48 protein-coding genes, 1 tRNA gene and 2 pseudogenes (2 of these 51 cut by a window edge) are annotated in these 56,790 nt (G+C 71.0%); 34 read left to right on the top strand and 17 right to left on the bottom strand.

What is annotated here, in order from left to right:
- A protein-coding gene (locus tag EV292_RS06025) for a lysine--tRNA ligase (RefSeq protein ID WP_132908311.1) crosses the window boundary here: on the bottom strand, positions 1-873 show its 5' portion. 735 nt of this gene lie to the left of the window's left edge; the window shows 873 of its 1,608 coding nt (coding positions 1-873); its start codon is at positions 871-873; its stop codon lies off the left edge, out of view.
- 50 nt (positions 874-923) lie between these two features.
- Here EV292_RS06025 and EV292_RS06020 point away from each other — a divergent pair, with 50 nt between their 5' ends.
- Positions 924-1,430 (top strand): sterol desaturase family protein, encoded by a 507-nt coding sequence (locus EV292_RS06020; RefSeq protein ID WP_132908310.1) that lies wholly within the window; start codon positions 924-926, stop codon positions 1,428-1,430.
- 214 nt (positions 1,431-1,644) lie between these two features.
- On the opposite strand, the gene EV292_RS06015 is transcribed toward EV292_RS06020, so the two are convergent.
- Together EV292_RS06015 and EV292_RS06010 are read right to left on the bottom strand one after the other, a co-directional pair.
- A complete protein-coding gene (locus EV292_RS06015; RefSeq protein ID WP_132908309.1) occupies positions 1,645-2,454 on the bottom strand; it encodes a DUF72 domain-containing protein in 810 nt (269 codons plus the stop codon).
- Positions 2,451-3,155 (bottom strand): HPP family protein, encoded by a 705-nt coding sequence (locus tag EV292_RS06010; protein ID WP_132908308.1) that lies wholly within the window; start codon positions 3,153-3,155, stop codon positions 2,451-2,453. Before EV292_RS06010 ends, EV292_RS06015 begins: the two co-directional genes overlap by 4 nt.
- A gap of 163 nt (positions 3,156-3,318) precedes the next feature.
- Between EV292_RS06010 and EV292_RS06005 the strand changes: the two genes are divergently transcribed.
- The 3 genes from EV292_RS06005 (at position 3,319) to EV292_RS05990 (ending at position 7,452) form a co-directional block, all read left to right on the top strand.
- The gene (locus EV292_RS06005) at positions 3,319-3,747 is read left to right on the top strand and encodes a GNAT family acetyltransferase (protein WP_132908307.1); all 429 of its coding nucleotides are present in this window, start codon (positions 3,319-3,321) and stop codon (positions 3,745-3,747) included.
- Between the two features lie 116 nt (positions 3,748-3,863).
- Positions 3,864-5,810, top strand: a complete 1,947-nt coding sequence (locus EV292_RS06000; protein ID WP_132908306.1) for a beta-N-acetylglucosaminidase domain-containing protein — start codon at positions 3,864-3,866, stop codon at positions 5,808-5,810.
- A gap of 652 nt (positions 5,811-6,462) precedes the next feature.
- Positions 6,463-7,452, top strand: a complete 990-nt coding sequence (locus EV292_RS05990) for a zinc-dependent alcohol dehydrogenase family protein (protein WP_132908305.1) — start codon at positions 6,463-6,465, stop codon at positions 7,450-7,452.
- 184 nt (positions 7,453-7,636) lie between these two features.
- On the opposite strand, the pseudogene EV292_RS05985 reads toward EV292_RS05990, so the two are convergent.
- A pseudogene (locus EV292_RS05985) lies at positions 7,637-7,923 on the bottom strand (DUF1330 domain-containing protein).
- Between the two features lie 93 nt (positions 7,924-8,016).
- Positions 8,017-9,030, bottom strand: a complete 1,014-nt coding sequence (locus EV292_RS05980; protein ID WP_132908838.1) for a zinc-binding alcohol dehydrogenase family protein — start codon at positions 9,028-9,030, stop codon at positions 8,017-8,019.
- A 98-nt stretch (positions 9,031-9,128) separates the two neighbouring features.
- Here EV292_RS05980 and EV292_RS05975 point away from each other — a divergent pair, with 98 nt between their 5' ends.
- On the top strand, positions 9,129-9,539 hold the full coding sequence (locus EV292_RS05975) for a helix-turn-helix domain-containing protein (protein ID WP_132908304.1): 411 nt from the start codon (positions 9,129-9,131) through the stop codon (positions 9,537-9,539).
- Between the two features lie 17 nt (positions 9,540-9,556).
- Here EV292_RS05975 and EV292_RS05970 read toward each other — a convergent pair whose 3' ends face one another.
- Both EV292_RS05970 and EV292_RS05965 read right to left on the bottom strand, forming a co-directional pair.
- Positions 9,557-9,967: a hypothetical protein gene (locus EV292_RS05970; protein WP_132908303.1), complete on the bottom strand. Its 411-nt coding sequence runs from the start codon at positions 9,965-9,967 to the stop codon at positions 9,557-9,559.
- A 471-nt stretch (positions 9,968-10,438) separates the two neighbouring features.
- The gene (locus tag EV292_RS05965) at positions 10,439-11,386 is read right to left on the bottom strand and encodes a DUF5996 family protein (protein ID WP_132908302.1); all 948 of its coding nucleotides are present in this window, start codon (positions 11,384-11,386) and stop codon (positions 10,439-10,441) included.
- A gap of 199 nt (positions 11,387-11,585) precedes the next feature.
- Between EV292_RS05965 and EV292_RS05960 the strand changes: the two genes are divergently transcribed.
- Complete coding sequence (locus tag EV292_RS05960) at positions 11,586-13,637, top strand: TonB-dependent receptor (protein WP_132908301.1); 2,052 nt, start codon at positions 11,586-11,588, stop codon at positions 13,635-13,637.
- Positions 13,638-13,705: 68 nt separating this feature from the next.
- Here the strand turns inward: EV292_RS05960 and EV292_RS05955 are convergent, their stop codons facing one another.
- Positions 13,706-13,867 carry a hypothetical protein gene (locus tag EV292_RS05955; RefSeq protein ID WP_243693638.1) on the bottom strand — a complete coding sequence of 54 codons (162 nt, stop codon included), beginning with the start codon at positions 13,865-13,867 and terminating at the stop codon, positions 13,706-13,708.
- A gap of 67 nt (positions 13,868-13,934) precedes the next feature.
- On the opposite strand from EV292_RS05955, the gene EV292_RS05950 reads away from it, so the two are divergent.
- A complete protein-coding gene (locus EV292_RS05950; RefSeq protein WP_132908300.1) occupies positions 13,935-14,339 on the top strand; it encodes a helix-turn-helix domain-containing protein in 405 nt (134 codons plus the stop codon).
- A gap of 312 nt (positions 14,340-14,651) precedes the next feature.
- Here EV292_RS05950 and EV292_RS05945 read toward each other — a convergent pair.
- Positions 14,652-14,726: transfer RNA gene (locus EV292_RS05945), tRNA-Gly, on the bottom strand.
- Positions 14,727-14,886: 160 nt separating this feature from the next.
- On the opposite strand from EV292_RS05945, the gene EV292_RS05940 reads away from it, so the two are divergent.
- From EV292_RS05940 to EV292_RS05900, 10 genes are all read left to right on the top strand, one after another.
- Positions 14,887-15,597: a response regulator transcription factor gene (locus EV292_RS05940; RefSeq protein WP_132908299.1), complete on the top strand. Its 711-nt coding sequence runs from the start codon at positions 14,887-14,889 to the stop codon at positions 15,595-15,597.
- 11 nt (positions 15,598-15,608) lie between these two features.
- Positions 15,609-16,922 carry an ATP-binding protein gene (locus EV292_RS05935; protein ID WP_132908298.1) on the top strand — a complete coding sequence of 438 codons (1,314 nt, stop codon included), beginning with the start codon at positions 15,609-15,611 and terminating at the stop codon, positions 16,920-16,922.
- Between the two features lie 265 nt (positions 16,923-17,187).
- Positions 17,188-18,750 carry a SulP family inorganic anion transporter gene (locus EV292_RS05930; protein ID WP_132908297.1) on the top strand — a complete coding sequence of 521 codons (1,563 nt, stop codon included), beginning with the start codon at positions 17,188-17,190 and terminating at the stop codon, positions 18,748-18,750.
- A 168-nt stretch (positions 18,751-18,918) separates the two neighbouring features.
- Positions 18,919-19,770, top strand: coding sequence for a TorF family putative porin (locus EV292_RS05925; RefSeq protein WP_132908296.1), 852 nt, complete (start codon positions 18,919-18,921; stop codon positions 19,768-19,770).
- Positions 19,771-19,896: 126 nt separating this feature from the next.
- Positions 19,897-20,793: a tetratricopeptide repeat protein gene (locus EV292_RS05920; RefSeq protein WP_132908837.1), complete on the top strand. Its 897-nt coding sequence runs from the start codon at positions 19,897-19,899 to the stop codon at positions 20,791-20,793.
- Positions 20,790-21,413, top strand: coding sequence for an LON peptidase substrate-binding domain-containing protein (locus EV292_RS05915; RefSeq protein WP_132908295.1), 624 nt, complete (start codon positions 20,790-20,792; stop codon positions 21,411-21,413). Before EV292_RS05920 ends, EV292_RS05915 begins: the two co-directional genes overlap by 4 nt.
- Complete coding sequence (locus EV292_RS05910; RefSeq protein WP_132908294.1) at positions 21,410-21,604, top strand: Trm112 family protein; 195 nt, start codon at positions 21,410-21,412, stop codon at positions 21,602-21,604. Before EV292_RS05915 ends, EV292_RS05910 begins: the two co-directional genes overlap by 4 nt.
- Before the next feature lie 478 nt (positions 21,605-22,082).
- Entirely contained in the window at positions 22,083-22,241 is a 159-nt protein-coding gene (locus EV292_RS22515; RefSeq protein WP_165927034.1) for a hypothetical protein, read from the top strand.
- Positions 22,242-22,352: 111 nt separating this feature from the next.
- On the top strand, positions 22,353-23,402 hold the full coding sequence (gene cheB / locus EV292_RS05905) for a chemotaxis-specific protein-glutamate methyltransferase CheB (RefSeq protein ID WP_132908293.1): 1,050 nt from the start codon (positions 22,353-22,355) through the stop codon (positions 23,400-23,402).
- Between the two features lie 13 nt (positions 23,403-23,415).
- Entirely contained in the window at positions 23,416-25,158 is a 1,743-nt protein-coding gene (locus EV292_RS05900) for a hypothetical protein (protein ID WP_132908292.1), read from the top strand.
- Positions 25,159-25,179: 21 nt separating this feature from the next.
- On the opposite strand, the gene EV292_RS05895 is transcribed toward EV292_RS05900, so the two are convergent.
- The 3 genes from EV292_RS05895 to EV292_RS23335 all read right to left on the bottom strand — a co-directional run bounded on the left by EV292_RS05895 (position 25,180) and on the right by EV292_RS23335 (position 27,614).
- A complete protein-coding gene (locus tag EV292_RS05895; RefSeq protein ID WP_132908291.1) occupies positions 25,180-25,596 on the bottom strand; it encodes a cupin domain-containing protein in 417 nt (138 codons plus the stop codon).
- A 62-nt stretch (positions 25,597-25,658) separates the two neighbouring features.
- Positions 25,659-26,543 carry a type 1 glutamine amidotransferase gene (locus EV292_RS05890; protein WP_132908290.1) on the bottom strand — a complete coding sequence of 295 codons (885 nt, stop codon included), beginning with the start codon at positions 26,541-26,543 and terminating at the stop codon, positions 25,659-25,661.
- Positions 26,544-26,585: 42 nt separating this feature from the next.
- On the bottom strand, positions 26,586-27,614 hold the full coding sequence (locus EV292_RS23335) for a methyl-accepting chemotaxis protein (protein ID WP_132908289.1): 1,029 nt from the start codon (positions 27,612-27,614) through the stop codon (positions 26,586-26,588).
- 315 nt (positions 27,615-27,929) lie between these two features.
- On the opposite strand from EV292_RS23335, the gene EV292_RS05880 reads away from it, so the two are divergent.
- From EV292_RS05880 to EV292_RS05860, 5 genes are all read left to right on the top strand, one after another.
- Positions 27,930-31,166, top strand: a complete 3,237-nt coding sequence (locus tag EV292_RS05880) for a TonB-dependent receptor (RefSeq protein ID WP_132908288.1) — start codon at positions 27,930-27,932, stop codon at positions 31,164-31,166.
- 58 nt (positions 31,167-31,224) lie between these two features.
- Positions 31,225-32,733 (top strand): tryptophan halogenase family protein, encoded by a 1,509-nt coding sequence (locus tag EV292_RS05875; RefSeq protein ID WP_132908287.1) that lies wholly within the window; start codon positions 31,225-31,227, stop codon positions 32,731-32,733.
- Positions 32,734-32,779: 46 nt separating this feature from the next.
- Positions 32,780-36,217 (top strand): LamG-like jellyroll fold domain-containing protein, encoded by a 3,438-nt coding sequence (locus EV292_RS05870; protein ID WP_132908286.1) that lies wholly within the window; start codon positions 32,780-32,782, stop codon positions 36,215-36,217.
- A gap of 251 nt (positions 36,218-36,468) precedes the next feature.
- A complete protein-coding gene (locus EV292_RS05865; protein WP_165927033.1) occupies positions 36,469-37,953 on the top strand; it encodes a carboxylesterase family protein in 1,485 nt (494 codons plus the stop codon).
- The gene (locus tag EV292_RS05860) at positions 37,950-38,669 is read left to right on the top strand and encodes a GDSL-type esterase/lipase family protein (RefSeq protein ID WP_243693637.1); all 720 of its coding nucleotides are present in this window, start codon (positions 37,950-37,952) and stop codon (positions 38,667-38,669) included. Before EV292_RS05865 ends, EV292_RS05860 begins: the two co-directional genes overlap by 4 nt.
- A gap of 273 nt (positions 38,670-38,942) precedes the next feature.
- Here the strand turns inward: EV292_RS05860 and EV292_RS05855 are convergent, their stop codons facing one another.
- From EV292_RS05855 to EV292_RS05845, 3 genes are read right to left on the bottom strand one after another with little or no spacing between them, the layout of a single operon-like run.
- On the bottom strand, positions 38,943-39,140 hold the full coding sequence (locus EV292_RS05855) for a hypothetical protein (RefSeq protein WP_132908283.1): 198 nt from the start codon (positions 39,138-39,140) through the stop codon (positions 38,943-38,945).
- Positions 39,137-40,285 carry a tRNA guanosine(34) transglycosylase Tgt gene (tgt, locus tag EV292_RS05850; protein WP_132908282.1) on the bottom strand — a complete coding sequence of 383 codons (1,149 nt, stop codon included), beginning with the start codon at positions 40,283-40,285 and terminating at the stop codon, positions 39,137-39,139. Before tgt ends, EV292_RS05855 begins: the two co-directional genes overlap by 4 nt.
- A complete protein-coding gene (locus EV292_RS05845; protein WP_243693636.1) occupies positions 40,282-40,884 on the bottom strand; it encodes an EF-hand domain-containing protein in 603 nt (200 codons plus the stop codon). Before EV292_RS05845 ends, tgt begins: the two co-directional genes overlap by 4 nt.
- 264 nt (positions 40,885-41,148) lie before the next feature.
- On the opposite strand from EV292_RS05845, the gene EV292_RS05840 reads away from it, so the two are divergent.
- From EV292_RS05840 to EV292_RS05830, 3 genes and pseudogenes are all read left to right on the top strand, one after another.
- Positions 41,149-42,342, top strand: coding sequence for a carbohydrate porin (locus EV292_RS05840; protein WP_132908281.1), 1,194 nt, complete (start codon positions 41,149-41,151; stop codon positions 42,340-42,342).
- Positions 42,343-42,521: 179 nt separating this feature from the next.
- Positions 42,522-44,018: an alpha-N-arabinofuranosidase gene (locus EV292_RS05835; protein WP_207913376.1), complete on the top strand. Its 1,497-nt coding sequence runs from the start codon at positions 42,522-42,524 to the stop codon at positions 44,016-44,018.
- A gap of 65 nt (positions 44,019-44,083) precedes the next feature.
- Positions 44,084-45,076 (top strand): annotated as a pseudogene (locus EV292_RS05830) (glycoside hydrolase family 43 protein); the annotation flags it as partial.
- Positions 45,077-45,413: 337 nt separating this feature from the next.
- Here EV292_RS05830 and EV292_RS05825 read toward each other — a convergent pair.
- Both EV292_RS05825 and EV292_RS23330 read right to left on the bottom strand, forming a co-directional pair.
- Positions 45,414-46,241 carry an endonuclease/exonuclease/phosphatase family protein gene (locus EV292_RS05825; protein ID WP_132908279.1) on the bottom strand — a complete coding sequence of 276 codons (828 nt, stop codon included), beginning with the start codon at positions 46,239-46,241 and terminating at the stop codon, positions 45,414-45,416.
- Between the two features lie 275 nt (positions 46,242-46,516).
- On the bottom strand, positions 46,517-47,335 hold the full coding sequence (locus EV292_RS23330) for a cold-shock protein (protein WP_132908278.1): 819 nt from the start codon (positions 47,333-47,335) through the stop codon (positions 46,517-46,519).
- A 265-nt stretch (positions 47,336-47,600) separates the two neighbouring features.
- Here EV292_RS23330 and EV292_RS05815 point away from each other — a divergent pair, with 265 nt between their 5' ends.
- The 9 genes from EV292_RS05815 to EV292_RS23030 all read left to right on the top strand — a co-directional run.
- The gene (locus EV292_RS05815) at positions 47,601-48,221 is read left to right on the top strand and encodes a ribonuclease D (protein WP_132908277.1); all 621 of its coding nucleotides are present in this window, start codon (positions 47,601-47,603) and stop codon (positions 48,219-48,221) included.
- Positions 48,214-48,846, top strand: coding sequence for an LPS export ABC transporter periplasmic protein LptC (lptC, locus tag EV292_RS05810; protein ID WP_132908276.1), 633 nt, complete (start codon positions 48,214-48,216; stop codon positions 48,844-48,846). Before EV292_RS05815 ends, lptC begins: the two co-directional genes overlap by 8 nt.
- Before the next feature lie 12 nt (positions 48,847-48,858).
- On the top strand, positions 48,859-49,407 hold the full coding sequence (locus EV292_RS05805) for an LptA/OstA family protein (RefSeq protein ID WP_132908275.1): 549 nt from the start codon (positions 48,859-48,861) through the stop codon (positions 49,405-49,407).
- Positions 49,408-49,749: 342 nt separating this feature from the next.
- On the top strand, positions 49,750-50,544 hold the full coding sequence (gene lptB / locus EV292_RS05800; RefSeq protein ID WP_132908274.1) for an LPS export ABC transporter ATP-binding protein: 795 nt from the start codon (positions 49,750-49,752) through the stop codon (positions 50,542-50,544).
- A gap of 28 nt (positions 50,545-50,572) precedes the next feature.
- Positions 50,573-52,054 carry an RNA polymerase factor sigma-54 gene (rpoN, locus tag EV292_RS05795; protein ID WP_132908273.1) on the top strand — a complete coding sequence of 494 codons (1,482 nt, stop codon included), beginning with the start codon at positions 50,573-50,575 and terminating at the stop codon, positions 52,052-52,054.
- Between the two features lie 107 nt (positions 52,055-52,161).
- Positions 52,162-53,118 (top strand): serine O-acetyltransferase EpsC, encoded by a 957-nt coding sequence (gene epsC, locus EV292_RS05790; RefSeq protein ID WP_132908272.1) that lies wholly within the window; start codon positions 52,162-52,164, stop codon positions 53,116-53,118.
- Positions 53,119-53,120: 2 nt separating this feature from the next.
- On the top strand, positions 53,121-53,876 hold the full coding sequence (locus EV292_RS05785; RefSeq protein ID WP_207913362.1) for a gamma-glutamyl-gamma-aminobutyrate hydrolase family protein: 756 nt from the start codon (positions 53,121-53,123) through the stop codon (positions 53,874-53,876).
- A 195-nt stretch (positions 53,877-54,071) separates the two neighbouring features.
- The gene (locus tag EV292_RS23035; protein ID WP_132908271.1) at positions 54,072-56,453 is read left to right on the top strand and encodes a glycoside hydrolase family 127 protein; all 2,382 of its coding nucleotides are present in this window, start codon (positions 54,072-54,074) and stop codon (positions 56,451-56,453) included.
- Positions 56,450-56,790 carry the 5' end (the start) of an Ldh family oxidoreductase gene (locus EV292_RS23030; protein WP_243693635.1) on the top strand. It continues 679 nt past the right edge of the window, so only the first 341 of its 1,020 coding nucleotides appear in the window; its start codon is at positions 56,450-56,452; the stop codon falls past the right edge of the window. The genes EV292_RS23035 and EV292_RS23030 overlap by 4 nt, the downstream gene beginning before the upstream one ends.

Raw genomic sequence — 56,790 nt, 5'->3', positions numbered from 1 at the left:
GTCGAGGAACATCTCGTAGTTGAAGCCCTCGGGCGGGCGGCCGCCGAGCACGCGCGCGATCTTGGACGATTGCACCACCGAGTCGATCAGGTCCTTGCCCGCCATCTCGTAGTCGACGCCCAGCGCGACCCAGCGCATCGCCCAGTCGACCTTCCACTGCAGCTTGGCCTTCCCGCCCAGCACCGACTGGACGATCCGCTCGCCGCTCGCGTCGGTGAAGGCGATCGTCCCCGCCGCGGCGTCGACCACCTCGACCGGCACCTGCAGCACCACGCCGGTGGTCGGGCTGACCGGCAGCACCGGCGAGTAGGTGGCGCGGCGCTCGGCGCGGAGCGTCGGCAGCATCACGTCCATGATGCCCTGATAGTGGCGCAGCACGCCCTTGAGCGCCGCGTCGAAGCGCCCGCCGGTGTAATAGTCGGTCGAGGAGACGAACTCGTACTCGAACCCGAACCGGTCGAGGAACTGCCGCAGCATGGCGTTGTTGTGCGCGGCGAAGCTGTCGAACTTGCCGAACGGGTCGGGGATGCGCGTCAGCGGCTTGCCGAGATGCTCGGCCAGCATCGCGCTATTGGGCACGTTGTCGGGCACCTTGCGCAGCCCGTCCATGTCGTCGCTGAACGCGATCAGCCGCGTCTTCTGGTCGGACAAAGCGTGGAAGGCGTTGCGCACCATGGTCGTGCGCAGCACCTCGTTGAACGTGCCGATATGCGGCAGCCCGGAGGGGCCGTAGCCGGTCTCGAACAGGATCGCGTCGCCGCCGGGCTTGCCGTCGGGCCAGCGCTTGAGCAGCTTGCGCGCCTCCTCATACGGCCAGGCCTTGGATTCGAGGGCGGCGGACGCGAGCGCGTCGGGGCGAAGATCGTCGGTCATGGTGCGCTGCGACGTAGCGAGACGCGCGCGCCATGGCTATATCGTCGCTTATGTCCTGGTGGGCCGCCCTTCTCCTGTTCCTCGTCACCGTCGCGCTGATGGAGGGCTTCGCCTATGTCATGCACCGCTGGGTGATGCACGGGCCGGGCTGGTTCCTCCACGCCAGCCACCATCGCGCGCGCGCCGGCAATTGGGAGCTCAACGATCTCTACGCGGTGATCTTCGCGGTGCCGTCGTTCGTGATGATCCTCGGCGGGGTGCAGCTCGGCTGGTGGCCGGGCTTCACCTGGATCGGCGCGGGGATCGCGGCCTATGGCGCGATCTATTTCGGCTTCCACGACGTGATCGTGCACAAGCGGCTGCCGACGCGCTACCTGCCCAAATCGGCCTATATGAAGCGGATCATCCAGGCGCACCGGCTCCACCACGTGGTCGAGACCAAGCATGGGACGGTGAGCTTCGGCTTCCTCGTCGCGCCCCGGCCCGAGGCGCTCAAGGCCGAGCTCAAGCGTCGCAACCGCGCGGGGGTGCGCCGCTCGCTCGGCGCGGTGGAGTGAGCACGACGCTGTCCTGCGCTTAGCCCGCCGCGCTGGAGGCTGATTCGTCCGAGCCGACCCCGCTCCCGCGCACGCGGCGGACCAGAGCGGCAGGCGGTCGCTTCTGTGATCCTGGCCTTCCGCGTCCGCCGCGCGACGCTCGGACGGCGCCGTCGACCCGGCGACCGCGGGGCCGGCCAGGCTAGAGGTGATCCGCGCGCCAACAGTCGCGCGCTCAGCCGGGGATGAGCCCCAGCCGATCGAGCAGCGCCATCGCGGCGTGCGGCGCGCGCACCTTGGCGCCGTTGATCATGAACACGAACGTGTCGCGCGGGCGGACCGGTGCGGGCGCGGCGACATAGGGCAGTCCCTCGGGTGAGCGCCCCGCCGCCCAGTCGCGCGCCACCGCCGCCCAGCGGTCGAGTGCCGCGGCGGGATAGCCGGCGGGCTCGTCCTCGCGCGCGTCCTCGAGCCGCGCGTAGACGAAGTCGCCGGAAATATCGGCCAGCGCGGGATAATCCGCCGAATCGCCGTGGACGATGGCGACGCCCGCGCCGCGGCACAGCGCGACGAAGCCGGCGTCGGCGAAGCTCTCGTGGCGCACCTGGATCGCGTGGCGCAGCGCGACGCCGTCGTGGCGCGCGGGCAGCAGCGCGAGAAAGGCGGCCATGTCGTCGGGATCGTAGCGGCGCGTCGCGGGCATCTGCCACAGGATCGGGCCGAGCGCGTCGCCCAGTTCGGTGATCCCCTGGCCGACGAAGCGCGCCACCGACTCGCCCGCCTCCGCCAGCACCTTGCGCGTGACGCAATAACGCGACGCCTTGAGCGCGAAGACGAAGCCCGCCGGCGCGGTGGCGCGCCAGCCCGCGAAGGTGGCGGGCTTGAACGAGGAATAGAAGGTGCCGTTGACCTCGATCGCGGTGACGCGACGGCTGGCATATTCCAGCTCGCGCTTGGCGGGCCATCGCTCCGGATAGAAGGTGCCGCGCCATGGCTCATAGGTCCAGCCGCCGATGCCGACCCGAATCGCTGCCTCGTCCGTCATGCCCCCGGGGTGCCGCGCCGCGCGCGCGCTGTCGAGGGGGGCGCGGCGCGACGCTGCCGCGCATGCCACTCGGCGCGGGTCAGCAGCGCGTCCAGATCCTCGGGCGCGATATCGAAGGTCTCGTGCAGCTCGGCCAGCGCCGCGTCGATGTCGGCGGCGTGGAGCCCCGCCTCCACCGGTGCGGCGGGGCGGTGCGGATAGGAGCGACCGGTGAGCCGATGGATCAGCAGCCCCAGCGCCACCAGCGCGATCGAGTTGAGCGCGACGGGCACCAGCGCGAAGCCGAAGCCAGCGGCATGGACCGCGGGTCCGCCGATCACCGCGGTCAGCGCGGCGGCGCCGCCCGGCGGGTGGAGGCAGCGCAGCAGCGACATGACGAGGATGGCGAGCCCCACCGCGATCCCCGCCGCCGCCGCCGCGCCGGGAACGAGCCGGTACACCGCCACGCCGACCAGCGCCGAGACTAGATTGCCCCCGATCACCGGCCAGGGCTGCGCCAGCGGGCTGGCCGGCACCGAGAAGACCAGCACCGCGGAGGCACCCACGGGAGCGACGATCAGCGGCAGATCGGCGCGCGCGAGCGGCAGCAGCGCGGCGACGAGCAGCGTCGCGGCGATCCCCAGCGCCGCGCCGAGGCAGGCGACGAGCCGGTCGGACAGCTGGGCGCCGGACAGGAGCGGCTTGAACAGGCGCGGCGTCATGCGCCGCGCTGTGGCGCGCCGCCGCCGCGCCGTCAACGCGGCCGGGCCACGCCCGCCATTCCCCGCAGCGGCAAAACGAGCGACCCGGCCGCGCCCTGTCGCTTCGCCCCGCCACCGGGCAGGATCACCGACGGATCGCCGTCATATCAGGAAGAGAGTGAGCATGGACCGCCCGATCGAGCTCCGCCCCGCCACGCCGGACGATGCCGCCGCGACGATCGCGCTGTGGCACGACGCCGCGCTGGTGGCATCGCACAACGATCCGGCGGCCGATTTCGCCTTCGCGCTCGCCGGCCCCTCGTCGACCGTGGTGCTCGCGACGGCGGGCGCGACGGTGGTGGGCAGCGTGATGGTCGGCCACGACGGCCATCGCGGCTGGCTCTATTATCTCGCGGTCGCGCCCACGCGCCGCCGCGCGGGACTGGGGCGCGATCTGGTCGCGGCGGCGGAGCGCTGGCTCGCCGCGCGCGGCGTGCCCAAGGTGCATCTGATGGTGCGCGAGGACAATCGGGCGGTGGCCGGCTTCTACGAGCGGCTGGGCTATGCCGACATGCCGCGCGTGCTGATGAGCAAGTGGCTCCACCCCGGATGATGCGATTGGACCTGTCGGGCATTGCCGGCGCCACGCGCGCCCGACCGCGGGGTTGCGGGGCAGGGCACGTGGCCCTACCCCTGCGTCGATAATACCATTCTGATACCGGAGGACGCATGACGACGCACCGAGGCCCGCTGGCTCTCCTGGCCCTGTTCGTCGGGCTCGCGCTTCCCGTCGTGCCCGCCGCCGCCCGCCCGGCGCCCGCGACACTGCCCGCGATCTTCCCGGCGCCCGCGGCGATCGCGCTGGGCAACGGGTCGTTCGCGCTCGGTGAGGCGGTGGTGCTGGTGGCCGCGCCGGGCGCGGATGCCGCGACCGTCGCTTTGGTGCGCAGCGCGCTGGCCGAGCGCGGGATCGCGGTGAGCGCCGCCGCGCGCCTGCCCGCCACGCTCGACCGCGCGCACGTCGTCGTCGGCGGCGGCGATTCCGCACCGGTCCGCGCCGCGCTCGCGCGCGCGGGCGCGACGCTCGACGACCAGCCCGAGGGCTATACGCTCGCGACCGTGGCGCGCGACGCCGGGCTGGTGGTGCTCGCCGGGCGCGACGCCGCGGGCCAGTTCCACGCCGCGCAGACCTTCCGCCAGTTGCTTCGCCGCGACGCGCTGCCCGCGCTGGTGATCCGCGACCATCCCGCGATGCCGATCCGCGGCACGATCGAGGGCTTCTACGGCGCGCCCTGGACGACGCAGGACCGGCTGCGCCACCTCGCTTTCCTCGGCAGCGTCAAGGCCAACACCTATGTCTACAGCCCCAAGGACGATCCGTTCGCGCGCGACCGCTGGCGTGAGCCCTATCCCGCCGCGACGCTGACCGAACTGGGCACGCTGGTCGATGCGGCGCGCGCGCAGCACGTCGATTTCGTCTACGCCATCTCGCCGGGGCCGAGCGTGTGCTTCTCCGACCCCGCCGATCTCGCCGCGCTGGAGCGCAAGTTCGACGCGCTGCGCGGGCTCGGCGTCCACCGCTTCTACGTCGCGCTCGACGATATCGAGTATAAGAAGTGGAATTGCGCGGGCGACGAGGCGCGCTTCGGCGCCGCGGGCGCGGCCGCGGCGGGCACCGCGCAGGCGCAGTTGCTGAATGCGGTCCAGACCGGGCTGGTGCGGCGCGATCCCGACGCGCGCCCGCTCATCATGGTGCCTACCGAATATTATGACGCCAAGGAGAGCCCCTACAAGGCCGCACTGCGCGAGCGGCTCGATCCGCGCATCGTCGTGCAATGGACCGGTACCGACGTCGTGCCCCCCGCCATCTCGATCCCCGATGCCAAGGCGGCGACCAAGGCGTTCGGGCGCAAGACGCTGTTGTGGGACAATTATCCCGTCAACGATTATGCCCAGACGACCGGGCGGCTGCTGCTCGCCCCTTATGCGCGGCGCGAGGCGGGGCTGGCGGGCGAGCTCAGCGGTATCCTGTCCAACCCGATGAACCAGGAGGCGCCGAGCCGCGTCGCGGTGACCGGTGTGGCGGCGTTCGCGTGGAACGACCGCGACTATGACGCCGAGCGGACGTGGCACGCCGCCGCGCGCGCGCTGGCGGGCGACGACGCGCGCGCCACCGCGGCGCTGCTGACCTTCTTCGACACCCAGCACCTCGCCCCCACCTTCGGCAGCCAGCCGTGGCAGGAGCAGGCGCCGCGGCTCAAGGCGGTGCTGGACGGGGTGCGCGCAACACTCGCCGACGGCGACGCGACCGCGCGCGCTGAGGCGGTCGCGACGCTGGCGGCGGAGGCGGACGCGATCGCCGCCGCTCCCGACGTGATCCGCGCGGGCGCGGTGGACCCGGGGTTCGCGGCACAGTCGGCGCCGTGGCTCGACGCGATGGCGCGCTGGGGGCGCGCGCTCCAGCTCAGCGCGGCGGGGCTGGGCGCGGCCGAAGCGGGCAATCCGGCGGCGAACGGCTATTTCGCCGCGTCGCGCCGGCTCGCGGCGGAGGCGGCGGCGGTGCCGACGATCAAGGGCGCGACCCGCTTCGACGGGACGGTGAAGATCGCCGACGGCGTGCTCGACCGCTTCGTCGCGGACGCGCCGACGCTGATCGCCGCACCGCCGGCGCGGTGAGGCGGGAGAGGCGCGACGCGGCCACGCGCGCGCCTCCTCTCTCAGGGGCAGAGGTCGGGAAGGTCACCGACCGCGCGCGTGTGATCCACCTGGTTCGAACCAGCGGGGTGCTCCTGCGGACGCAGGAACCCGGGGTCGGACCTTCAGCGGCACGGCGCAGTTCAGTAACGTGCACGTACCCACCGACGATGTGGTGGCGAACTGGCGGCTATTCCACCGGCCCAAGCCTTTCGCGGCCGAAGCACGATCCTATGCGAGGACGAAGACCGGACGAACGTACGCGAACGAGTACCATTTCGCCTTCACCTTCCGTGACGGCAAGATCGCGCGTCTGAGGGAATATACCGATCTCCTGCACGTCCAAGAGATCTTCGGGTGAACATGAGGCGCGAAGGTCTCACCGGCCAGCTCCAGCGGCGCTGCTCCCTTCCGCGCCGCCAACGCACCCGGACGGCTCTCGGCAGCGATCGAGGCTCGCTTCCCATCCTACCAGCCTGCGAGCGGCGGCCTCCTAGCCGGCGATCTTCAAAAATTCTTTGTAGCTGATCCCGTTCCGGGCTCACTACCGACGGCCGCCTCGAGAAGTCACATCGCCGGCATCGCAAACGGGGCGCTGGCGATGAGCCATGCTCCAGCATGAAGGAGTATCGCCGTGACCAAGACCATGAAGGCCGCCGTGCTCACCCGCTTCGGTGGCCCGGACGCGTTCGAACTGCGCGACGTACCGGTGCCCGACGTCGGCGCGCGCCAGGTGCGCGTGCGGGTCCACGCCACCGCGATCAACCCGCTCGACTATCAGATCCGCCGCGGCGACTATGTCGACTACGTGCCGCTGCCCGCCATCATCGGTCACGACATCTCCGGCGTCATCGAGGAAGTCGGTTCGGAGGTGCATGACTTCCAGATCGGCGACGAGGTCTATTACACGCCGAAGATCTTCGGCGGCGCGGGCTCCTATGCGGAGCAGCACGTCGCCGACGTCGAACTGGTCGGTCGCAAGCCGCGCAACATCACGCATGCGGAAGCGGCGAGCCTGACGCTGGTCGGCGGTACGGTCTGGGAAGCGTTCGTCCAGCGTGCCCAGTTGCAGGCGGCCGAGACGATCCTGATCCACGGCGGCTCGGGCGGTGTCGGAACGATCGCCGTGCAACTGGCCAAAGCGATCGGCGCGCGCGTGATCACGACCGCGCGCGCGCGCGACCACGATTTCGTGCGCTCGCTCGGCGCCGACGAGACGATCGACTATACCGCCGAGGACTATGTGGACGCTGTTGCCCGGCTGACGCATGGCGAGGGCGTGAACGTCGTCTTCGACACGATCGGGGGTGACGCGCTCACGCGCAGCCCGCTCGTTCTCGCCGATGGGGGTCGGGTCGTCAGCCTCGTCGATATCGCGCAGCCGCAGAATCTGATCGAGGCCTGGGGCAAGAATGCGGCGTACCATTTCGTGTTCACGCGCCAGAACCGCGGCAAGCTCGATGCGCTCACCCGATTGATCGAGCGCGGTCTGGTCAAACCCGTGGTCGGCGCCACGCTGCCGCTCGCCCGCATCGGCGAGGCGCACGAGCTGCTGGAGAACGGCTCGGCGCGAGGGCTCCGCGGCAAGGTGGTGATCGACGTCTCGGGCGCGGCGAGCGCCTGACGTGACGGTGGACGGTCGCGCCTTGCGCCGCGGCCGTCCGCCGCTCTCGCGTCAATAGCGCGACGATCATCGCCCGGTGTCGTGATGGCGCGCGCCTGCGCGAGCGCGACCCTGCACGAGCGTGTGTCCGATGGAGGATTGTCCGATGCCTTTCACGGCCGACGCCAGGGCCACCGGTGGAGCGCTACTGCCCCGCCACGATGAAGCCCAGGTACCGCGCGCCCCGGAAGCGATGCTGGGCGACGGTCTGATAGGCGGGGCTGCGATACCAGCGTCGCGCCGCGGCATGTGGGGAAACTGGAGGAAGACCGCGCCCTCCACGGCCTCCCCCTCGAGCGTCTCGATCGCGCCATAGTCGGCCAGGAACGTCACGTCATGACCTTCGAAGCTGGCGTCGACCTTGTCGAGATAGGTCTGGAACTCGGCGGGATCGACGATCCCGTTGCGCAGGAACACGGCATAGGCTGGCATCTGGGTCGGTCCTTTCGAGACGAATGTCGGCCGAGCGAGCGGCCGCCCGCCGGTGACCGGCGCGGCAGCTGCCGGCGAGCGTCGCGCATCGCCTCAGAAGCCTTCCAGCACGATCTTGCCGCGGGTGCCGCCGCCCTCGATCATGGCATGGGCGCGCTTGAGATTCGCGGCGTTGATGGACGCGATCCGCTGGGTGACCGTCGTGCGCAGCTTTCCCGCGTCGACGAGGTGGCCGACCTCGTCGAGGATGCGGCCCTGCTCGCCCATGTCGGGCGTGCCATAGATCGCGCGCGTGAACATCAGCTCGTGGTGGATCGACACCGCCTTGCGCTTGAACGCCATGACGTCGAAGCCGTCCGGATCGTCGATCAGGCAGAAGCGGCCCTGAGGCGCGATCAGCTCAACGACCTCGGCGACGTGATCGGCCGTGTGCGTGGTCGAGAACACGAAGGCCGGTGCACCGATGGCGAGCGCCGCGACCTGCGCCGCCAGCGGTCTGGAATGATCGAGCACGTGATGCGCGCCGAGTTCCCCGGTCCACGCCTGCGTCTCGGGACGGGAGGCCGTCGCGATGACGGTCAGGTCGGTGCGCTGACGGGCGATCTGCACCGCGACCGAACCCACGCCACCGGCACCGCCGATGATGAGGATCGCCGGGGCCGCGCCCGGTACCGGCCTGTTCACGTCGAGGCGGTCGAACAGCGCCTCCCATGCGGTCAGCGAGGTCAGCGGCAGGGCCGCGACCTCGGACCAGTCCAGCGACGAGGGCTTCCTGCCGGTGATCCGCTCGTCGACGAGATGCAGTTCCGCATTGGTACCGGGTCGCGTGATCGAACCGGCATAGTAGACCTGGTCGCCGGCCTGGAAGAGCGTCGCCTCCGGACCGACGGCGCGCACGATGCCGGCCGCGTCATAGCCCAGTATCTTCCACTCGCCCTCCGGCGGCGCAGCGCTGCGACGCACCTTATAGTCCACCGGATTGACCGAGACCGCGCGCACCTCGACGAGGAGATCGCGTCCGGTCGGCGACGGATCGGGAAGCTCGATGTCGACCAGAGCGTCCGCGCGGTCGATCGATCCGGGCAGTTGGTAACCGACGGCCTTCATGTCTGCGTCTCCGATTGTGTTGGCCGGCGAGATAGGCCGCGATGGCCACACCAGCCATACGCACAAGTTTTGCACCCAGTGCACGAAGGGATACCGCGATGGTGAAGGCCCGCCACGCCCATCTGGACTGCAGTCCCGGCTGTGCCGTGGAGGCGGCGATCAGCCTGATCGACGGCAAGTGGAAGTGCGTCGCGCTCTGGCACCTGCAGGAGAAAGGCGTGGTCCGCTTCAACGAGCTGATGCGACTGATCCCCGGCGTCACGCAGCGGACCCTGACGAACCAGCTCCGCGAGATGGAGGCGGACGGCCTGATCGATCGGGTGGTGTACCCGCAGGTCCCACCCCGGGTCGAGTATAGCCTCTCCGATCGCGGACGGACCTTCCTGCCGATCCTGCGAGCACTGTCGGCCTGGGGCGAGGCCAACATGGATCTGTTCCGCCGATCGTCGCGGACTCGTCCCGATACCGACCCGAGAGCCGTGGCGCCGCACCGGCTCACCCCGTCGTGACCTGCGCCGGTTCCGGCTCACGCACTCGCCTTCGGCACGAGGCCGTGGGTCGCGAGGTCGATCACGCGCTCCGCGGACGGGAGCGCGCCGTCCGTGACGGCCGCCGCGGCCAACCTGTCCTGGCAGACGCGCATCAGCCGCCCGTAGAGTTTGCGCTCGGCCGGCGTCATGCTGCCGTCGATCCGCGCGAGGTCCTTGGCGGTTCCGCCGACCTGCGCCTCGATACCGCAGGCGGAGGCGATGAGCACCTCGATGCCGAACGGCTCCAGCTCGGCGCGGTAGGCGGCCGAGAACGCCTCGACCGCGGCGCGGGCGGCGCTGGACGGCCCATCGAAGAGGCTGGCGGTCCCCGGCGCGCAGGGATTGACCTGGATGATGCGGCCGTGCGCCTTGCGCAGGGCGGGGAGCCGGGCGCGGACCGCATCCATGGATCGACGCTCGCCGCGCTGCTCTGCCGCATCGATCGAGGAGCGATGCCGTCAGCATGCTATTCAACGAGCCTCGCCGAGTTCTTCCGGAGCGGAGACCGCGAGAATGCCGCGGCTACCGGGGCGTGGCGGAGCGTCATGATCTTCCTTGACTTGGCTGAGGGGGTTTTGTCCGGGTCGCTGGTCAAGTGACGCTGACGAGCCCGACTGTGCCGTCCTGTGTGCTGCGCCGGTAGACCTGCGGGCTGCGACAGCGCGTCGCAACAGCCGGAACGTTCCACTTTCGGGGAGCACGCGGGATCCCAAGTCGCGCGACGAAGCTCGACCAGTCCGGATGGAAGGGCGTCCTAGAACAAGCGATTACGCCACAGTTGAGAAGAAGGTCGCGCGCGATGAATCGTCGCTTCCACGCGCGTTGCTACGTGGATGCGATCGGCAAATCTGAACCTGCCTTAAAGGACCGTACTCACCTCATCCCGAATGCGGATCGGGTTCGCGTACCTTCCCAGGATGACCGTGGTCGCATTCGAGCAAGTCGCGGTCCCAACCACCGAGGCTCGCCGCCGCGACATAGGTGCTCTGAAGGAAAGCGAGCAGTGCCTCGTCACTGTCCCCGGCCGATCGCACCGCCTCATAGGGCAGGATGAACTCCGCGAGATCGGCATTCCACGACGCAGCCGCCGGCGCAACGGCCGCATCGGCGAACCCATCGGGCGCTGGATAGGCATAGGCGTAGAACGAAGCGTCCTCCACCGCACCGCCGCCTGGCCAAAAGCCGGCCGAGGAAACCTCGCGGTCATAGGCCTCTTGGGCGACCTGATCGGGGAGGGCGGGAATGCCGCCGCCGTGTTGTGGCGCGCGTCGGCCGGAGAAGCGCGTGACCGCGAGATCGAAACTGCCCCAGAAGAGGTGGACGGGGCTGCACTTGCCGAGGAACGACGTGCGGAACCGCTTGAAGACCCGATCGATCGAGATCAGCGCGCGGTGATATCGGCGGACCGCGTCGGCGTCGTACGGCCGCTGCCTCTGGTCCTCGTCGAACGGGACGGGTGACTCCACTTCGTTGGGACGGCGGTCGAACCGCGCGGCACCGCCGAGTTCGACGATCATCGCGACGAAGGACGAGTGGAATGCAGCGACGGTCATCGGCCGCAACGCGAAGCTGGCCGAAAGCCCTTCGCCGTTGGTGCCAACGACCATATGCTCGATCAGGTCGAACGCGACCTCGATGCCCGGTCCATCGGGCACCAGCGACGTGGTGACCCCAGTGGCGGTCACGTAGAAGGTAGCGTGCCAGGAGTGGTTGATCCACGGCGTCCGCGCGAGCCGGTACTTGCCGACGACTTGCATATACAGGTGAAGCGCTTCGCAGGTGTCGCGCCACTCCGCGTAGCTGATCCTGGGCCACTCGTCGGACAAGGCGACCTCCTCCAGAAACGTGCGCCGGCGCGCGCACAAATGGGCCCTTCACCGGAATTGTCTCACTCTGCTTTCCGCTACGCTAGCCACGACGGGCGCGACGCGGTGTTCCTGATCTCGCGACGCGGCGTCGGCTGGGCCGTGATGTGACACTCGGAAACGAAGGGAGGCGCTTGACCCTGTAGCAGCTACAGACCTTATGGGCCTTCCTCGCAAGCGTCGCGACGACCGCGCCGCGCATGTTGAGGACGGTGATGTGCGCTACCGAGCGGGCCGCAACATCTTGGAGGTGTCGTCGCTTGGGCTCGCGAGTCTGGCCCTGACGGCGACCGCCGCAGCAGCGCAGGACCGACCGGCGACGCCAGCGCAGCAAGCACCTGTCGAGGAAGCCGAGGAGGGCGGGGAGATCGTCGTGCAGGCGACCCGCACCGGCCGCCGTGTGCAGGACGAGCCGATCCGGGTCGAGGCACTGGACCGCGGAGAGATCGAAGAGAAGATCGCGATGGTGCCCGGCAACATCGCCATGCTGGTGAGTGAGACGCCGGGCCTGCGCGTTCAGGTCACGTCGCCGGCGCTGGGCGCGGCGAACGTCCGCGTGCAGGGGCTGAAGGGGCGCTACACACAAATCCTCGCCGATGGCCTGCCGCTCTACGGCGGGCAGACCCCTTCCATCGGTCTTCTCCAGATACCGCCGACCGATCTGGGCCAGGTCGAGATCATCAAGGGCGCGGCGTCGGCGCTCTACGGCCCGTCCGCGCTGGGCGGCGTCGTCAACCTCGTGTCGCGGCGGCCGTCGCCGGTGCAGCAAGGCGAGCTCTTGCTGAACGCGACGAGCCGCGGCGGTCAGGACGTGACCGCCTATAACTCGGGTCCGCTGAACGATGCGCTCGCCTACTCGCTGACCGGCGGGTTCAACCGGCAGCGCCGGCAAGACATAGACGGCGACGGTTGGGCCAACCTAGCGGGCTATGATCGCTGGACGATCCGGCCGCGGCTGTTCTGGGAGGGCGCGAGCGGCGCGAAAGCCTATCTGACCGTCGGCGCCCTCGCCGAGCAGCGTCGCGGCGGCACGCTGCCCGGCCGCATGGTGCCGGACGGTTCGCCCTTCGCCCAGGATCAGCGTAGTCGGCGGTTCGACGCCGGCCTCACCGCGCAGACCCCGATCGACGGCGTTGGTACGCTCTATCTGCGCGCATCGGGCGTCACCCAGGCGCACCGGCACACCTTCGGCGACGTGATCGAGAACGACCGCCACGACACCGTCCTGACCGAGGCGTCGCTGGGCGGCGGCACCGGCGGTACGACCTGGCTCGCCGGCGCGGCCTATCAGGTGGACAGCTATCGCTCCCGCACTCTCCCCGCCTTCGACTATACCTACCGGGTGCCGGCGCTGTTCGTGCAGGCCGAGCAGAAGCTGTCGACGGACCTGACGCTGGCGGGCAGCGCGCGAATCGACGGCCACAGCGAGTATGGCACGCGCGTCAGTCCGCGCGTGTCGGCGCTGTTCAGGCCCGGCCCCTTCACCGTGCGCGCGTCGCTGGGCCGGGGATCCTACGCGCCGACGCCCTTCATCGAGGAGGTGGAGGCGGCCGGGCTGTCGCGAATCGTGCCGCTGCGAGGTCTGCGCGCCGAGACGGCCGACACCGCCTCGATCGACTTCGGCTATGCGCGAGGGGCCATCGAGGCGAGCCTGACGCTGTCCGGGTCGAACATCGATCATGCCGTCCAGCTCCGCGACGTGAGCGCCACCCGCGCCGAGCTGGTCAACGCCGATGGCGTGACGCGCACGCGCGGGGCCGAACTCCTGCTGCGCTATCGCCTCAATGCGATCACCTTCACAGGCAGCTACGTCCACACGGATGCGCGCGAACCGAACCCGGACGGCATCGGCCGGCGCCTGGTCCCGCTCACCCCGCGCGATACCGCCGGGCTGACGGCGGTGTGGGAGAAGCACGATCGCGGCCGGATCGGGCTGGAGGCTTATTACACTGGCCGCCAGAGCCTCGAGGACAACCCCTATCGCAGCCGGAGCCGTCCCTATGTCGAGCTGGGGGTGATGGGCGAGCTGAAGCTGGGCAAGGTCAGCCTGTTCCTCAACGCCGAGAACCTGCTGGACGTCCGCCAGACCCGCTACGACCCGCTGCTGCTGCCCCGGCGCGCGCCGGACGGGGCGTGGACCGTCGATGCCTGGGGGCCGCTCGACGGGCGCACGATCAACGGCGGCGTCCGCTTCCGGTTCGGTGCGGAGTGAGCCAGCTCGACAAATGCCTTGGCGGTTATCTGCCAGCCCCCCGGAGACGCCGAGGATCGTAGTGACCGCTATATCCGGCCGGTGCCGAAGACGCCGAGCGCAGCGGTGACGATCTCGACACCGAACATGCCGTCGTTGATGGCGAGCGCGATCCACAGCACGCGCCGCCATGCGCGCGCGTCGTCCCGGTCGGTGGGAGCGGCACAGCCGCCGCAGCATCCGCCTGCCATGTCGTCACCTCTTGAAGCCGAGCGCGACACCCCCTCTAATGTCTGTAACAGCTACAGGGTCAAGGGCATGGCGCTGACGATCGGCGATCTGGGAAAAGCCACCAACACCAAGGTCGAAACGGTCCGCTATTACGAGCGCATTGGCCTGCTGCCGAAGCCGCCCCGTAGTGGCGGCAACTACCGTACCTATGGCGCGGCTGAGCTGGGACGGCTGTCGTTTATCCGGCGCGCGCGCGACCTCGGCTTCTCGATCGATCAGGTGCGCACGCTGCTGGGCCTGTCGGACGATCGGACGTGCGACTGCGCCGCCATCGACCGTATCGCCAGCGAGCATCTGCGCGCGGTGGACCGCAAGCTCGCCGACCTGACCGCACTCCGCCGCGAACTGAAGACGGTCATCGACTCCTGTGACGGCGGCACCGTGGCTGAATGTCGGATCATCGAAGCGCTCGGGCCGGCGGTCGACGGCTGAAACTTCCCAAACATCGGTCTTGTAAACGATCCGCCTTTTTCATCTGTCGATCGATGCCGAGAACGGCCACGCCGTCTCTCTCCCATTCCCATCTGGATGGGGCTTGTCCATTTCTTCAACGGCTGCATCGCTCTGACACGATCGATCGGTGAGACTGATGTCGATCGCGACACCCGGATAGCGATCCACCGAGAGCAGTATGACGGCTCGTCTGCTGCTCCCCCCATGCTTCCCCGCGATCAGGGCGGGGCGGGAACGCAGGAAAACGGCCCAGAAGGACCGCCGTCATCGCACCACAATGTTCGGAAAGACTGGAGCGGGCGAAGGGATTCGAACCCTCGACCCCAACCTTGGCAAGGTTGTGCTCTACCCCTGAGCTACGCCCGCTCTGGCGCCTGTGCCGCCCCTGTTCGTCAGGACCGGCTGGGTGAGGCGCGGCCACTAGCAGCGGCCCCGACGCCCGGCAACAGCTTTTTACACGGAAGCGCATTTTTCTCCCGCACGTGCGAATTGACCCCGATCAGCCCTGACCTTACGTCCCGCTGGCATGACCGCTCCAACGATCCTGCTCGTCGAGGATGATCCCTCGCTCCGCATGCTCACCGCGCGCGCGCTGCAGGAGAATGGCTTCGCGGTGCGCCCCGCCTCCGCCGCGCCCGAGATGTGGCTCGCGCTCGATTCGGGGCCGGTCGACCTCGTGCTGCTCGATATCATGCTGCCCGGCACCAGCGGGATCGACCTGTGCCGCTCGCTGCGCCAGAAGAGCGACGTGCCGATCATCTTCATGTCGGCGCGCGCGAGCGAGACCGACCGCGTCGTCGGGCTCGAACTGGGCGCGGACGATTATATCGCCAAGCCGTTCGGCACGCGCGAGCTGGTGGCGCGGGTGCGCGCGGTGCTGCGCCGCCCCGCGCTCGACCGCCGCGCCGGCGCGGGCGACCAGGGCATGCTGACCTTCGACGGCTGGACGATCAACCTGCCGCGGCGCGAGCTCAGCTCCCCCAGCGGCGCGATCGTCGACCTCACCGGCGCCGAGTTCGACCTGCTCGTCGTGCTGGCGGACCATGCGCAGCGCGTGATCGCGCGCGAGCGGCTGATCGAGCTCAGCCGGACACGGCTGGGCGACAGTTCGGACCGCTCGATCGACGTGCTGATCAGCCGGCTGCGCCGCAAGCTCGGCAGCGCTGGGGCCCCTGCGCCGATCGTGACGGTGCGCGGGGTCGGCTATATGCTCAACGCCCCGGTCGAGCGCGGCTGACGCCGCCGCGGATGCGCTTCCTGCGCCGCCCCGCGTTCGGCCTGCTCGGCCAGGTGGTGGCGATCCTGCTGCTGACGCTGGTGATCGAGTTCGGCGCCAGCACCCTGCTGTACGAGCGCGCCAGCCGCTTCGCGGTGCGCGACGACGAGGCCAACCGGCTCGCCGAGCATCTCGTCATCAGCCGCCGCCTGCTCGCCGAACGCCCCGCGGCGCAGCGCGAGCGCATGGCCGCGGAACTCACCACCGAGCGCTACGCGCTGCGCTGGAGCGAGGCGCTGCCCCCGCCGCCCCCGATCGCGCCCGCGCTCGACGAGATGCAGCGGCAGGTGATCGAGTGGGAGCCCTCGCTCGCCGCGACCGACCTCCGGCTGCGCGTGCAGACCCCGGGGCGGCGCTCGGTGGTGACCGGCGGCTTGCGGCTCGACGACGGCAGCTGGCTGTATTTCCGCACGCTCGAGCCGGTCGCGACGATCAACCTCGCGTTCGAGCGGATCGCGCTGGCGATGGTGCCGGCGATCGCGCTGATGGTGCTGGGCGGGATCCTGCTGCGCCGCGTGCTGCTGCCGCTGCGCCGGCTCGCCGCCGCGGCCGAGCGCGTCGGCCACGGCGACGTCGTGCCGGTGGAGGAGGACGGGCCGGGCGAGGTGCGCCGCGTGATCGGCGCGTTCAACCGCATGCAGGACCGTATCCAGGCGCTGATCGCGGGGCGCACGCAGGCGCTCGCCGCGGTGGGGCACGACCTGCGCACGCCGCTGGCGCGGCTGCACCTGCGCACCGAGTCGCTGCCGCGCTCCGAGACGCGCGAGGCGATCGCGCACGATGTCACCGAGATGGAGGCGATGATCACCTCGCTGCTCGCCTTCCTCGGCGGCGAGGCCGAGCCCGAGCCGCCGGGCGCGGTGGATCTGGCGGTGATGTGCGCGACGATCATCGACGACGCGCAGGATCGCGGCGCCGACGCGCGCTACGAAGGGCCGGACCATTGCGAGTGGAGCGTGCGGCGGCTCGGCTTCAAGCGCGCATTGGTCAACCTGGTCGAGAACGCGCTCCACTACGGCGAGCGCGCGACGCTGACGCTGCTGCCGCCCGACGGCGCGCTGACGATCCGGGTGGAGGACGACGGGCCGGGCATCCCCGACGACGAGCTCGACCGCGTGCTCGAACCGTTCGTGCGGCTCGACCCCGCGCGCGGGCGCGACACGGTGGGCTTCGGGCTGGGCCTGCCGATCGTCCAGCTCGCGGTCGCCGCCGAGGGCGGGACGCTGACGCTGTCGAACCGTCCCGAGGGCGGGTTGCGCGCGGAGATCGTCCTGCCGCGACGGTGAGGGGACGCGGCACTTCGATGGAGGGCGCGCCTCCGCAAGGTGTCGTTGCTTCTCGGCCCACCCGCGCGCGGCGAGCAACACAACGACACGTCGTGGCCGAACAGTGGACATCGCGCGGCGCTACTACCTGGACGATTACTCATCGGGAGGTCGTCGCCGTGAACCAGGCCGTCGGACGCGTGTTCAGTCTCGCGGAGCCGCGCTTGCCGCGGTCGCGCGATCTCCCTCGAGGCGACCGGACGGTCGCGCGCGGCGGGATCGCGTGATGGTCAGCGTCACTCATCCCACGACGCAGGCCGCGGCGGTCGCCCGCCCGGGTGTCTCGGTGCCGTCGCTCCGCTTCCTCGGCCGCGATCTCACCGCCTCGATCGTCGTCTTTCTCGTCGCCATGCCGTTGTGCATGGGGATCGCGATCGCCTCGGGCGTGCCCGCGGAGAAGGGCCTCATCACCGGCATCATCGGCGGCATCGTCGTCGGCGCGATCGCGGGCTCGCCGCTCCAGGTCAGCGGCCCCGCCGCGGGGCTGGCGGTGATCGTCTACGAGCTGGTGCGCGACCAGGGCATCGGCGCGCTCGGCCCGATCCTGATCCTCGCCGGGCTCGTCCAGTTCGCCGCGGGCGTGTTCCGCCTCGGCGGGTGGTTCAAGGCGATCTCGCCGGCGGTGGTGCACGGCATGCTCGCCGGCATCGGCGTGCTGATCGTCGTCGGCCAGTTCCACGTGCTGTTCGATCACCGCCCGCTGCCCAGCGGGCTGCAGAACCTCGCCGCGGCGCCCGGCCGGCTGTTCGGCCTGTCGAGCAACCTTCGGGCGACCGAATTCGCCTTCGCGATCGGCGTGGCGACGATCCTGGCGATGCTCGGTTGGGAGAAATTCCGCCCGAAAGCGATGCGGCTGCTGCCGGGCGCGCTGGTGGGCGTGGTGGTGGGCACGCTGCTGTCGCTGACGCTCGGGGTCGAGGTGGCGCGCGTGCAGGTGCCCGATTCGATCTTCGGCGCCATCGCACCGCCCAGCACCTCCGCGCTGGCGACCTGGCTCAACCCGTCGATCCTCGCGGCGGGCGTGGCGATCGCCTTCATCGCCTCGGCCGAGACCCTGCTCTCCGCCGCCGCGGTGGACAAGATGCACGACGGCGTCCGCACCGATTACAACAAGGAGCTGCGCGCGCAGGGCGTCGGCAACCTGCTGTGCGGCCTCGCCGGCGCGCTGCCGATGACGGGCGTGATCGTGCGCAGCTCGGCCAACGTCCAGGCGCAGGCGGCGACGCGGCTGTCGTCGATGCTGCACGGCGTGTGGATCCTCGGCTTCGTCGCGGCGCTGCCCTTCGTGCTGACCGCGATCCCGATGGCCGCGCTCGGCGCGATCCTGGTGGTCACCGGGGTGCGGCTGGTCAGCGTCAAGCACGCCACGCACCTGTTCCGCGATTATGGCGTGCTGCCGGTGCTGATCTGGGCGGCGACGCTGGCGACGGTGGTGGCGACCGATCTGCTCACCGGCGTGCTGGTCGGCATCGGGCTGACGATGCTCGAGCTGGTGCCGCACTTGCGCCGCCTGCGCCTCAAGGTGTTCGAGGCGAGCGACGGCGACTCGCACGCGATCACGCTCGACGGCACCGCCACCTTCGTCACCTTGCCCAAGCTGTCGGAGACACTCGACCGTGTCCCCGCGGGCACCGACGTGCGGATCGACGCGTCGCGACTCGACGCGGTGGACCATACCAGCGCCGAGATGCTGCGCGACTGGTTCCAGCGCCGCCGCGCGACCGGTGCCAAGGTCGAGATCACCGGCGCACGTGGCAGGATCGCCACACTGGCGGACCATCGCCACTGAGCGAGTGCAGCAAAACCTTTTGACACGAAGCGGAAATAATCGGGCAACACGGTCCGAATACCTCGGGAGGGTGGCTTAGCGGCTGCCCTCCCGTCGCCTTTCGCGGGGCGCGGGGGAGAGCACGCCCGGGTCACGAGCAGGAGGAGCCTCTGCCACAAGGGAGGTTCCATGAACTACACGCTTCGTCTCGCCGCCGTGCTGCTCGCCGCCGGCCTCGCCGTTCCCGCCGCCGCGCAGGACACCGATCCGCCCAAGCCCATCACCGTCTCCGGCTCCGTCGGGCTGGTCAGCGACTATCGCTTCCGCGGCGTGTCGCAGTCGGACGAGAATCTGGCGGTGCAGGGCGGCCTCACCATCGCGCACGAGAGCGGTCTCTATATCGGCACCTGGGGATCGAACCTCGCCGGCTGGGGTACGTTCGGCGGCGCCAACATGGAGCTCGATCTGATCGCGGGGTATAAGTTCCCGGTCGGCGACGGCACGCTCGACATCGGCGCGACCTGGTACATGTACCCGGGCGGCTTCAACAACACCGACTTCATCGAGCCCTACGTGAAGCTGTCGGGTACGCTCGGCCCCGCGTCGCTGACCGCCGGCGTCGCTTATGCGCCCAAGCAGGAGGCGCTCGGCAATTGGTATCTCAACGGCACCTCGGCGGCGAACGGCGTCTATGACCGGCCCGGCGACAAGAACGACAATCTCTACGTCTGGGGCGACATCGCCGCGGCGATCCCGGACACCGGGCTGACCGCCAAGGCGCATATCGGCGCGTCCAAGGGCAACAGCGGGCTCGGGCCGTTCGCCACCAGCGTCGCGCCGACGGGCGAATATGTCGACTGGATGCTGGGCGTCGATTACGCCGTGCCGAGCACGCCGCTGACGCTCGGCGTCGCCTATGTCGACACCGACATCACGATGCGCGAGGCGGCCTATCTCCAGCCGAGCTTCAGCCGCGGGCAGGACGGCACGGGCTCGATCGCGGGGAGCAAGCTGGTGGTCTCGCTTACCGCGGCCTTCTGAGCCTGCGGGTGCCGCGCGCGCGGCGCGGCGCCCGCCACACTCGGGCGCGGGGGGTTTGTATCCCCCGCCGCCTTCCCACATAAGGGCGCCCACAATCGCAGGAGCGCCGCTTTGGCCACGCTAGGAATGTCACCGGCAGAGAAGGAAGCCGTCCAGCGCTTCCGGTCGGAGGTCGTCGAGCCGTCGATGACCAGCCTCGTCATCATCGATTTCTGGGCCGAATGGTGCGGCCCGTGCAAGGCGCTCGCCCCCGTCCTGGAGAAGGTGGCGGCCGACTATGCCGACAAGGGCGTGGTGCTGGTCAAGGTCGACACCGACAAGGATCAGTTCGTCGCGGCGCAGTTCCAGATCCGCTCGATCCCGACGGTCTATGCGATGTTCCAGGGCCAGCTCGTCGCCGATCTGACGAGCGCGCGCACCGAGTCGCAGCTGCGCACGATCCTCGACCAGTTGCTGCGCCAGCTGCCGATCGCGGGCGAGGCGCAGGCGGCCGAGGCCGAGCTCGAGCCGCTGATCGCGATGGGGGAGCAGGTGCTCGCCGAGGGCGACGCCGCGCGCGCGCTGTCGATCTTCGACCAGCTCGCCGATATGGCGCCGGATCATCCCGCGGTGCTCTCGGGCCGCATCCGCGCGCTGGTCGCGGCGGGGCAGGTCGACGAGGCCGATGCCGCGATCGCCGCGCTGCCAGAGGACGTGGCGGCGCAGCCCGATGTCGCGCGCGCGCGCTCGGCGCTCGCCCTGGCGCGCTCCGCCCCCGCGATCGACGACCTCGCCCCGCTCGAGGCGGCGGTGGCGGCGGACCCGGACGACCTGCAGGCGCGCTACGATCTCGCCAACGCGCGCATGGCGGCGGGGGACCGTGATGCCGCGGCGCAGGGCTTCCTCGCGATCGTCGCGCGCGAACGCGACTGGAACGACGGCGCGGCGCGCCAGCAGCTCCTCAAGCTGTTTGAGGTGGTCGGGCTCGAAGACCCCTGGGTATCGGCACAGCGGCGCAAATTGTCCGCGACGTTGTTCGGATGAGCGAGCGGACGCGGCTCTCGATCTTCCCGCTGCCGGGCGCCCTGCTGTTCCCGCAGCTGCATCTGCCGCTGCATATCTTCGAGCCGCGTTACCGCGCGATGGTGTCCGACGCGATGGCGCGCGACCGCCGCATCGCGATGATCCAGCCGCGTCCCGACAGCGAGGACAATGCCGTCCCCGACCTGTTCGCGGTCGGCTGCGTCGGCCGCATCGCCGAGGTGGAGGCGCTGGACGACGGGCGCTACAATCTGATCCTCCAGGGCGTGTCGCTGTTCCGCGTGCTGCGCGAGATCGAGGTGGCGACCCCCTTCCGCCAGGTCGAGGCCGAGCTGATCGACACCGACGCGGATGAGACGCTGTCGCTGGGCGCGCGCGCCTCGCTCGAGCTGGAGGCGCGCCGCTTCGCCGAGGCGCAGGGCTATGCGGTCGACTGGAAGGCGGTGGGACGGCTGGACGACACCAGCCTGGTCAACGGGATCGCGCAGATCGCGCCGTTCGACGTCGCGGCCAAACAGGCGCTGCTCGAGGCCGCGGGCATCGCCGACCGTGCCGAGCTGCTGGTCCAGTTGATGCAATTCTTCGGACGCCACGACGGCGAAGACCGCGTGACGCTGCAATGAGCGACCCGTCGCGCCCGCCGATGCTCGACGATTGGCTGCTGGCGCGGCTGGTGTGCCCCGCCACGCGCACGCCGCTGCGCTACGATGCGGCGAGCGGCCGGCTGGTGTCGGACGTGGCGCGGCTGGCCTATCCGGTGCGCGACGGCGTGCCCGTCCTTCTGGTCGAGGAAGCGCTGCGGCTCGACGGCTGATCGCTGGCACCGGACACATACCTCATTCTAGGTGCGGCCCGCCTCATCGCCAAAATGAGTCTGACTCAAAGTGGCGCCCGAGCGCCGCTCGCCCCGCGGTTCGGCGAGGCTAAGGTGCTCATCTTACCGTCAAAGTGAAGCGACGCGCGCGGCCGCGCGGCGGACGCGCCGTCACCGCCGGAGAGTCGCGATCGGCTAGGATGGAGGCGAGCGCGCTCGGTCGTCCTGCCGCGCAGGGCACGCCGGGGCCAACGGTCCGGGACATCACACGACGCGGCCCGCCGACGCGCGGCGGCATGGCGAGAGGAACGCGCCGTGGCTTGAGCCTGTCGGATCATCGCGGGCGATCCGCATCCCGTCACGATGCCCATGCGCGCCGACACCATCAGGAACGCGCGTCACCGCGGCCGATCCGCGCCGGCACCCTCTATCATAGAGGGAGCCGGTCGCCCGACCGACCCTCTCCGTGGAGATTTCGATGGCGCGCCCCCATAACGATCCGACCATGCCGTGCGTCATCGCGGCGTCGCGCGACGGCCGCGCCGACGGCGATGCCGCGCCGACGCGGCGCAAGCGCTCGCTCCGCGTCGCGGCCACGCGCGACCGGCTTCGTCTGGCACACGCGAGGGCGCGATGATCGCTGCCGTGGCTACGGCCGCGGAGGGTCCTTCCTTGCCCGCTGACGTCGCGCCGCGCGACCTGCGATCGACGCCCGCGGCGGCTGTCGTCGTCGCGCGGGCGTGACGCGATGGCGCCGATCCGCGTTCTGGTGATCGACGACAGCGCGAGCGCCCGCGACGTTTTGTCGTCGATCCTGCGCGCGGATCCCGCGATGGCGGTGACCGTCGCCGCCGATCCCTTCGTCGCCGCGCGCCTGATCCGCGAGGCGGCACCCGACGTCATCACGCTCGCGGCGGCGATGCCGCGGCGGCAGGGGCTCACCTTCCTGCGCGAGCTGATGGCGCAGCGTCCGTTGCCAGTGGTGATGTGCGCGTCGGCGCTGGAGGACAAAGCGGAGGCGCTGTTCGTGGCGCTGGAGGCGGGCGCGGTCGACGTGATCCTGCTGCCGCGCGTCGACGCGATCGCGCAGCGGGAGGAGCGCCACGCGCACATCCGCGCGACGGTGAAGGGGGCGGCGCGCGCGCGTCCGCTGCCCCGCCCCGCGACGGAGGCGCCGCCGCGCCGGCTTCCCGCCGAGGCGATACCGGCCCCGTCGCATGCCGCCGGACCAGTGGTGTGCGTCGGCGCCGCCACCGGCGGCACGGCGGCGCTGATCGAGGTGATCGCCGCGCTGCCCGCCGGGGCGCCCGCGACCGTGGTGGTGCAGCACCTGCCCGAGCCGATCACGCGGGCGCTCGCGCGGCGGCTCGACACGCTCGCCGCGGTGGAGGTGCGCGAGGCGAGCGACGGCGACGAGCTGACGCGCGGGCGCGTGCTGATCGCGCCGGGCGGCACGCGCCACACGCTGCTGGGGCGGCGTGGCGCACGCTACTTCGTCCAGCTGCGCGACGGGCCATTGGTGGCGTGCCGCCGCCCCTCGGTGGACGTGCTGTTCCGCTCCGCCGCGCGCGCCGCCGGGGCTAATGCGGTGGGCATCCTCCTGACCGGGATGGGCGACGACGGCGCGCGCGGGCTGCTCGACCTGCGCCGGTCCGGCGCGCGCACGATCGCGCAGGACGAGGAGACGTCGGTGGTGTTCGGCATGGCCAGGGAAGCGATCGCCCACGGCGCGGCGGATCGGGTGGTGCCGCTGGGCCGGATCGCGCGCGAGCTGCTCCAGGCGGGCGCGCGACAGTGACAGGAGAGCGAGGATGCTGATGGCCACGATCGAGCCCGACCGCCATCTTACCCCGATCGAGCAGCTGATCGACGGGCTCAACGCCCTGTCGGCCGAGCTCGACGAACGCTTTCGCGCGATCGGCGAGACGCTGTCGATCACGGTCGCGACGATCGAGCGGGTGGCGGGCGTGCTGGAGGCGGCGCAGCACGCGCTCGCGCCCGAACAGGCGGGCATGGCGGTGGCGCAGCTGCGTGCCGCGGCGGCGCGGCTCGACGGCCTCCCCGCGGCGCAGCGTCAGCGCGGCGAGGACGTCGCGCTGCTGATCCAGCGGTCGCGCGCGCTGCGCGGGCTGCTCGCCGACATGGGCGAGATCATGCGGCTGCTCGGCTGCTACGGCATGAGCATCAAGATCGCCTCGGCGGGCGAGCCGGCCTTCTTCCAGTTCGTCGCGGTGATGCAGGAGAAGCTGGACGACAGCGAGCAGGAGCTGCGCCGCTTCGCGCAGGAGCTGGAGCGGTTCGGCCGCATCGTCGCCGACGTTCAGGCGACCGACCAGATGCTCGCGCAGGAGTTCGCGCGCGTCGGCGCGCAGGCGCCCGCGGAGCTGAGTGCCAGCGCGGACGCGCTCGAGGGCGAGCTCGCCGCGGTCGCACGTGTCGCCGCGCGCGCGGGTGCGATCGCGCGCCGGGTCGAGGCGGAGGTGCGGCACGTCCTCGCCGCGATCGAGCTGGGCGACGGTGTGCGCCAGCGCGTCGGCCATTGCGTCGCCGTGCTGCGCGCCATCGATCCGTCCGCGAGCGGCGCGGGCACGCCGCCGCCGCCGCGCGGCGCGGTGGCCCATCTGGCGCGGCTGGTGGCGGCGCAGATGCGCGCGACCGCGGACGACTTTCGCCAGGACAGCATCGCGCTGCTCGACGCGCTGAGCGGGCTGAGGCCGCTGACCGGCGAGTTGCTCGCGCTGGTGACGGCACAGGCGAGCGACCCCGCCGCGCCCGCGCCCGACGGCGCGGAGGCGCCGGGCGAGGTCGAAGAGGCGGGGACTGCGGCGCTGCTGCGGCTGGAACGCGGCATCGCCGCGGTGGGGGAAGTCACCGGACAATTGTTCGACGCCGACCAGCAGCTGGCGATGCTGTCCGCCTTCGTCGACGAGACCGTGGTCGACCTCGGCCGCGGGCTCGCGCGCGTGCGCAAGATCACGCAGGACGTGCAGGACATCGCGATCAACACGCGGCTGCTATGCCGTCGCCACGGCGCCACCGGGCGCGCGGTGGCGGTGATCGCGACCGAAGTGGATCCCTGCGCTCGGCGGCTGGAGCAGCGCCGCGTCGACGTGGCGGCGCTGATCGAGTCGCTCGGCGCGGTGGCGCTGGTGCGCGACGTCGACCTCGCCGCGGGCGATCAGCGGACGGTGCTGCGCGACGCGCTGACGGTGGTCCGCACCGCCTGCTCACGCTCCGACGCGGTGGTGAGCGGCGGCGGGGCCGCGCTGCGCGAGGTGGTCGCCACGCTCGACGGCTGCGTCGAGCAATTGCACGAGCAGCAGATGTTCATCAGCGCGCTGGAGACCGCGGCGGCCTCGCTGCACGATTGCACCGAAGGGCATGAGGCGATCGACGCGGAGGACGAGGCGAGCCTCCGCGCGCTGCTGCCCTGGGTCGCGACGCTCTACACGATGGCGCGCGAGCGCGAGATCCATCTCGCCTATCTGCTGCCCGGCATGGCGCCACCGGGATCGGCCGCGGCGGCACCCGGCGACGCGGACGGCGTCGCCTGAGTGCCGCCGCGTCGGCCGCGATCAGTGGCCGACCGTCTCGCGGATCGCGTCGGCGGCCTTGGCGAGCAGGCCCTTCTCGGCCTCCTCCGCCTCGGCCTTGGTGCGGAAGGCGGCACCCTCGGGCTCGGCCGGGGGCGCGTAGACCGAGAAGAGCTTGAGCGCGCCACTGCCCTTGTTGATCACATTGTGCTCGGCGCCCTTGGGTACGACGACGAGATGGTTGGCGCCCGCCTTGGCGGCATGGCCGTCGATCACGAACTGCGCCTCGCCGGCGACGATGTACGTGGTCTGGTCGGCACGATGCGTCTCGGTGCCGATCTCCTCCCCGGCGGGGATGCTCATCAGCACGATCTGTACCTTGGCGTCACGATACACTTCTTTCTGCCACAGCTCGTTCTTCTGCGCGAGCTCGACCATGTCCTTGTTGAAGATCGCCATGCGGGGCTCCTGCGGGTTGGTGTACGCGTCCGACGTTCGAGCCGCGCGGCTGTTCCCGCGCGTCAGCCGCGCCGGTTGGCGCGACGCGGGCGGACGAGCAGATCGATGAAGTTGCGCAGCTCGAGCGTGCGGCGCGCGGGATCGGTCACCTCGCGGTCGAGACCGAGCCGCCACGCCAGATCGCGCCGCCCGGGCGCGTCGCCGAGCGCGCGGACGAGCGCCGCCTGCGCCTCCACCTCGCCGCGGTCGCGCGCGAGATCGTGCGCGACCAGGTCATCGGCCTGGCGCTCCAGCGCGGCGGCGACCTCGTCCAGCGGCAGCTCGGGATGATATTGCACGCCCCAGAAGACACCGCCGCCGTGGCGGATCTCGGCCGCCTGGACGCGCGTCTCGCCGTTGGTGGCGAGCAGGGTCGCGCCCGCGGGCAGGTCGGCCACCTCGTCCGTGTGGATCGCCGGCGCGTCATAGGCGGGCGGGCGGCCGCGCAGCAGCGGATGCGAGCGCCCCGCCGCGGTCGGCGCGATCCGGCGCGCGAACCCCGCCTCGCGCCGCTCGCCCATCGCGCGGACGCGCCCGCCCGCCGCGACCACCGCGACCTGGAGCCCGGCGCACGAGCCGAACGACGGCACCCCAGCGGCGAACACCGCGCGCATGAACCGGATGATGCGGTCGCAGGCCGGGCTCTCCTCGTAGAGGTGGAGCGGCGAGCCGGTGAGGAACACCGCGTCATGGCTCGCGATCGCCGCTGCGGTGAGCGGCGCGGCCTCCGCGTCGGCCGGGGTGATCCGCGTGACGGTCGCCTCCGGGGCGAGCCGCGCGAGCAGCGCCGCATAGGTCTCGCCCGAGCTGCGGCCGACGCTGTCGCGCCGGCGCGCGCGCGCGTCGGGCGGCTCGCTCTCGGCGACGAGGAAGGCGAGCGGGGGCGGCGGGGCGGTGAGGTCGGGCACGGGCGGCGGGAACGTGCCACCGCGCCAGAAGGGTCCGCGGCGTCAGCGCGCCGCGAGGACGTCGCGGATCTCGGACTCGCTCGCGACATGGTCCTCGATCACGCAGCGGAAGCCGAGCCCGGGCACGCCATGATCGGTCGGGACGCTCGCCTGCGCCACCACCAGTCCGTCGAGCGAGCGCGTGATCCGCTCGCGCCGATCCACCACATGCGGGTGCGGATCGAGGAAGCGATAGCCGCCGGTGGTGGCGACGACGCGGCCGGCGGGGTCGACGATCGAGATGGTGGCGCGCGCATTGCTCTGGCGCAGCACGCCGATCATCTGATCGACCTGCCCCTCGAAATCGAACTCGAGGTAGCAGATCCCGACGATCGTGCCCTCGCACGCGACCGGCGCGACGAAGATCAGCACCTTGCGATCGTTGGACCAGGGGTTCTCCCAGACTTCGTCGGTCAGCCAGCCGGCCGCGGCGCCGCCCGCCATGACGCGGCGGAACTGCGCGAACTCGGCGAACTGGACGTCGCGCACGGCCATATTCTCGTGCGCGCAGACGCGCACCTTGCCCGTGGCGTCGACCAGGAAGGCGTTGAGGAAATAGGGGGAATAGCTGAGCAATGCGCGGAGCCGCTCCATCGCCCGCGCGCCGGCGCGATCGTCCTCGTCGAGCAGCAGGCTGGTGCGGATCGAATGGTCCGAGGCGAGGAAGCGGACGTCGATCGCGCGATCGTACAGCATCCGCGACAGCGCGTCGGCGATCGACTGGGCCAGCTCACCGAGCCGCCCCGCCTCCAGCTCGCCGACCAGCTCGGCGGCGATCTCGCTGCCCTGGCGCAGCCGCCCGAGCAGCTCCTCGCGGAAGGCGCGCGACAGGCTGCTGGCCTGCGCCGCGAGCGACTTCACCTCCTGCGCGACGATGCCGAAGCCGCGCCCGGCCTCGCCCGCGCGCGCCGCCTCGATAGCGGCGTTGATCGCGAGCAGCTTGGTCTGCGACGCGATCGCCTCGGAGCGGTCGGCGTGCGCGCGGACGTCGGTGCTGAGCGACCCCAGCAGGGAACGGATGCGACGCGGCATGGAAAATCCTGTGAACCGAGGTCTGTATACCGCCGAAGCGTGAACCGGGAGTAACTCACCTGTATCAAGCGCGGCGCCGGATCGACACGCCGCGACGCGACGACGGCTCGTCGACGCGCGACGAACGACTATTGCGCGGTATACTATGTGATCTTCGTGCCACATTGATCTTACCAAATAACGCCGGTGTGAGGGAACGTTCACATCATCGTGCCGCACCCGCCTCTTTGTCGCTTGACAGTGAGAGAACTTGGACAGATTAAAGCAAATTGATTGACGTATCGCCGAAGAGCGCGTCCGACGGGGAGGGGAATGATGAAGGGTTTCAACGGATTGAATGGTGGCCGCGCGAAGCTGCTGGCGGCGGTTTCGCTGGTCGGCCTGCTCGGCGTGCCGCTCAGCGCGGTCGCGCAGACCGGCGCCGGCACCGCGACCGGCGATGCCGCGACCACCGACCCCGACCGGGTCGCCGCGCCCGACCAGGCGAGTGACGAGCCCGCCGACATCGTCGTCACCGGCATCCGCGCCTCGCAGGCGCGCGCGATCGAGGTGAAGCGCAACGCCGACAGCGTCGTCGAGGCGATCAGCGCGCAGGACATCGGCAAGCTGCCCGACGTCACCATCTCCGACTCGCTTCAGCGCATCCCCGGCGTGCAGATCCGCCGCGACGCGGGCGAGGGCGCCGCGGTCAACATCCGCGGCCTGCCGCAGGTGACCACCCTGCTCAACGGCGAGCAGTTCCTCGGCGCCAATTCGGTGACGACGGTGCAGCCGAACTTCACCGACATCCCGTCGCAGCTCTTCTCGGGCGCGACCGTATTCAAGTCGCCGACCGCGTCGCTCCAGCAGGCGGGCCTCACCGGCACGATCGACCTGCTGACGCGGCGTCCGTTCGACCTCAAGCAGGGCCTGACCTTCTCGGCCGCGGGCGAGGGCCAGTATGGCGACAAGACCGAGAAGTGGAACCCGTCGTTCAACGGGCTGGTCGCCTATCACGGCGAGCGCTTCGGACTGCTCGTGTCGGCGTCGTACAGCGACCTGACGCTGGCGAACAGCTTCCGCGGGCTGCAGGACTATGGCGTCGCGCTGAACAACGAATATGGCCGCGGCGCGGTGACCAACCCGGACGGCACCCTCTCGCCCGCGGTCGCCGGACAATTCGCCATCGGCAACAACGGCGTCAGCCGCGGTACGCCGGTGCGCGACTCCGCGGGCACGCTGCTCGGCTATGACCTCAACGGCGACGGCGACGCCAATGACACGTTCATCACGCCGCAGTCGCACACGGCATGGAACCGCATCACCGATCGCCAGCGTTTCGGCGCGAACGCCTCGTTCCAGTTCGAGATCAGCGACTCGCTGCGGCTGACGGCGGACGGCTTCTACACGCGCCAGACGCAATATGACCGCACCGCGGGCTTCCAGTTCCAGAACGTCGACTGGCTGTCCTCGCCGTTCTCGCCGACCCAGTCGCGCGACACCGGCGCGGTCTATCAGCAGGCGGTGAACATCGGCGACCGGCTGAACCAGGCCGGTGACGGGCGCGACGCGATCACGGTCAACCGGCCGTTCAACGTCAACACCGTCCAGCAATATACCTACAGCCTGCCCAGCTTCGACAGCTATTCGGAGACGTTCCGCACCAAGAGCGAGTCGCAGAATTACAACCTGCAGCTCGACTGGAAGCCGAGCGAGACGTTCAAGGCGACGGTACGCGGCATCTACGGCAAGGCGTCGCGCGACCGCGATCAGTCCTACACCCAGTTCAGCCTGACCAACGGCCGCCAATGGGGCTATCAGCCCGACGGCAGCGCCAATCCCGGCGGGCAACAGATCGGCGGCCTGGGCAATTACCCGGCGTCGGTCGGCGGCGACCGCCAGTTCAACCCGACGGGCTATCAGGTCTACGGCCAGACCGCGACGGTGGATTATTCCAGCGGCGCCCCGGTGTTCGGCTTCTCGCCCGCCTTCCTCGCCCAGGCGAGTGACGCCTCGCGCTACGGCCTCAAGACGATCTCGTCGGAGGGCAACGTCTACCAGAACGGCGACATCTGGGCGCTGCGTGCGGACGGCGAGTGGCAGGCCAACGACCAGCTCAAGGTCGCCTTCGGCGCGCGCTACGGCGAGCGCAGCGTCGAGCAATATACGTTCGACCGCGTGTCGCCGTTCTACGCCGGCAACACCGACAATCCGCAGAACCCGGCGGCGGGCTGCCTCGTCAAATGGAAGGCGTTCGACGTCAACCTCAACGACAAGTCGTGCTCGGTGCTGGACGCCGGCGGCACGGCCTATACGGCGGGCCTGACGCGGCAGGCGACCGACCCGATCTTCGCGGGCCTGGTCAAGCAATATGCGCTGCCGGCCGCGGGGACGCCGGCGCTGTGGGCGCTCGATCCCAAGGCGATGGACAACAGCGAAGCCTGGCAGAACACCTTCTATCCGGGCAGCCAGAACATCGTGAACCCGGCCTCGTCGTTCGACGTCAACACGCGCCAGATCTCGGGCTACGCGCAGGTGGCGGGCGAGGGCGAGCTGCTCGGGATGGCGTTCCGCGCCAACGGCGGCTTGCAGGTGGTCAACACCCGCCTCAACGTCCGCCAGAACATCGTGGGCGTGCCGCAGCCCTATGGCGTCGCCGGCGTCGACGCGGGTGACCTCGTCACCGAGCGCGATTTCACCGACTTCCTGCCCTCGATCAACATCGCCTTCGACGTCACCGACAAGCTGCGCGCGCGCGCCGCTTTCTCGAAGACGATGACGCTGCTCGACTTCCAGCAGTGGGGCGGCGGCCTCAACATCAACTATGCGATCAACACCAACGTGTCGCCGTCGCGCTTCGAGGCGCGCACCGCCGACTCGCTCGGCAACCCGAACCTCAACCCGTGGCGGGCCACCAACGTCGAGGGCAGCCTGGAATATTACACCGGGCGGTCGAGCCTGGTCGCGGCCGGCGCCTTCTACATCGCGGTCGACAGCTTCATCGACCGCACCACCGAGCTGCGCAACGACATCCCGGACAATGACGGTGTGATCCGCCGTCCGGTCACCACCAACACCTTCCGCCAGGGTGAGGGCGGGACGCTCAAGGGCATCGAGCTCTCGGCGCGCCAGTCGCTCGCCGACTATGGCGTCAACGGGCTGTTCGGCGGCTTCGGCGTCGACGCCAATTACACGCTGTCGCTGGGCGACGCGGGGCTCGTCGATCTGGCGGGCAACAACCAGCCGTTCCAGGACAATTCGAAGCACCAGATCAACGCGGCGCTGTGGTTCGAGAAATATGGCCTGCAGGCGCGCGTGGCGTACAACTACCGCTCGAAGCGGCTGGTGTCGTCCAACTACGGCGGCATCGAAGGTCTGGCGCAATATCAGAAGCCGACCAACTATCTCGACGCCTCGATCTCGTATGACGTGACGCCGTTCTTCACCCTCTACGGCCAGGCCTCCAACCTGACCGCCGAGACCGAGCGTTACTATCTCACCTGGACCGATCAGGTGTTCAACGAGAACATCTACGAGCGGCGCTTCATCGCCGGCGCGCGCGTCCGCTTCTGATCGTCCTGGTCACCGCTCTTGCCCTCGGGCAGGAGCGGTGGCGGGTGAGGGACGCATCATGACGCACGCACCGATCCGCTCGATCACGATCGTCGGCGGGGGCACCGCCGGCTGGATGGCGGCGACCTGGCTGGCGCGCCGCTTCGCGCACCTGCGGCTCGCCATCACCGTGGTCGAGAGCGCCGCGATCGGCACCGTCGGCGTCGGCGAGGCGACCGTGCCCGCGATCCGCGACTTCCTCGCCGCGGTCGAGCTCGGCGAGGCCGAGGTGCTGCGCCAGACCGAGGGCACGATCAAATACGGCATCCGCTTCCGCGACTGGCAGCGCGACGGCCACGATTTCTTCCACCCCTTCGGCCTGTACGGCGTGGCGGCGCGCGGCGTCGCCTTCCACCATTATTGGCTCAAGCTGCGCCAGGCGGGCGACCCGACCCCGCTCGGGGCCTATTGCGTCGCGACCCAGCTGGCCGAGCGCGACCTGTTCCTGCCGCCCGCCGAGCGGCCGGCGAACGACCTCGGCGTGTTCAACTTCGCGCTCCACTTCGATGCGTCGAAGTTCGCCGCGCTGCTCAAGCGGCTGGCGCTGGCCAACCATGTCCGCCACGTCGAGGGCCGCATCACCGAGGTGCTCCGCCACGGCGAGCGCGGCACCGTGGCGGCGGTACGGCTCGAGGACGGCACGCGCCTCGAGGGCGACCTGTGGATCGACTGTTCGGGCTTCCGCAGCCTGCTGCTCGGCGAGGCGATGGAAGTGCCGTACGTCGACTGGCGCCGCTGGCTGCCGTGCGACCGCGCGGTGGCGATCCCGTGCCGCGCGTCGGGGCCGCATCGCCCGCTCACCACCGCGACGGCGCGTCCGGCGGGGTGGCAGTGGCATATCCCGCTGCGCCACCGCACCGGCAACGGCTATGTCTATTGCTCCGATTTCGCGAGCGACGACGCGGCCGAGGCGCTGCTGCGCGAGAGTATCGAGGGCGAGGCGCTCGCGCCGGCCAACCGGCTGCGCTTCACCGCGGGGCATCGCGCGCGCTTCTGGGAGAAGAACGTCGTCGGGCTCGGGCTCGCCTCGGGTTTCCTCGAGCCGCTCGAGTCGACCAGCATCTCGCTGATCCAGTCGGGGCTCGACCGGCTCGCGCCGTTGTTCCCCGATCAGGGCTTCGACCCGCGGCTGGCGGCGACCTACAACCGCCAGTCGGTGCTGGAGTTCGAGCGGATCCGCGACTTCCTGCTGCTCCACTATCTCCCCAACCGGCGCGAGGGCGAACCTTTCTGGGACGCGATCCGCGCGGTGCCGCCGACCGACGGGCTCCAGGCCAAGCTCGACGCGTGGCGCGCCGCGGGCGAGTTCGTGCGGCGCGAGTGGGACACGTTCCAGGACCCGAGCTGGCTCAGCCTCTACGCCGGCTTCGACGACCTGCCCGCGCGCCCGTCGCCGCTGGCGGACCAATATGACGTCGCGACGCTCGCCGACAGCCTGACGCGGATGCGCGAGGCGATCGCGGGCACGTTGCGGCTGGCCGAGCCGCACCAGGATTTCCTCCGCCGCGTCGCGGCCGGGGGACAGTGACAGCGCGCCGCGGCGCCAACCGGGAAGAGAGACGATGGGGGCGAGCATGAAGCGCGCGGCATGGCTGCTGGCGGGGACCGGACTGGCGCTCGGCGCCGGGGTCGCGGCGCGCGCCGACGTGCCGGGCAACGGCGGACCGTATAACGTGCGGAGCCTCGCCGGCGGGATCGGGATCGAGCGCCCGCTCGCGCGTGCCGACGCGCTGGCGGCGGCGGGTGCGCCCTACACGCTGAGCGCCTGGGTCCGCCCCGACTCGGTGCAGGACGGCGCGGTCACGCTGATCGCGCTCGGCGCCGCGCCGACGCAGCGCGCGCTGCTGCTCGGCGCCGCGCCGACGCAGCGCGCGCTGCTGCTCGACGGTGGCCGGCTGGTGCTGCGCGACGGCGCGGCGACGGTCCGCGGGCCGGCGCTGAGGCCCGGCACGTGGGTCCATGTCGCGGCGGTCTCGGACGGCGCGCGCGCGACGCTCTATGTCGACGGGCGCCGCGTCGGCGGTGGTGCGGCGCGCGCGACCGCGGTGACGCCCGTGATCGCGATCGCGCCGCCCGGCGCGGCACATTTCGGCGGCCAGCTCGTCGGTGCGACAGCGGAGAGTGGCGCGACCGACGCGCCCGCGCTCGCCGCCGCGGCGCGCGCGCGCCCCGACTTCGACACGGTGCAGATGACCGAGATCGGCGTCGGCTGGCCGTTCCAGAAGACCGCCAATATCGGACTCACCGTCCAGCAGGACGCCTGGACGCTCCCCAGGTCGCGCGCCGACGCGACGACCAAGCCCGTCGCCAAGCCGGTGCCGCAGCGGGCGGTGGTGCAGCCGACCGCGCCGGGCCATTGGCAGCTCAACGGCTGGCAGCTCGCCGCTGCGCCCGAGGTCGCCGGTGACGGCGCCGCGCTGTCGCGCCCCGGCGCCGTCAAGGGTGACGCGTGGCGCGCCGCGACCGTGCCCGGCACCGTGCTCCAGACGCTGGTCGACCGCGGCGTCTACCCGGACCCCTATTACGGGCTGAACAACCTCCAGATTCCCGAGCGGCTCGCCCGGCAGGACTATTGGTACCGCACGCGCTTCACGGTCCCGACCGAGGCGGCGGGCAAGCGGCTGACGCTCGTCTTCGGCGGCATCAACTATGCCTCCGAGGTGTGGGTGAACGGCGAGCGGCTCGGCAGCACGCGCGGCGCGTTCATCCGCGGCCAGTTCGCCTATACGCCGGTGGCGGGCGAGAATGTCGTGGCGGTGCGCGTCTCGCCGCCGCCGCACCCCGGCATCCCGCACGAGCAGTCGGTCGCCGCGGGCGTCGGCGAGAACGGCGGCCAGCTCGCCATCGACGGCCCCACCTTCGTCGCCACCGAGGGCTGGGACTGGATCCCCGGCATCCGCGACCGCAACACCGGCCTCTGGCGCCCGGTCGAGCTGGTCGCGACCGGCGCGGTCAAGATCGGCGACCCGCACGTCGTCACCGACCTGCCGCTGCCGCGTACCGACAGCGCGGACGTCTATGTCACCGTGCCGCTCGACAATGCCGGCGCGGCCGCGCCCGTGACGGTGCGCGTCGCCTTCGGCGGTGTCACGGTCGAGCGGCAGGTCACCGCCGCGCCGGGGCACAGCGAGGTCGCCTTCACCCCGCGCGACTTCCCGCAGCTGCGCGTCGCCGACCCACAGCTGTGGTGGCCCAACGGCTATGGCGAACCGCACCTCTACGACGTTACCTATCAGGTGAGCGATGCCGCGGGCGTGTCCGACCTGCGCCAGGGCCGCTTCGGCATCCGCGAGGTGAGCTACGACCTGTCGCTGTTCGATCCCGCCGGGGCGCTCCGCCGCGTCAACGTCCAGACCACCGACGGCGCGCTCGCGGGCACCAAGCTGATCGACGTGCGCCACGCCGCGATCAAGGAGTCGCCGCGCGGCTGGGCCGAGTCGCTCACCGCCGCGGGCGCGAACTCGAAGGCGGTGACGCCGATCGCCGAGACCCTGCCCGAGCCGCACCTCACGCTGCGCGTCAACGGCGTGCGCATCGCCGCGCGCGGCGGCAATTGGGGGATGGACGACGCGATGAAGCGCGTGAGCTACGACTGGCTCAAGCCCTTCTTCCGGCTCCAGCGCGAGGCGCACATGAACGTCATCCGCAACTGGATGGGCAACAACGACGAGGAGGAGTTCTTCGATCTCGCCGACGAGAACGGCATGATGGTGCTCAACGATTTCTGGCAGTCGACGCAGAACTTCCAGGTCGAGCCCGACGACCCCTCGCTGTTCCTCGCCAACGCGCGCGACACGATCGCGCGCTACCGCAACCATCCCTCGATCGTGCTGTGGTTCGGGCGCAACGAGGGCGTGCCCTATCCCACGCTCAACGAGGGGCTCGACCAGGCGGTGTTCGAGCTGGACGGCACGCGCTGGTTCACCGGCAGCTCGAACGTGGTCAACCTGCAGGGCTCGGGGCCGTACAATTACCGCTCGCCGGTCGGCTATTTCACCGATCTCGCCACCGGCTTCTCGGTCGAGACCGGGACGCCGTCGCTGTCCACCGCGGAGTCGATCGCCAGCTACGTGCCCGCCGCCGACCGCTGGCCGCTCGGCGACGTGCTCGCCTATCACGACTGGCACGTCAGCGGGAACGGCGACACCAAGACCTTCACCGCGACGCTCGAACGGATGTTCGGCGCGGGCACCAGCTTCGCCGACTTCGAGCGCAAGGCGCAGATGATGAATCTGGAGACGCACAAGGCGATGTTTGAGGGCTTCCTCGGCCATCTCTGGACCAAGAACTCGGGGCGACTGCTGTGGATGACGCACCCCGCCTGGCCGTCCAACGCGTGGCAGATCTACTCCTGGGACTATGACACGCACGCGGCTTACTATGGCGCGAAGAAGGCGACCGAGCCGCTCCACGTCCAGCTCAACCTGCCGGGCAACGAGCTGGTGGTGCTCAACACGACGCAGGCCGCCGCGCCGGGGCTGACCGCGCGCGTGCGCGTCGTCGGGCTGGACAATCGCGAGCTGTTCGCGCGCGAGGATCGTCTCGACGCCGCGGCCAACGCCGCGACGACGCTGGCGGCGGTGCCGCTCGACCGACTGTTCGCCGAGCATCCGATGGTGCTGGTGAAGCTGGTGCTGAGCGACACCGCGGGGAAGATGGTGTCGGAGAACTTCTACTGGCGCGGCCGCGACGAGGGCGCCTATCGCGCGCTCAACGATCTCGCGCCGGTCGCGCTGGGGACGTCGGTAGAGAGTGCGGCGGAGGGCGAGGACCGCATCGTGCGCGTGACGCTGAGCAACGACGGTGCCGTGCCCGCGCTCAACGCCAAGCTCACGCTGGTCGATGCCGCGGGCAAGCGCGTGCTGCCGGCCTATTACGACGACAATTACGTCGCGCTGCTGCCGGGCGAGAAGAAGGTGATCGCGATCCGCTATCCCGCGAATGAGGCGATCGCGGCGGCGGTGACGCTGGCGGGCTGGAACGTCCGCGAGAGCAAGGTGGCGGTGAAGTGAGGCACGCGCTGCTCGCCGCGCTGGCGCTGGTGGGGATGGCGGCGGCTGCCGCGACGGGAGCGGCCGACCTCGACGTCCGCGGACTAGCCAAAGGGCGGGCCTCCTTGACCCTCCGTCATCCCGGACTTGTTCCGGGATCCACGTCACCGCGTACCTACCGAGCCGCGGATGTGCGGAACGGTGGATCCCGGACCAAGTCCGGGATGACGGAGGTGGGGGTCGGGCGCGCTTTGCCATCCGCCACAGACATTGTGTTCCTGCGCACGCAGGAACCCAGCGCCGCGAACGCCGGCGCGCGTGACCCTGGGTTCCTGCGTCCGCAGGAGCACGCGGGCAGCGCCGCCCCCGTTGCGCGCACCAGCCTGGGCAACGTGCGCGGCACCAACGCTGGCGGACACCTCGTCTTCCGCGGTCTCCCCTATGCCGCGCCGCCGCTCGGCCCGCGCCGTTTCGCCCCACCGGCGCCGCCCGCGCGCTGGCCGGGCATCCGCGACGCCGCGGCGCCGGCCCCCGCCTGCACCCAGCAGGACTACAGCTGGAACCGCGCCGATCACCTCCACCAGTCGGAGGACTGCCTGACGCTCGACGTCGGCACCGAGTCGCTCACCGGCCGTCGCCCTGTCCTCGTCTGGATCCACGGCGGCGCCAATTACGCCGGCTCGCCCGGCGACATGGCCGAGTCGCCGATCGTCGCGCGCGGCATCGTCATGGTCGGCGTGCGCTACCGGCTCGGTGCGCTCGGCTTCCTCCACCACCGTAGCGCTGGCGGCGGCAACCTCGCGACGCAGGACCAGATCGCGGCGCTGCGCTGGGTCCGCGAGAATATCGCGCGCTTCGGCGGCGACCCCGAGCGCGTGACGATCGCGGGCGAGAGCGCGGGCGCGCAGAACGTCGGGCTGCTCGTCGCCGCGCCCGGCGCACGCGGGCTGTTCCACCGCGCCATCATGGAGAGCGGCACGCCGGGCTTCGGCTTGCCGTGGCGCTCGCGCGAGGAGGCGCTGCGGCTCGGCGATCAGGTCGACGACGCGCTCGGCGCGCGCGGTGACGCGGCCGCGATGCGCTCGGTCGCGGCCTGGCCGCTGCTCGTCGCGGGCGAGACGACGCACGACCAATTGCTCACCGACGACAGCTATCGCTGGCTGCGCACCACCGTCGACGGCACCGTCTTCCCCGAGGCGCCCGACCGGTTGCTCGCCGCGGCGCCGGGCGTCGATGTGCTGATCGGCACCAACCGGATCGAGCTCGACCTGCCCGGCGGGCACACCCGCCGCGACGCCTTCGTCGCGCTGAGCTATCCCGGCCACGAGGCGGAGGCGCGGCGCTTCTACCGGCTCGACCAGCCCGAGCCGCGCGCCGACCCGGCCGATCGCGACGGCACGCGCGACCAGCGCATCGCCACCGACGCGACCTTCCGCTGCCCGGCGCAGCGCTTCGCCGCGACGATGCGGGAGCGCGGCGGCAAGGTGTGGCGCTACCTGTTCGACGGCAGCGCCACCGGCGCGCCGACCCGCCACGCGCTCGAGATCCCGTTCATCTACGCCGACCAGCCGCTCGGCCGGCTTCACCTCATCGACTATTGGGCCAATTTCGTGAAGACGGGCGACCCGAACGGCGCCGACCTGCCAGGCTGGCCCGCGGCCGACGCGGCGCAGACCTATCTGGCGCTCGATGCCGCGGGCGCACGCGCCGCGACGCCGCCCGCCGAGGACATATGCCGCTGGGGAGACTCGCTGTGATCGATCGACGTTCCGCGCTGCTGGGAGTCGCTGGCGGGATCGCCGCCGGGGCGCTCGCCGCCCCCGCCGCCGCGGCGGACGAGGCCGCCGAGCGCCGGCTCCACGAGGACTGGCCGTGGCTCGGCCGCTACGCCGCGGACAACCGCCGGCTGATCGACGCGCGCGCGAAGACCGGCATCGTCTTCCTCGGCGACTCGATCACCGAGGGCTGGAGCAGCAAGCGGCCGGGCTTCTTCACGCCGGGGCGCGTGAACCGCGGCATCGGCGGGCAGACCACGCCGCAGATGGTGCTGCGCATGATGGCCGACGTGGTCGCGCTGCGCCCGCGCGCGCTCCACCTGATGGCGGGCACCAACGACATCGCGGGCAACACCGGGCCGATGACGCCGCAGCAGACGCGCGACAACGTCACCGCGATGATCCAGCTAGCGCGCGCCAATCGTATCGAGGTGCTGCTCGGCTCGATCCCGCCCGCGGCGAACTTCCCATGGCGGCCGGGGCTGGAGACGGTGGCGCCGATCCGCGCGTTCAACGCCTGGGCCCGCGAGGCCGCGCCGCGGCTGGGCGCGCGCTTCGTCGATTACACGCCCGTGCTGGCGGATGCGGCAGGCGGGATGCGCGCGGGGCTGGCCTATGACGGCGTTCACCCGACCGAGCGGGGCTATGACGCGATGGCCACGGTGATCGAGCCGGTGCTGCGGGGCATGAAGCTGTAGCGGCGCCGCCGCCCTCATCGCGCCTGCGTTGATCGGCGGAGGTGCTCGGTCGCCCTCCGCCGCACGACTCGAGCGACCAGTGCGTTCGTCACCCGTCATCCCGGCCTTGAGCCGGGATCCATGTCTCCGCAGAAGCATCGCGAGCCGGGAGTGCGGAGCGATGGATGCCGGATCAAGTCCGGCATGACGGTGAGAGGTCGACCGCCGTCGCTCGTCTCGCGCGAAGTGAGCTGCGGGGGCGCTAGGCGCGTTTCCGCCTCCTAAGGCCGGTCGCTATTTCTCGTCGCGCCGCGCGTTGGCGAACAGCACCGCCGCCGCCACCGCGGCCGAGCCGATCCCCGCCGCCAGCCACGTCTTGCCGCCCTGCCAGCGGCGGTCGCGGCTCTTCTGCGCCGCCTTGCCCGCGCCGGCTTCCTCGTGCGCCTTGGCGGCGGCCACTTCGGCGAGAATCTCGTTGGGTTGGTCGCTCATCGGGTCTCTCCTTTGCCCGCGCCATAACGCGCGCGGAACGCGTTGGCGAACGTCGCCAGCACGCCCTGCGCGATCGCCGCGCGCAGGTCCGCCATCAACGCCTCGTAGAAGGCGATATTATGTTCGGTCATCAGCATCGCGCCGAGGATCTCGCCGCTGCGCACCAGATGGTGGAGATAGGCGCGGGTCCATGTCGCGCACACCGCGCAGCCGCAGTCGGGGTCGAGCGGCGCCTGGTCCTCGTTGAAGCGCGCGTTGCGGATGTTGATCGGGCCGTCGCGCGTGAACGCCTGGCCGGTGCGCCCCGAGCGGGTCGGCATCACGCAGTCGAACATGTCGACCCCGCGCTCGACCGCGCCGACGATGTCGTCGGGCTTGCCCACGCCCATCAGGTAGCGCGGCTTGTCGACGGGAAGCTGCGCCGGTGCATAGTCGAGGCAGCCGAACATCGCTTCCTGTCCCTCGCCGACCGCGAGTCCGCCGATCGCATAGCCGTCGAAGCCGATGTCGACCAGCGCGTCGGCCGAGGCGCGGCGCAGCGCCTGATCGAGCGCGCCCTGCTGAATGCCGAAGATCGCATTGTGCTCGGCATGCGCGCCGCCGCCGTCGAAGGCGGCGCGGCTGCGCTGGGCCCAGCGCATCGATCGCTCCATCGCCGCGGCCTGCACCTCGCGCGTCGATGTGGTGGGGACCAGCTCGTCGAACGCCATCACGATGTTCGAGCCGAGCAGCCGCTGGATCTCGATCGAGCGCTCGGGCGTGATCAGGTGGCGCGTACCGTCGAGGTGCGAGGCGAAGGCGACGCCCTCCTCCGAGCGCTTGGTCAGCTCGCTCAGGCTCATCACCTGATAGCCGCCCGAGTCGGTCAGGATCGGCCGCTCCCAGCCCATGAAGGCGTGGAGCCCGCCGAGCCGCGCCACCCGCTCGGCGCCGGGGCGGAGCATGAGGTGATAGGTGTTGCCGAGGATGATGTCGGCGCCGGCGCGCTCGACGTCGGCGGGCTTCATCGCCTTCACCGTCGCGGCGGTGCCGACCGGCATGAACGCGGGGGTGCGAATGTCGCCGCGCTCCATCCGGATCGTGCCGGTGCGCGCGGCGCCGTCGGTGGCGTGGACCGTGAAGGCGAAGCGCGGGGCGGCGCTCATCGCGCGCGCTCGGTCAGATCGTCGCGGTCGGCGGGCGGCGGCCCGCGGCGCTCACTGTCTCTGGGCTTCTCGCCCTTCTCGCCCTTGCCGTCCTTCTTGCCGGGCGGCCGGCGCCCAGCGGTGGGGCCCTGCGCGTCGACCGGCATGGTGCGATAGGTCAGCAGCTCGGCGCGGCTGACGAGATGGTCGCCGTCGCGGTCGTAGCGCGCGAACAGCCGCGAGAAATGATCCTCCAACTCGTCGAGCGACACCGCGTCGTCGTCGTTGCGATCCACCTCATAGGGGCTGGGCAGCGCGTGCTGGTCGCCGAGGAAGCGCTTGGCCCAGTCGGAGAAGGCGAGGTAGCGCAGCGTGCCGGTCTTCGCGGTGTCGATCGCCTCGAACGAGCGGCGCACGCCCTCCTCCAGCTCGGCGCGATCCACCATCGCGTCGCCGTTCGAGTCGAAGGTGGCGATCATCATCGCCACCGGCTCGGCGACGAGCGTGGCGGGGGTCTGCGGCGCGGCGGGCAGCGGGGCGCGCACGGTGACGGTCTCGCCCTCCTGCGGCGGGGCGGTCGGCGACTGCGCGGCGGCGAGGAGCAGGGCGAACACGAACATGCCGCCGTCCGTGGCAGAAGCCGCGACGCGGGCCAAGGGGGGAGGGCGGAAGCGTCGGCCCAGCGGCCGGTCAGCGCCGTCGACTCCGGCGCGCCCGCGCCGCGCCACTCGCCGGGGAGCGCGGGACGGCCCCGCTGCGTGGCGGCGGCGCCGCTCCCGCGCGCCAGCGCCGGGACGGGAAGATGGCGCGTGGGTCATCGCCCCCTGTTCGCCCCAAGCCGGCTCGGCTAAGCGCCGCCCGCGCCACGGGGAGCGGAGTTCGACATGGGGGCCAGATCGCCGCGGCGCGTCCTGCCGCTCGTCGCGCTGATGCTGGCCGCCACGCCGGCGCATGCGCAGGACGAGCGCCCGACCGGTTATCCGCGCTCGGCCAACGAACGCCACGCGGCGCCGGTCACGCTCTCCGCGGTCTACACCGTCGACCTCGCCGCGGATGTCGCGGGCGGCCGCGCGCGCGGCGCGCGATACCTCGACAATCTCGATCTCCAGGCCGCCTTCGACCTCGACCGGCTGGTCGGCTGGCACGGTGCGCGGGCCTTCGGCTATGTCATCCGCGACAATGGCACCAGCCTCTCGGCGCTGAGCGGCGACGCGCAGGGCGTGTCGAACATCGAGACCCTTGTCCCCGCCACGCGGCTGTTCGAGGCCTGGGTCGAGCAGGCCGTCGGCGCGCATGGCTCGCTCAAGGCGGGGCTCTACAATCTCAACGCCGAGTTCGACACGACCGTCAGCGGCGGGCTGTTCCGCCTGTCGTCGCATGGGATCGGGCCGGAGCTGGCGCAATCGGGGCGGCGCGGCCCGTCGATCTTCCCGGTGACCGCGCTGGCGCTGCGCGGCGAGGTCGCGGTCGGCGCGCATTGGCTGTTCCATGCCGCGGTGCTCGACGGCGTGCCCGGCGACCCCGCGCACCCGCGTGCCACCGCGGTGCGGATCGGGCACGGCGATGGCGCGCTGCTGGTGAGCGAAGCGGCGTGGCTCGACCGCGCGACCAAGCTGGCGGTGGGGAGCTGGCGCTACACCGCGCGCTTTCCGCAACGCGCGCTGCCCGGCGCGACGGGCACGGGCGATCGCGGCGTCTATATGCTCGCCGAGCGGCAGTTGGTGGGCGAGGAGCGCGGCGGCGCGGGGCTGTCGGGCTGGCTGCGCTATGGCATCGCCGACCGGCGCTACAATGCGGTCCGGCGCTATCTCGGCGGCGGGCTGGTGCGCACCGGCACGTGGCACGGCCGTGAGGACGACCAGCTCGGCGCCTCGTTCGCGTGCGCCTGGATCGGCGCGGCGGCCCCCGCGCCGCGCGGTGCGGCCGGCCGCGAGCTGATATTGGAGGGGGCGTATCGCTGGGTCGCCGGCAGTTGGCTCAGCGTCCAGCCCGACGCGCAATGGGTGATCGACCCGTCCGGCCGCCGCGACGTGCCCGACGCGCTGGTGCTCGCGCTGCGGCTCAAGGTGGGGCGATGACCCATGGTTGCGGAGCGGGCGGCAAAGTCGTTGCAAAGCCACCACCCGCTTCCTAATGTCCGAGTAATGCGGGAATGCCCGAACGGGCGCCCCGCCGACAACGGGAGGATGGGATGAAGGGACGTCTGTACGCGCTCACCGGCGCGCTGGTGCTGGCCGCGACCATGCCGGTGCAGGGGATGGCGCAGGAGCCGGCGCCGGCCACCGCGACCGCGACGGTCCACGGGGACCGCGCCGGGCCGACCTACGACCGGCGCATCTTCACCCAATTCGCCGAGCATCTCGGCAACGGCATCTATGGCGGCCTGTGGGTCGGCGACGATCGCAAGATCCCCAACACGCGCGGCTTCCGCAACGACGTGGTCGGCGCGCTCAAGGAACTGGCGGTGCCGGTGATCCGCTGGCCGGGCGGCTGTTTCGCCGACGAATATCATTGGCGCGAGGGGATCGGGCCGAAGAACAAGCGCCCGGTCAAGATCAACACCCATTGGGGCGGCGTCACCGAGCCCAACAGCGTGGGCACGCACGAGTTCATGGAGCTGAACGAGCAGATCGGCGCCGAGATCTACATCTCGGGCAACGTCGGCAACGGCACGCCGCAGGAAATGGCCGAGTGGGTCGAGTATATCACCTCGCCGGCCGGCTCGCTTGCGGACGAGCGTGCGAACAACGGCCGCAAGCAACCGTGGAAGCTGCCCTATTTCGGCATCGGCAACGAGCTGTGGGGCTGCGGCGGCAACATGAAGCCGGAATATGCCGCCGACGTGACGCGTCGTTATGCCACCTTCGTCAAGGCACCGGCCGGCACCAAGATCGAGAAGATCGCCTCCGGCGCGAACGGCGACGACTATAATTGGACCGAGGTGATGATGCGCGAGGCGGGCGACAAGCTCGACGGCCTCTCGCTCCATTATTACACCGTGCCCGGCGTCTGGGAGAAGAAGGGCTCGGCGATCGACTTCGACGAACGCGGCTGGGCGGAAGTCCTGTCGAAGACGTGGAAGATGGAAGAGCTGATTACCAAGCACAGCGCGATCATGAACAAATACGATCCGCAGAAGAAAGTGTATCTGGCGGTCGACGAATGGGGCACCTGGTACGATCAGGATCCCGGCACGCATCCCGGCTTCCTGCGCCAGCAGAACAGCCTGCGTGACGCGCTGGTCGCCGCGATCAACCTCAACATTTTCGCCAAGCACGCCGATCGCGTGAAGATGAGCGCGATCGCGCAGATGGTGAACGTGCTGCAGGCGATGATCCTCACCGACGGCAACAAGATGGTGCTGACGCCGACCTATCACGTCTTCCACATGTACAAGCCGTACATGGACGGCACGGTGCTGCCGATCGAGCTCAAGTCGCCGTGGTACAACAAGGACCAGTGGGTGATGCCCGCGGTCAGCGCCTCGGCGGTGCGCGACAAGGCCGGCGTGGTCCATGTCGCGCTCGCCAACGCCGATCCGGTCCGCGCGATCACGGTGCAGGCCGCGCTCGCCGGGCTCAACGCCAGCGGCGCGACCGGGCAGATCCTGACCGCGCCGGCGATCAACGCGATCAACACCTTCGATCAGCCCAACGCGGTCGTCCCCGCCGCCTTCACCGGCGCGCAGGTCGCGGGCGGACAGCTCAACGTGACGCTGCCGGCCAAGTCGGTCGTCATGCTGACGTTGCAGTGAGCGCGGACGGCGTGACCCTGCTCTCGCGCCGTCTCGTCCTCGCGGGCGGCGCGAGCGTCGCCGCGCTGCCCGCGCTGGCGCAGCGGCGGCGCGGCACGACGGCACCGGGGGCGGACACGATCGTCAACCCGCTGGTGCGCCAGCGTGCCGATGCGCAGGTGTTCCGCCATACCGACGGCTGGTATTACATGACCGGCTCGGTCCCCGAATATGACCGGCTGGTGTTGCGCCGCGCGCGCACGCTCGCCGGCCTCTCCACCGCGACCGAGCGCGTGCTGTGGCGGCACGAGAAGAGCGGGCCGAGGTCGGGCTTCCTGTGGGCGCCCGAGCTCCATCTGATCGACGGCACGTGGATCATGTATTTCGCCGCCGGCCCGAGTGGCGGCGGCGAGGACGTGTTCCGCATCCGCACCTATGCAATGGTGTGCGACGGCGCCGACCCGATGACGGGCGGGTGGAGGGTGCTGGGCGAGCTCGAGACCCCGTGGAACAGTTTCAACCTCGACTCGACCAGCTTCGTTCATCGCGGCACGCGCTATCTCGCCTGGGCGCAGCGTGAGCCGGGGATCGACACCAACTCCAATCTGTATCTCGCACCGCTCAAGACCCCGCTGACGCTCGCGGCCAGGCCTGCGCGGCTGTCGGTGCCCGAGCTCGACTGGGAGATCCGCGGCTTCAAGGTCAACGAGGCGCCCGCGCTGCTGGCGCGCAACGGCCGGTTGTTCATGACCTATTCGGCGAGCGCGACCGACGCGCGCTATTGCATGGGGATGCTGACCGCGCGCGACGATGCCGAGGTGATGGACCCGCGCAGCTGGACCAAGTCGCCGCGCCCGGTCTTCCAGACGTCGCGTGAGCATCGCATCTTCGGGCCGGGGCACAACAGCTTCACGGTCGACTCGCGCGGGCGCGACATGCTGGTGTTCCACGCGCGCGATGACGAGGCGATCAAGGGCGATCCGTTGTTCGATCCCAACCGCCACACGCGCGTCCAGCCGATCCGCTATGCCGCGGACGGCACGCCGCTGTTCGATCCGCCCGTGGCGAACGGGCCGCTCGCGCGCGGGTGATTGTCGCGGCGGCGGCATAAGCGCAAGTTTTGCCGCATATGTCCGAGTAAACGCGCTGGCCTACGTTACGCCGGGGCGGCTTCTGTCACCTGCTCGTCACCCACGGCTTCTGTTGTCGCGGCATGGCGAGGGCGAGGCGCTCGCTGGCGACGGCACGCCGTCTCCGTCGCGCGGCTGGGCGATGTCGGGCGCGGACACGCGGCGATCCTCCAGCGCGCGATCGCATCTGTCTCACCTCTGACGTGCAGCGGGTCGGCGCCCCGACACTCAGATCCAGCCCTCAGCGGGGACAGCGACGGCTGCCCATCGGGTAGCGCCGCTTCGCTTACCGCAGCAGCGTCACCGTCGCGGTGACCGGGAAATGGTCGGAGGGATAGACCCCGCCGGGACGATCGGTGACCACCGCCACCTTGCTCGCGCGCGCGCCGTCGAGGAAGATGTAATCGATCCGCTTGTCGGCGACTCCGGTGAAGTCGTGGAAGGTCTTGCCGCCCGGCCGCTGGCCCCAGGCATCGCTCATCGCCGCGGCGAGGCGGCGATGCGCCGCGCTGTCAGGCTCGGCGTTGAAGTCGCCCGTCAGCACCACGGGCAGCCCGCGCGCGATCGTCGGGATGCGCTCGAGCAGCAGCGCGGCGGCGCGGTCGCGCGCGGCATCGTCGCTGTCGCGATGCGCCAGATGCGTGTCGACCAGCAGGAAGCGTCGCTTGGGGTCGCGCTTCAGCGCGAACTCGCCCCAGCTCGCCATCCGCGGCAGGTCGGTGCCCCAGCTCTGGCTGCCGACCACCTCGGGCGTGTCGGAGAGCCAGAAATCGCCGTCGCGCACCAGCGTCAGCCGGTCGGTACGGTAGAGGATGCCCATATGCTCGTCGGCGTGGCCGCCCCTGCGATCGCGCCCGAACCAGCGATATTCAGGGAGCGCCGCGACCATGTCGTCGCCCTGGCGCTGGAGCAGTTCCTGCGTGCCGATCACGTCGGGGTGGACGCGGCGCAGCATCGCCACCGCGGCATCGCGGCGCGACGGCCAGGGCTGCGGCCCCTCGTCCGAGGCGTAGCGGACATTGTAGGTCATCACCTTGAGCGACGGCGCGCAGGCGCCGGTCAGCGCGACGAGCGCGAGCGCGGCGGCACGGGCGGGGCGAAGGCGTGTGATCATGGCAGAGCTCCCTTGCCGCCGCGATGGGCGAGCGCGCGCGCGAGGGCAAGTGCCTAGGGCGGTTCCATCCCGGCCGGATCGTGCTTCGGCGAACGCCGGAGCCCAGAGCCGCAGGAGTGACGCTCGTGGCTCTGGGCTCCTGCTGTCGCAGGAGCACCGCGCCGGTTCGCACCAGGTGGGCGATACGCCAAGGGCAACCGGCGTCATGCAGAAACGAGAACGGCCCGCCCGGCGAGGCCGGGCGGGCCGCTTCTGTCAGCCGATGGCCGAACCGATCAGCTCGACGAGGACAGGTTCACCGCGGCGTACTTGCCGCGACGATCGACCTCGATCTCGAACTGCAGCCGGTCGCCCTCGTTGAGCGTCGGCATGCCCGCACGCTCGACCGCCGAGATGTGGACGAAGGCGTCGGGCTGGCCGTCATCGCGCTGGATGAAGCCGAAGCCCTTCATGGCGTTGAAGAACTTTACCGTACCCGTGGCTTTCTCGCCGGTCAGCTGGCGCTGCGGCGCACCGCCGCCACGTGCGCCACCCGGGGCGCCACCGAAGCCACCCTCGCGCGGGGGGGCGCGATCGGTCACCGGCATCGGCTCGCCGTCGATCTTGAGATCGGTCGCCGAGATCCGGCCGCCACGATCCACCAGGGTGAAGCCGAGCGGCTGCCCCTCGGCCAGGCCGGCGAGGCCCGCCTGCTCCACCGCGGAGATGTGGACAAACACGTCCTCACCGCCGTCATCGCGCACGATGAAGCCGAAGCCCTTCTGCGCGTTGAAGAACTTAACGACGCCCGTGCCCTCGCCGACGACCTGCGGGGGCATGCCGCGACCGCCGCCGAAGCCACCACCACCACCGCCGCCGCCGAAGCCGCGACCACCGCCGCCGCCGCCGAACCCGCCGCCGCCGCCACCGAAGCCGCGACCACCGCCGCCGCCGCCGAAGCGGTCACCGCCGCCGCCGAAGCCGCCGCGATCCTCGAAGCCGAAGCCGCCGCCGCCGAAACCGCCGCCGAAGTCGTCACCGCCGCCGCCGAAACCGTCGCGCTTGTCGCGCCCACGCCCGCCGCGATTGCCGCGGCCGCCCTTGTCGTAACCCATAACCCTGTTCGTCTTCCCGGTCCGCCCGAACATTCTCAACGAGACCACGCGCAGGACGGCGAACGCGGTTCTCCGGGCGCAGGTCCTATTGCGCCGCATCACCTGTCATAGCCGATCAATTCCGCGCCGTCGAATCGTTGTGCGAGTCTTTTCTTTACCGGCGCGCCAGTCACTTGCTTCCTGTCGCGCGCGCGCCACCGTCCGTCGCAGACGCAACCGAACGAACGCGTTGAGCCCGCGCCGCCTCCCCGCTAGAGCCAGCCGCATGGCTGTTCATTTTCACGAGGAAGATCTGCCCGGCGACGTGTTCGCGCCGGGCGCTGCGATCGCGGTCGACACCGAGACGATGGGGCTGATCACCCCGCGCGACCGGCTCTGCCTGGTGCAATTGTCGGATGGTAGCGGCGACGAGCATCTCGTCCGCTTCAACCCCGGCAGCGACTATGCCGCGCCGGTGCTGCGCGCCGTGCTCGCCGATCCGGCGCGGGTGAAGCTGTATCATTTCGCGCGCTTCGACATCGCCGCGATCCGGCATTATCTCGGCGTCGTGGCGGCGCCGGTCTATTGCACCAAGACCGCGTCGCGGCTGGTGCGCACCTATACCGATCGCCACGGGCTGAAGGAGCTGGTGCGCGAGCTGCTCGGCCAGGACATCTCGAAGCAGCAGCAATCGTCCGACTGGGGCGGCCCCGAGCTGAGCGAGGCGCAGCGCGACTATGCCGCCTCCGACGTGCGCTTCCTCCACCGGCTGCGCGACGAGCTCGACCGGCGCCTCGCGCGCGAGGGGCGCACCGCGCTGGCGCAGGCGTGTTTCGACTTCCTGCCCGCGCGCGCCGAGCTCGACCTCGCCGGCTGGCCCGAGGTGGACATCTTCGCGCATGTCTGAGGTGGCGATCCGCACGCGCTCGGAGCGTCAGCGCTGGGCGCAGCCCGGCGGGCGCCACGATCGCCTGATCGCCACCGCCAACCGCGTGCTGCCGCTCTCGATCGGCGTGCTGTTCGCCTTTCTCGTGATGGCGCCGCTGACGATGGGGGGCGACGCCTCCTTCGTGCTCGACAAGAACCGCGTCGAGGTGGCGCGCGAGCGGCTCAAGATCCAGCAGGCGCGCTACCGCGGCACCGATACCAAGGGGCAACCCTTCGTGCTCTCCGCAGGATCGGCGCTGCAGAAGAGCTCGGCCGAGCCGGTGGTGGGGATCCGCGACCTCGCCGCCGCGATCCGCCTGTCCGACGGGCCGGCCGAGATGACCGCGCCGACCGGCCGCTACGACATGGACAGCGAGCAGGTGAACGTCGACGGGCCGATCAAGGTGCGCGGCCCGAACAATTATACGCTCGACACGACCGACGCGGTAGTCGACCTGAAGACGCGCAAGCTGCGCTCCACCGGCGCGGTGACGGGCACGGTGCGCCAGGGCGCGTTCCGCGGCGATCGCATGCGCGCCGATCTGGAGGCCCGTACGGTGACGATCGACGGCAATGCACGCTTGCGGATCGACCCGAGAAAATAGAAGGAACGCCGGATGCCGCGCCCTCTCGCCCCGGTCGCCCGCCGACTCCCGCTGCTGGCCCTGCTGCTCGCGGGCGCGGCGGCGGCGCAGACGCGCCACAACAGCGCCGCGCCGATCGATTTCGGCGCGGACCATATCGAGTTGCAGGATCGCGCCAACCGCGCGGTGCTGGCGGGCAACGTCAAGGTGCGCCAGGCCGAGATGACGCTCGACGCGGCGCGGATGACGGTCGCCTACACCGGGCAGATCGAGAACGGGAACCCGCAGGTGTCGCGGCTCGACGCCGCGGGCGGGGTGACGGTGACCCGGCCAGACCAGACCGCGCGGAGCAATTTCGCGGTCTATGACCTCAACCGCCGCGTCATCACGATGCTGGGCGCGGTGCGGCTGACCCAGGCGGGCAACACCGTCAACGGCGGCCGGCTGACGATCAACCTCGATACCGGACGCGCGGTGATCGACGGCTCCGCGGTGGCGGGCGGTGCGGGCAGCGCGGGCAATGTGACCCAGGCGCCGAGCGGGCGCGTGACGGGGACGTTCTCGGTACCGAAGCGGAACTGAGGCGGGGCGCTCCTCACGAGAACGCTACGATCCTGCCGTCATCCCGGACTTGTTCCGGGATCCACCGCTCCGCAGGAGCAACGCTTGCGGAGCTTGCTGAACCATGGATCCCGGAACAAGTCCGGGATGACGATCTGGGAGGCGCGGAGCGCCAGCCTCTTGGCACGCTCCGCTACAAGGGCCCGTCTGGCGATACTCGGTCGCACGCCGCCCCTCACCCCCGCCGGCACACCGCTCGTCACGTCCCCTCTTCAAACGCCGGCGCCGATCGGGCATGCACGTTCCCTGCCAACCGGGCCACGTTAGCGATCCGGTAACCCTGTTATGCGAGGTCGATCGCCGATGGACAGCGTCACCACCCAGCTCGACCGCGAGTCGCTCGACCAGGTCGCGCCGATCCACGAGGCGCCGGTGCAGAGCGGGCTCCAGGTCGTCTCGATCGCCAAGAGCTATGACAAGCGCGTGGTGCTCACCGACGTGTCGGTGTCGGTCGGCCACGGCGAGGTGATCGGGCTGCTCGGCCCCAATGGCGCGGGCAAGACCACCTGTTTCTACTCGGTGATGGGGCTGGTGAAGCCCGACTCCGGCCGGATCATGCTCGACGGCGACGATATTACCGGCCTGCCGATGTACCGCCGCGCCATCCTCGGCCTCGGCTATCTGCCGCAGGAGACCTCGATCTTCCGCGGGCTGACGATCGAGAAGAACATCCTGACGGTGCTCGAGCTGTCCGAGCCCGATGCCGCCGCGCGCGCCGAGAAGCTGGAGACGCTGCTCGCCGATTTCGGCCTCACCCGGCTGCGCGACGCGCCCGCGATGGCGCTGTCCGGCGGCGAGCGCCGCCGCGCCGAGATCGCGCGCGCGCTCGCGGCCGACCCGTCGATCATGCTGCTCGACGAGCCGTTCGCGGGCATCGACCCAATCTCGATCGCCGACATTCGCGACCTTGTCTGCCAGCTCAAGGAGCGCGGCATCGGCGTGCTGATCACCGATCACAACGTGCGCGAGACGCTCGACATCGTCGACCGCGGCTACATCATCTACGACGGCAAGGTGCTGTTCACCGGCAGCCCCGAGGAGCTGGTGCGCGACGAGAACGTCCGCCGCCTCTATCTGGGCGAGAGCTTCACGCTGTGAGGCCGATGCGCCGCGGACCCGTCATCCCGTGAGCCTCGCCCCGCGCCTCGACCTGCGGCAGTCGCAGTCGCTGGTGATGACGCCGCAGCTCCAGCAGGCGATCAAGCTGCTGGCGCTGAGCAACCTCGAGATCGAGGGCGTGATCGCCGAGGAACTCGAGCGCAACCCGCTGCTCGAGTCGAGCGCGCCCGCCGAGGACGCGCCCGTCGCCGCACCCGAGGCCGCCGAGGCGCCGCGCGACGAGCCCGCCGGTGCCGACGAGCTGGTGATGGCGGGCGAGGGCGCGGGCGAGTCGCTCGACGTCGACATCGCCGCCGAACGCTTCGACGACGGCCCGAGCGAGTCGGCGGCCGAGCGGATCGGCGACCTCGGCCCGGGCAGCGGCAGCGGCAGCGGCGAGGCGATCGACTTCGACTCGTTCGCCGACACCAGCGAGAGCCTCGCCGACGTGCTGCTCGCCCAGGCCGGCGCGACCTTCGACGCGACCGACCTCTTCGTCGCGCGCGCGCTGATCGACCAGATCGACGAGGCCGGCTACCTCCGCGCCGACCTGCACGACGTCGCGCAGCGGCTCGGCGTGCCGCTCGCGCGCGTCGAGGCGGTGCTCGCCGCGATCCAGAAGTTCGAGCCCACCGGCGTGGGCGCGCGCGACCTCGCCGAATGTCTCGCGATCCAGGCGCGCGACGCCGACCGCTACGACCCGATGATGGCGCGGCTGCTCGACCATCTCGACCTGCTCGCGCGCGGCGAGCTGGCGCGGCTGAAGAAGATCTGCCGCGCCGACGACGAGGATATGGCGGACATGATCCGCGAGCTGCGCGGCTATGACCCCAAGCCCGGCTTCCGCTACGGCGGCGACGCGCCCGCGCCGGTGATCCCCGACCTCACCGTGACGCGCGCGCGCGGCGGCTGGGCGATCGAGCTCAACGCCGCGACGCTGCCGCGCGTGCTGGTCAACAAGAGCTATTACAGCGAGCTGGCCGGCGGCGCGCAGGACCGCGCGGGCAAGACCTGGCTCGCCGAGAAGCTCGCCAGCGCCAACTGGCTGGTGAAGGCGCTCGACCAGCGCCAGCGCACCATCATCCGCGTCGCCACCGAGATCGTGCGCCAGCAGGAGGCGTTCTTTCTTCACGGCGTCGCGCACCTGCGCCCGCTGACGCTGCGCCAGGTGGCCGACGCGATCGAGCTGCACGAATCGACCGTCAGCCGCGTCACCAGCAACAAATATCTCAGCTGCGCGCGCGGCCTGTTCGAGCTGAAATATTTCTTCACCTCGGCGATCGCCGCGGCGGACGGCGGCGACGCGGTATCGGCCGAGGCGGTGAAGAGCGCGATCCGCGCGCTGATCGCGGGCGAGGGCGACACGATCCTGTCCGACGACACGCTGGTGGAGCTGCTCAACGCCAAGGGCTTCGGGATCGCGCGGCGGACGGTCGCGAAATATCGCGAGGCGATGGGGATCGGCAGCTCGGTGCAGCGCCGCCGCGCCCGCGCGTTGCAGCGCGCCTGACCGATGCGAGGCGCGCGAACCTCCTCGCCGCGCAAGAAAAGCTTGGATCACCTACTCGCCTGGTGGGGTATGACTCGCGGCTCGGACCAACGGGCGAGAGGCGAGGCATGAGCGACGGGGCGGCGAGCGGGGCGGGTGAGGGCTCGGCGATCGCCGCGGCGGTACTGGCGCTGCGGCGCGGGCGCGACGACTGGCGCGCCGGCCACCCGTCCGAGGAGGCGCGCACCTTCCCGTCGCGCGCGGCGCTGGAGCGCGTGGTCGAGACGCTCGCCGCCGCGCTCTTCCCGCGCCGGCTCGGCCAGTATCGCGGCGGTGCGGCCGAGGAGGACGGCTTCGTCGCCGCCAAACTGCTCGCCGCCGCGGCCGAGCTGGAGCGCGAGATCGGTGCCGAACTGGCCTATTGGCAGGCCGAGGCGCGCAGCGGCGCGTTCGATCCCGAACAGCCCGCGACGATCGTGCGGCTGTTCCTCGCCACGCTCGGCGAGGTGCGGCGGCTGATCGACAGCGACGTCGCCGCGGCCTTCCTCGGCGATCCGGCGGCGCGCAGCGCGGACGAGATCCTGGTCTGCTACCCCGGCGCGATCGCCAGCCTGCACCACCGCATCGCGCACCCGCTCTACCAGCTCGGCGCGCCGATCACCGCGCGGCTGATCTCCGAGATCGCCAACGAGCGCACCGGGGTCGACATCCACCCCGGCGCGACGATCGGCGCGCATTTCTTCATCGATCACGGCACCGGCGTGGTGATCGGCGAGACCGCGATCATCGGCGAGCGCGTGCGGCTTTACCAGCACGTCACGCTCGGCGCGCGCACGCCGCTGTGCGACGCGCCCGATCGCCCGCGCGAGCGCTACGCACGTCATCCGATCGTCGAGGATGACGTGGTGATCTACGCCGGCGCGACGATCCTCGGCCGTGTGACGATCGGGCGCGGCGCGATGATCGGCGGCAACGTCTGGCTGCTCGAGGACGTGCCGCCGGGGCGCATCGTCGCGCAGCCGGTGGCGCGCGTGCTCGCGCCCGCCGACGGCGAGCGCTGGCGCGACGGACTGGCGGGAGACTGAACATGGCGTCGCGGCGGCCGCTGATCGGGGTGCTCTGCTGCAACGAGGTGGCGCATCGCCCCGTGCAGGCGGTGGCGAGCCGCTTCGTCCGCCCGCTCGCCGCGGTATCGGGCGCGACCGTGCTGCTGGTGCCCGCGCTGACCGGCGCCAACGAGGCCGCCGCGCTGGCCGCGCCGCTCGACGGGCTGCTGCTGACGGGATCGCGCTCGCACGTCGCGCCGGAGCGCTACGGCGGCACGCTCGACCTGCCGGCCGAGGCGCTCGACCCGGAGCGCGACGAGGTGGCGCTGTCGCTGGCGGACGCGATGATCGCCGCGGGCAAGCCGGTGTTCGGCATCTGCCGCGGGTTGCAGGAGATCAACGTGCTGTTCGGCGGCTCGCTCTCGGCCGACCCGTGCTGCGGCCGCCACCTGCGCGGCGGCAGCTGGGCGCAGCGTGACTATGCCGAGCTGTTCACGCTGCGCCACGACGTCCAGCTCGCGCCCGAGGGGCGGCTGGCGCGCGCGACGGGGGAGCGGCGACTGACGGTCCACTCGGTCCACGAACAGGCGATCGACCGGCTCGGCGGCGGGTTGCGCGTCGAGGCGCGGTCGAGCGACGACGGCGTGATCGAGGCGGTCGCGGCGCCCGGCTGCGGCGCGGAGGTGCTGGCGGTGCAATGGCATCCGGAGTGGGACGTCGACTCCAGCGCGGGCAGCCAAGCGTTCTTCGCGCTGATCGGCGCCGCGCTGCGCGGGGAAGGCGAGCGGGCGAACTGATACGGCCAGACGGAACGCCCGCGAGAGGCATGACGCGTGCTGGTTCGCGGAAGGAAGCGCCGCCGCGCCTTCTTCCGTCAAGGGAGAGAGAGCGTCCTCATCGGCTCGGGCCTACAGTATACGATTCTATTGTGCCTATCGCTGCGCCGTGACACAGTCCTCTTGCCCCACCTTAACCACGCACGAGGAGAGACCATGCCGAGCACGACCCGCCGCGAGCTTATGGCGGGCGCCGCGACGCTGGCGCCCCTCGCGCTGCTTCCGGTCACCGCCTCCGCCGCCGCGCCCGAGGACCGCGTGGTGCGCGCGCGCCCGCTGCCGCTCGCCGACGTGCGGCTGGCGCCGTCCGACTATCTTACCGCGGTGGAGGTCAACCGCGCCTATCTCCACCGGCTGGTGCCCGACCGGCTGCTGCACAATGTCCACCGCTACGCCGGCCTGGCGCCCAAGGCCGAGATCTACGGTGGCTGGGAGAGCGACACGATCGCGGGCCACACGCTCGGCCATTATCTCAGCGCGCTCGCGCTCACCTGGCAGCAGACCGGCGACGCCGAGTTGCGCCGCCGCGCCGATTATATCGTCGACGAGCTGGCGACGGCGCAGGCGAAGCGTGGCACCGGCTATGTCGGCGCGCTCGGGCGCAAGCGGAAGGACGGCACGATCGTCGACGGCGAGGAGATCTTCCCCGAGATCGTGCGCGGCGAGATCAAGTCGGGCGGGTTCGACCTCAACGGGTCGTGGTCGCCGATGTACACCGTCCACAAGCTGTTCGCCGGGCTGCTCGACGTCCATGCCGCCTGGGGCAATGCCGCCGCGCTGCGCGTCGCCACCGGGCTCGCGGGCTATTTCGAGCGGGTGTTCACCGCGCTCGACGCGGCGCGGCTGGAGGAGGTGCTCGGCTGCGAATATGGCGGCATGAACGACAGCTATGCCGAGCTGTCCGCGCGCACCGGCGACGCGCGCTGGCTGCGCATGGCGCGGCTGTTCTACGATCATCGCGTGCTCGACCCGCTGGCGGCGGGCGAGGACAAGCTCGCCAACTTCCACGCCAACACGCAGGTGCCCAAGCTCGTCGGCCTCGCCCGGATCCACGAGGTGAGCGGCGGCGATCCCGCCAAGGCCGCGGCCGCGCGCTTCTTCTTCGATCGCGTGACGCAGCACCACAGCTACGCCATCGGCGGCAATGCCGACCGCGAATATTTCTTCCAGCCCGATACCGTGGCGCAGCACGTCACCGAGCAGACGTGCGAGCATTGCAACAGCTACAACATGCTCAAGCTGGCGCGGCACCTCTGGTCGTGGCAGCCCGACGGCGCGCTGTTCGACTTCTACGAGCGCGCGCATCTCAACCATGTGATGAGCGCGCAGGACCCGGCGACCGGGGGCTTCACCTATATGACCCCGCTGCTGAGCGGCGCGGCGCGCGACTATTCGACCACCAAGGACGACGCCTTCTGGTGCTGCGTCGGCTCGGGCATGGAGAGCCACGCCAAGCACGGCGAGTCGATCTTCTGGGAAGGCGACGACGGCACCTTCTACGTCAACCTCTACATCCCCGCCGAGGCGCGCTGGGCAACGCGGCGCGCGACGGTGAGCCTCGCGACCCGCTACCCCTATGAGGGCGAGGTGGCGCTGCGCTTCACCGAACTGCGCGGCGGCACCTTCCCGGTGGCGCTGCGCGTGCCCGGCTGGGCGGGGGACGGCGCGCGCGTGACCGTCAACGGCGCGGCGGTGACGCCGACGCGCGCGCGCGGCTATGCGATCGTCGCGCGGCGCTGGAAGGCGGGCGACACGATCGCGCTGACCTTGCCGCTCGCGCTGCGCACCGAGAGCGCGCCGGGCGATCCGGACACGATCGCGGTGCTGCGCGGGCCGATGGTGCTCGCCGCCGACCTCGGCCCCGCCGAGGGCAAATGGGACGGTGCCGATCCCGCGCTGGTCGGCGCCGACGTGCTCGCCGGCTTCGGCCTGCGCGACGCCGCCGCGGCGCGCTACGCCACGCGCGGGGTGGTGCGCCCCGGCGACACCGACTTCGTCCCCTTCTACCGCCAGTATCGCCGGCGCAGCGCGGTGTATTTCAAGCGCTTCACCGACGCGGGCTGGGCCGAGGCGGAGGCCGCCTACACCGCCGAACAGGCGCGGCTGCGCGACCTGGCGGCGCGCTCGGTCGACGTCATGTTCCTCGGCGAGATGCAGCCCGAGCGCGACCACCAGCTGGCGAGCGAGTTGAGCTACCCCGTCACCTATCGCGGCCGGCAGGGGCGCGACGCGCGCTCGGGCGGCTATATCGAGTTCACGATGAAGGTGCGGCCGGGGCCGCTGGTGCTCCAGGCGAGCTATTGGGGCGGCGAGCGCGCGCGCGACTTCGACATCCTGGTCGACAACGTCAAGGTCGCCACCCAGCATCTCGACAACGACCGGCCCGGCGCCTTCATCGAGCGCGACTATCCGCTGCCGCTTGGGCTCACCGCGGGCAAGAAGACGGTGCGCGTCAAGTTCCTGCCGCACGATCGCAGCAGCGCCGGGCCGGTCTTCGGCGTGCGCCTCTACACCGCGCGGGCGGGGGCGACCGCGTGAGCGACGCCGTTCGACTGACGCTGGACGAGGTGCGCGACCTGGCGCGGCGGACGCTCCGCACGGTCGGGCTCGCGCCCGCGCAGGCCGAGGCGGTGGCCGAGACGATGGTGGCGGGCGAGCGCGACGGCTGCGCCAGCCACGGCGTCTACCGCCTGCTCGTCGCCGCGCACAGCCTGCGCAGCGGCGCGGTCGCGCGCGACGCGGTCCCGCGGGTGAGCGAGCCCGCCGCCGCGCTGGTGCGGGTCGACGGCGGCGGCGGCTTCGCGCAGCTCGCCTTCGCCGCGGGGCGCCCGCTGCTCGAGGCCAAGGCGCGCGCGAACGGCATCGCCGCGCTGGC

This window comes from Sphingomonas sp. BK235, from assembly GCF_004345855.1.
GTDB lineage: Bacteria > Pseudomonadota > Alphaproteobacteria > Sphingomonadales > Sphingomonadaceae > Sphingomonas.
This window is presented reverse-complemented; position numbering and strand designations above follow the sequence as displayed.

Coding starts and splice junctions, on each gene's coding strand:
- EV292_RS06020 (WP_132908310.1), top strand. CDS start 924: ATGTCCTGGTGGGCCGCCCTTCTCCTGTTCCTCGTCACCGTCGCGCTG.
- EV292_RS06015 (WP_132908309.1), bottom strand. CDS start 2,454: ATGACGGACGAGGCAGCGATTCGGGTCGGCATCGGCGGCTGGACCTAT.
- EV292_RS06010 (WP_132908308.1), bottom strand. CDS start 3,155: ATGACGCCGCGCCTGTTCAAGCCGCTCCTGTCCGGCGCCCAGCTGTCC.
- EV292_RS06005 (WP_132908307.1), top strand. CDS start 3,319: ATGGACCGCCCGATCGAGCTCCGCCCCGCCACGCCGGACGATGCCGCC.
- EV292_RS06000 (WP_132908306.1), top strand. CDS start 3,864: ATGACGACGCACCGAGGCCCGCTGGCTCTCCTGGCCCTGTTCGTCGGG.
- EV292_RS05980 (WP_132908838.1), bottom strand. CDS start 9,030: ATGAAGGCCGTCGGTTACCAACTGCCCGGATCGATCGACCGCGCGGAC.
- EV292_RS05975 (WP_132908304.1), top strand. CDS start 9,129: ATGGTGAAGGCCCGCCACGCCCATCTGGACTGCAGTCCCGGCTGTGCC.
- EV292_RS05970 (WP_132908303.1), bottom strand. CDS start 9,967: ATGGATGCGGTCCGCGCCCGGCTCCCCGCCCTGCGCAAGGCGCACGGC.
- EV292_RS05960 (WP_132908301.1), top strand. CDS start 11,586: ATGGGCCTTCCTCGCAAGCGTCGCGACGACCGCGCCGCGCATGTTGAG.
- EV292_RS05955 (WP_243693638.1), bottom strand. CDS start 13,867: ATGGCAGGCGGATGCTGCGGCGGCTGTGCCGCTCCCACCGACCGGGAC.
- EV292_RS05950 (WP_132908300.1), top strand. CDS start 13,935: ATGGCGCTGACGATCGGCGATCTGGGAAAAGCCACCAACACCAAGGTC.
- EV292_RS05940 (WP_132908299.1), top strand. CDS start 14,887: ATGACCGCTCCAACGATCCTGCTCGTCGAGGATGATCCCTCGCTCCGC.
- EV292_RS05935 (WP_132908298.1), top strand. CDS start 15,609: ATGCGCTTCCTGCGCCGCCCCGCGTTCGGCCTGCTCGGCCAGGTGGTG.
- EV292_RS05930 (WP_132908297.1), top strand. CDS start 17,188: ATGGTCAGCGTCACTCATCCCACGACGCAGGCCGCGGCGGTCGCCCGC.
- EV292_RS05925 (WP_132908296.1), top strand. CDS start 18,919: ATGAACTACACGCTTCGTCTCGCCGCCGTGCTGCTCGCCGCCGGCCTC.
- EV292_RS05920 (WP_132908837.1), top strand. CDS start 19,897: ATGTCACCGGCAGAGAAGGAAGCCGTCCAGCGCTTCCGGTCGGAGGTC.
- EV292_RS05915 (WP_132908295.1), top strand. CDS start 20,790: ATGAGCGAGCGGACGCGGCTCTCGATCTTCCCGCTGCCGGGCGCCCTG.
- EV292_RS05910 (WP_132908294.1), top strand. CDS start 21,410: ATGAGCGACCCGTCGCGCCCGCCGATGCTCGACGATTGGCTGCTGGCG.
- EV292_RS22515 (WP_165927034.1), top strand. CDS start 22,083: ATGGCGCGCCCCCATAACGATCCGACCATGCCGTGCGTCATCGCGGCG.
- cheB (WP_132908293.1), top strand. CDS start 22,353: ATGGCGCCGATCCGCGTTCTGGTGATCGACGACAGCGCGAGCGCCCGC.
- EV292_RS05900 (WP_132908292.1), top strand. CDS start 23,416: ATGCTGATGGCCACGATCGAGCCCGACCGCCATCTTACCCCGATCGAG.
- EV292_RS05895 (WP_132908291.1), bottom strand. CDS start 25,596: ATGGCGATCTTCAACAAGGACATGGTCGAGCTCGCGCAGAAGAACGAG.
- EV292_RS23335 (WP_132908289.1), bottom strand. CDS start 27,614: ATGCCGCGTCGCATCCGTTCCCTGCTGGGGTCGCTCAGCACCGACGTC.
- EV292_RS05880 (WP_132908288.1), top strand. CDS start 27,930: ATGAAGGGTTTCAACGGATTGAATGGTGGCCGCGCGAAGCTGCTGGCG.
- EV292_RS05875 (WP_132908287.1), top strand. CDS start 31,225: ATGACGCACGCACCGATCCGCTCGATCACGATCGTCGGCGGGGGCACC.
- EV292_RS05870 (WP_132908286.1), top strand. CDS start 32,780: ATGAAGCGCGCGGCATGGCTGCTGGCGGGGACCGGACTGGCGCTCGGC.
- EV292_RS05855 (WP_132908283.1), bottom strand. CDS start 39,140: ATGAGCGACCAACCCAACGAGATTCTCGCCGAAGTGGCCGCCGCCAAG.
- tgt (WP_132908282.1), bottom strand. CDS start 40,285: ATGAGCGCCGCCCCGCGCTTCGCCTTCACGGTCCACGCCACCGACGGC.
- EV292_RS05845 (WP_243693636.1), bottom strand. CDS start 40,884: ATGTTCGTGTTCGCCCTGCTCCTCGCCGCCGCGCAGTCGCCGACCGCC.
- EV292_RS05840 (WP_132908281.1), top strand. CDS start 41,149: ATGGGGGCCAGATCGCCGCGGCGCGTCCTGCCGCTCGTCGCGCTGATG.
- EV292_RS05835 (WP_207913376.1), top strand. CDS start 42,522: ATGGCGCAGGAGCCGGCGCCGGCCACCGCGACCGCGACGGTCCACGGG.
- EV292_RS05825 (WP_132908279.1), bottom strand. CDS start 46,241: ATGATCACACGCCTTCGCCCCGCCCGTGCCGCCGCGCTCGCGCTCGTC.
- EV292_RS23330 (WP_132908278.1), bottom strand. CDS start 47,335: ATGGGTTACGACAAGGGCGGCCGCGGCAATCGCGGCGGGCGTGGGCGC.
- EV292_RS05815 (WP_132908277.1), top strand. CDS start 47,601: ATGGCTGTTCATTTTCACGAGGAAGATCTGCCCGGCGACGTGTTCGCG.
- lptC (WP_132908276.1), top strand. CDS start 48,214: ATGTCTGAGGTGGCGATCCGCACGCGCTCGGAGCGTCAGCGCTGGGCG.
- EV292_RS05805 (WP_132908275.1), top strand. CDS start 48,859: ATGCCGCGCCCTCTCGCCCCGGTCGCCCGCCGACTCCCGCTGCTGGCC.
- lptB (WP_132908274.1), top strand. CDS start 49,750: ATGGACAGCGTCACCACCCAGCTCGACCGCGAGTCGCTCGACCAGGTC.
- epsC (WP_132908272.1), top strand. CDS start 52,162: ATGAGCGACGGGGCGGCGAGCGGGGCGGGTGAGGGCTCGGCGATCGCC.
- EV292_RS05785 (WP_207913362.1), top strand. CDS start 53,121: ATGGCGTCGCGGCGGCCGCTGATCGGGGTGCTCTGCTGCAACGAGGTG.
- EV292_RS23035 (WP_132908271.1), top strand. CDS start 54,072: ATGCCGAGCACGACCCGCCGCGAGCTTATGGCGGGCGCCGCGACGCTG.